The 56,749-nt window shown below is 57.6% G+C and carries 53 protein-coding genes and 1 tRNA gene (1 of these 54 cut by a window edge); 14 read left to right on the forward strand and 40 right to left on the reverse strand.

Translation table 11 applies throughout. The annotated features are described in order from the left end of the window. Window positions 1-121: 121 nt before the first annotated feature. The 5 genes from AC2FIM_RS05325 to AC2FIM_RS05345 are packed head-to-tail and all read right to left on the reverse strand — an operon-like array spanning window position 122 to window position 7,067. Complete coding sequence (locus tag AC2FIM_RS05325) at window positions 122-2,752, reverse strand: phosphoenolpyruvate carboxylase (RefSeq protein ID WP_271948656.1); 2,631 nt, start codon at window positions 2,750-2,752, stop codon at window positions 122-124. Beyond that, window positions 2,752-3,723 carry a 2-hydroxyacid dehydrogenase gene (locus AC2FIM_RS05330; RefSeq protein ID WP_281972635.1) on the reverse strand — a complete coding sequence of 324 codons (972 nt, stop codon included), beginning with the start codon at window positions 3,721-3,723 and terminating at the stop codon, window positions 2,752-2,754. Before AC2FIM_RS05330 ends, AC2FIM_RS05325 begins: the two co-directional genes overlap by 1 nt. Beyond that, the gene (sucD, locus tag AC2FIM_RS05335) at window positions 3,723-4,613 is read right to left on the reverse strand and encodes a succinate--CoA ligase subunit alpha (protein ID WP_281972634.1); all 891 of its coding nucleotides are present in this window, start codon (window positions 4,611-4,613) and stop codon (window positions 3,723-3,725) included. Before sucD ends, AC2FIM_RS05330 begins: the two co-directional genes overlap by 1 nt. Further along, window positions 4,613-5,809, reverse strand: a complete 1,197-nt coding sequence (locus tag AC2FIM_RS05340) for a malate--CoA ligase subunit beta (RefSeq protein WP_496676769.1) — start codon at window positions 5,807-5,809, stop codon at window positions 4,613-4,615. Before AC2FIM_RS05340 ends, sucD begins: the two co-directional genes overlap by 1 nt. Before the next feature lie 16 nt (window positions 5,810-5,825). Continuing rightward, the gene (locus AC2FIM_RS05345) at window positions 5,826-7,067 is read right to left on the reverse strand and encodes a pyridoxal-phosphate-dependent aminotransferase family protein (protein ID WP_496701857.1); all 1,242 of its coding nucleotides are present in this window, start codon (window positions 7,065-7,067) and stop codon (window positions 5,826-5,828) included. Between the two features lie 219 nt (window positions 7,068-7,286). On the opposite strand from AC2FIM_RS05345, the gene AC2FIM_RS05350 reads away from it, so the two are divergent. Further along, window positions 7,287-7,916, forward strand: coding sequence for a response regulator transcription factor (locus AC2FIM_RS05350; RefSeq protein ID WP_246097171.1), 630 nt, complete (start codon window positions 7,287-7,289; stop codon window positions 7,914-7,916). A 61-nt stretch (window positions 7,917-7,977) separates the two neighbouring features. On the opposite strand, the gene AC2FIM_RS05355 is transcribed toward AC2FIM_RS05350, so the two are convergent. The 3 genes from AC2FIM_RS05355 to AC2FIM_RS05365 form a co-directional block, all read right to left on the reverse strand. Continuing rightward, on the reverse strand, window positions 7,978-8,277 hold the full coding sequence (locus tag AC2FIM_RS05355) for a glycosyltransferase (RefSeq protein WP_425595902.1): 300 nt from the start codon (window positions 8,275-8,277) through the stop codon (window positions 7,978-7,980). 461 nt (window positions 8,278-8,738) lie between these two features. Beyond that, on the reverse strand, window positions 8,739-10,859 hold the full coding sequence (locus AC2FIM_RS05360; RefSeq protein ID WP_142635208.1) for a CHASE2 domain-containing protein: 2,121 nt from the start codon (window positions 10,857-10,859) through the stop codon (window positions 8,739-8,741). Between the two features lie 181 nt (window positions 10,860-11,040). Continuing rightward, the gene (locus AC2FIM_RS05365; protein WP_281972630.1) at window positions 11,041-11,727 is read right to left on the reverse strand and encodes a FecR family protein; all 687 of its coding nucleotides are present in this window, start codon (window positions 11,725-11,727) and stop codon (window positions 11,041-11,043) included. Between the two features lie 600 nt (window positions 11,728-12,327). On the opposite strand from AC2FIM_RS05365, the gene AC2FIM_RS05370 reads away from it, so the two are divergent. Further along, window positions 12,328-12,417: transfer RNA gene (locus tag AC2FIM_RS05370), tRNA-Ser, on the forward strand. A 387-nt stretch (window positions 12,418-12,804) separates the two neighbouring features. On the opposite strand, the gene AC2FIM_RS05375 is transcribed toward AC2FIM_RS05370, so the two are convergent. From AC2FIM_RS05375 to AC2FIM_RS05465, 19 genes are all read right to left on the reverse strand, one after another. Further along, window positions 12,805-13,707, reverse strand: coding sequence for an FAD:protein FMN transferase (locus AC2FIM_RS05375; protein WP_271948647.1), 903 nt, complete (start codon window positions 13,705-13,707; stop codon window positions 12,805-12,807). Continuing rightward, window positions 13,704-14,219 (reverse strand): nitrous oxide reductase accessory protein NosL, encoded by a 516-nt coding sequence (locus AC2FIM_RS05380; protein ID WP_271948645.1) that lies wholly within the window; start codon window positions 14,217-14,219, stop codon window positions 13,704-13,706. The genes AC2FIM_RS05375 and AC2FIM_RS05380 overlap by 4 nt, the downstream gene beginning before the upstream one ends. Continuing rightward, entirely contained in the window at window positions 14,216-15,037 is an 822-nt protein-coding gene (locus AC2FIM_RS05385) for an ABC transporter permease (RefSeq protein ID WP_271948643.1), read from the reverse strand. Before AC2FIM_RS05385 ends, AC2FIM_RS05380 begins: the two co-directional genes overlap by 4 nt. Then, window positions 15,034-15,927, reverse strand: a complete 894-nt coding sequence (locus tag AC2FIM_RS05390) for an ABC transporter ATP-binding protein (RefSeq protein WP_496676758.1) — start codon at window positions 15,925-15,927, stop codon at window positions 15,034-15,036. The genes AC2FIM_RS05385 and AC2FIM_RS05390 overlap by 4 nt, the downstream gene beginning before the upstream one ends. Beyond that, window positions 15,917-17,173 carry a nitrous oxide reductase family maturation protein NosD gene (locus AC2FIM_RS05395; RefSeq protein ID WP_496689133.1) on the reverse strand — a complete coding sequence of 419 codons (1,257 nt, stop codon included), beginning with the start codon at window positions 17,171-17,173 and terminating at the stop codon, window positions 15,917-15,919. The genes AC2FIM_RS05390 and AC2FIM_RS05395 overlap by 11 nt, the downstream gene beginning before the upstream one ends. A gap of 3 nt (window positions 17,174-17,176) precedes the next feature. Next, window positions 17,177-19,084 (reverse strand): TAT-dependent nitrous-oxide reductase, encoded by a 1,908-nt coding sequence (gene nosZ, locus AC2FIM_RS05400; protein ID WP_142635219.1) that lies wholly within the window; start codon window positions 19,082-19,084, stop codon window positions 17,177-17,179. 14 nt (window positions 19,085-19,098) lie between these two features. After that, the gene (locus AC2FIM_RS05405; RefSeq protein WP_246097197.1) at window positions 19,099-21,222 is read right to left on the reverse strand and encodes a NosR/NirI family protein; all 2,124 of its coding nucleotides are present in this window, start codon (window positions 21,220-21,222) and stop codon (window positions 19,099-19,101) included. Between the two features lie 598 nt (window positions 21,223-21,820). Then, window positions 21,821-22,084, reverse strand: a complete 264-nt coding sequence (locus tag AC2FIM_RS05410; protein WP_142635225.1) for a hypothetical protein — start codon at window positions 22,082-22,084, stop codon at window positions 21,821-21,823. Next, window positions 22,041-23,594 carry a nitrite reductase gene (locus AC2FIM_RS05415; RefSeq protein WP_271948634.1) on the reverse strand — a complete coding sequence of 518 codons (1,554 nt, stop codon included), beginning with the start codon at window positions 23,592-23,594 and terminating at the stop codon, window positions 22,041-22,043. Before AC2FIM_RS05415 ends, AC2FIM_RS05410 begins: the two co-directional genes overlap by 44 nt. After that, window positions 23,569-24,783 (reverse strand): heme d1 biosynthesis radical SAM protein NirJ, encoded by a 1,215-nt coding sequence (gene nirJ / locus AC2FIM_RS05420; protein ID WP_281972622.1) that lies wholly within the window; start codon window positions 24,781-24,783, stop codon window positions 23,569-23,571. The genes AC2FIM_RS05415 and nirJ overlap by 26 nt, the downstream gene beginning before the upstream one ends. Continuing rightward, the gene (gene ahbB / locus AC2FIM_RS05425; protein ID WP_271948631.1) at window positions 24,771-25,271 is read right to left on the reverse strand and encodes a siroheme decarboxylase subunit beta; all 501 of its coding nucleotides are present in this window, start codon (window positions 25,269-25,271) and stop codon (window positions 24,771-24,773) included. Before ahbB (AC2FIM_RS05425) ends, nirJ begins: the two co-directional genes overlap by 13 nt. Then, complete coding sequence (locus tag AC2FIM_RS05430) at window positions 25,268-25,717, reverse strand: Lrp/AsnC family transcriptional regulator (protein WP_142635234.1); 450 nt, start codon at window positions 25,715-25,717, stop codon at window positions 25,268-25,270. The genes ahbB (AC2FIM_RS05425) and AC2FIM_RS05430 overlap by 4 nt, the downstream gene beginning before the upstream one ends. Then, entirely contained in the window at window positions 25,714-26,703 is a 990-nt protein-coding gene (gene ahbB / locus AC2FIM_RS05435; protein ID WP_142635236.1) for a siroheme decarboxylase subunit beta, read from the reverse strand. Before ahbB (AC2FIM_RS05435) ends, AC2FIM_RS05430 begins: the two co-directional genes overlap by 4 nt. A 3-nt stretch (window positions 26,704-26,706) precedes the next feature. Beyond that, window positions 26,707-27,852: a cytochrome D1 domain-containing protein gene (locus tag AC2FIM_RS05440; RefSeq protein ID WP_142635237.1), complete on the reverse strand. Its 1,146-nt coding sequence runs from the start codon at window positions 27,850-27,852 to the stop codon at window positions 26,707-26,709. Further along, on the reverse strand, window positions 27,849-28,199 hold the full coding sequence (locus AC2FIM_RS05445) for a c-type cytochrome (RefSeq protein ID WP_246097173.1): 351 nt from the start codon (window positions 28,197-28,199) through the stop codon (window positions 27,849-27,851). The genes AC2FIM_RS05440 and AC2FIM_RS05445 overlap by 4 nt, the downstream gene beginning before the upstream one ends. Beyond that, window positions 28,192-28,953: a uroporphyrinogen-III C-methyltransferase gene (gene cobA, locus AC2FIM_RS05450; RefSeq protein WP_142635239.1), complete on the reverse strand. Its 762-nt coding sequence runs from the start codon at window positions 28,951-28,953 to the stop codon at window positions 28,192-28,194. The genes AC2FIM_RS05445 and cobA overlap by 8 nt, the downstream gene beginning before the upstream one ends. Window positions 28,954-29,142: 189 nt before the next feature. After that, on the reverse strand, window positions 29,143-29,550 hold the full coding sequence (locus AC2FIM_RS05455; RefSeq protein WP_281972618.1) for a cupredoxin domain-containing protein: 408 nt from the start codon (window positions 29,548-29,550) through the stop codon (window positions 29,143-29,145). Between the two features lie 53 nt (window positions 29,551-29,603). Next, a complete protein-coding gene (locus AC2FIM_RS05460; RefSeq protein WP_496707997.1) occupies window positions 29,604-31,388 on the reverse strand; it encodes a NapC/NirT family cytochrome c in 1,785 nt (594 codons plus the stop codon). Window positions 31,389-31,511: 123 nt separating this feature from the next. After that, entirely contained in the window at window positions 31,512-33,188 is a 1,677-nt protein-coding gene (locus AC2FIM_RS05465; RefSeq protein ID WP_271948614.1) for a cytochrome D1 domain-containing protein, read from the reverse strand. 232 nt (window positions 33,189-33,420) lie between these two features. Here AC2FIM_RS05465 and AC2FIM_RS05470 point away from each other — a divergent pair, with 232 nt between their 5' ends. The 7 genes from AC2FIM_RS05470 (at window position 33,421) to AC2FIM_RS05500 (ending at window position 40,118) form a co-directional block, all read left to right on the forward strand. Further along, window positions 33,421-34,602 (forward strand): NnrS family protein, encoded by a 1,182-nt coding sequence (locus AC2FIM_RS05470; RefSeq protein ID WP_271948613.1) that lies wholly within the window; start codon window positions 33,421-33,423, stop codon window positions 34,600-34,602. A 98-nt stretch (window positions 34,603-34,700) separates the two neighbouring features. Then, entirely contained in the window at window positions 34,701-35,150 is a 450-nt protein-coding gene (locus tag AC2FIM_RS05475) for a c-type cytochrome (RefSeq protein WP_142635251.1), read from the forward strand. 15 nt (window positions 35,151-35,165) lie between these two features. Continuing rightward, a complete protein-coding gene (locus AC2FIM_RS05480; protein WP_142635253.1) occupies window positions 35,166-36,533 on the forward strand; it encodes a cbb3-type cytochrome c oxidase subunit I in 1,368 nt (455 codons plus the stop codon). A gap of 5 nt (window positions 36,534-36,538) precedes the next feature. Further along, on the forward strand, window positions 36,539-37,348 hold the full coding sequence (locus AC2FIM_RS05485; RefSeq protein ID WP_416383916.1) for a CbbQ/NirQ/NorQ/GpvN family protein: 810 nt from the start codon (window positions 36,539-36,541) through the stop codon (window positions 37,346-37,348). Window positions 37,349-37,357: 9 nt separating this feature from the next. Continuing rightward, window positions 37,358-39,280 carry a nitric oxide reductase activation protein NorD gene (locus AC2FIM_RS05490; protein WP_496707996.1) on the forward strand — a complete coding sequence of 641 codons (1,923 nt, stop codon included), beginning with the start codon at window positions 37,358-37,360 and terminating at the stop codon, window positions 39,278-39,280. Next, entirely contained in the window at window positions 39,277-39,825 is a 549-nt protein-coding gene (locus AC2FIM_RS05495; protein ID WP_142635259.1) for a cytochrome c oxidase subunit 3, read from the forward strand. Before AC2FIM_RS05490 ends, AC2FIM_RS05495 begins: the two co-directional genes overlap by 4 nt. A 5-nt stretch (window positions 39,826-39,830) precedes the next feature. After that, window positions 39,831-40,118, forward strand: coding sequence for a cytochrome C oxidase subunit IV family protein (locus AC2FIM_RS05500; RefSeq protein WP_246097174.1), 288 nt, complete (start codon window positions 39,831-39,833; stop codon window positions 40,116-40,118). A 55-nt stretch (window positions 40,119-40,173) separates the two neighbouring features. Here AC2FIM_RS05500 and hemA read toward each other — a convergent pair whose 3' ends face one another. Then, entirely contained in the window at window positions 40,174-41,397 is a 1,224-nt protein-coding gene (hemA, locus tag AC2FIM_RS05505; RefSeq protein ID WP_496707995.1) for a 5-aminolevulinate synthase, read from the reverse strand. A 179-nt stretch (window positions 41,398-41,576) separates the two neighbouring features. On the opposite strand from hemA, the gene AC2FIM_RS05510 reads away from it, so the two are divergent. After that, window positions 41,577-42,269 (forward strand): Crp/Fnr family transcriptional regulator, encoded by a 693-nt coding sequence (locus AC2FIM_RS05510; protein ID WP_271948599.1) that lies wholly within the window; start codon window positions 41,577-41,579, stop codon window positions 42,267-42,269. A 590-nt stretch (window positions 42,270-42,859) separates the two neighbouring features. Here the strand turns inward: AC2FIM_RS05510 and AC2FIM_RS05515 are convergent. From AC2FIM_RS05515 to pgsA, 3 genes are read right to left on the reverse strand one after another with little or no spacing between them, the layout of a single operon-like run. Then, complete coding sequence (locus tag AC2FIM_RS05515) at window positions 42,860-43,303, reverse strand: molybdenum cofactor biosynthesis protein MoaE (protein ID WP_142635265.1); 444 nt, start codon at window positions 43,301-43,303, stop codon at window positions 42,860-42,862. 4 nt (window positions 43,304-43,307) lie between these two features. Further along, a complete protein-coding gene (moaD, locus tag AC2FIM_RS05520; protein ID WP_142635267.1) occupies window positions 43,308-43,553 on the reverse strand; it encodes a molybdopterin converting factor subunit 1 in 246 nt (81 codons plus the stop codon). Window positions 43,554-43,556: 3 nt separating this feature from the next. Continuing rightward, the gene (pgsA, locus tag AC2FIM_RS05525) at window positions 43,557-44,225 is read right to left on the reverse strand and encodes a CDP-diacylglycerol--glycerol-3-phosphate 3-phosphatidyltransferase (protein ID WP_142635269.1); all 669 of its coding nucleotides are present in this window, start codon (window positions 44,223-44,225) and stop codon (window positions 43,557-43,559) included. A gap of 175 nt (window positions 44,226-44,400) precedes the next feature. On the opposite strand from pgsA, the gene AC2FIM_RS05530 reads away from it, so the two are divergent. Continuing rightward, entirely contained in the window at window positions 44,401-45,285 is an 885-nt protein-coding gene (locus AC2FIM_RS05530; protein WP_496701014.1) for a DMT family transporter, read from the forward strand. Here AC2FIM_RS05530 and uvrC read toward each other — a convergent pair. The 6 genes from uvrC to AC2FIM_RS05560 form a co-directional block, all read right to left on the reverse strand. Further along, window positions 45,282-47,177, reverse strand: a complete 1,896-nt coding sequence (gene uvrC, locus AC2FIM_RS05535; RefSeq protein WP_281995275.1) for an excinuclease ABC subunit UvrC — start codon at window positions 47,175-47,177, stop codon at window positions 45,282-45,284. The genes AC2FIM_RS05530 and uvrC overlap by 4 nt on opposite strands. 290 nt (window positions 47,178-47,467) lie before the next feature. After that, window positions 47,468-48,247 (reverse strand): SDR family oxidoreductase, encoded by a 780-nt coding sequence (locus tag AC2FIM_RS05540; protein ID WP_282021672.1) that lies wholly within the window; start codon window positions 48,245-48,247, stop codon window positions 47,468-47,470. Window positions 48,248-48,263: 16 nt separating this feature from the next. Beyond that, complete coding sequence (locus AC2FIM_RS05545) at window positions 48,264-49,226, reverse strand: calcium/sodium antiporter (RefSeq protein WP_271948590.1); 963 nt, start codon at window positions 49,224-49,226, stop codon at window positions 48,264-48,266. 168 nt (window positions 49,227-49,394) lie between these two features. Next, window positions 49,395-50,192: a S49 family peptidase gene (locus AC2FIM_RS05550; protein ID WP_496676722.1), complete on the reverse strand. Its 798-nt coding sequence runs from the start codon at window positions 50,190-50,192 to the stop codon at window positions 49,395-49,397. Between the two features lie 113 nt (window positions 50,193-50,305). Next, window positions 50,306-51,067 carry an ABC transporter permease gene (locus AC2FIM_RS05555; protein ID WP_496676719.1) on the reverse strand — a complete coding sequence of 254 codons (762 nt, stop codon included), beginning with the start codon at window positions 51,065-51,067 and terminating at the stop codon, window positions 50,306-50,308. After that, complete coding sequence (locus AC2FIM_RS05560) at window positions 51,064-51,993, reverse strand: ABC transporter ATP-binding protein (RefSeq protein ID WP_271948586.1); 930 nt, start codon at window positions 51,991-51,993, stop codon at window positions 51,064-51,066. Before AC2FIM_RS05560 ends, AC2FIM_RS05555 begins: the two co-directional genes overlap by 4 nt. A gap of 154 nt (window positions 51,994-52,147) precedes the next feature. On the opposite strand from AC2FIM_RS05560, the gene AC2FIM_RS05565 reads away from it, so the two are divergent. Next, complete coding sequence (locus tag AC2FIM_RS05565; protein ID WP_496676716.1) at window positions 52,148-53,242, forward strand: CaiB/BaiF CoA transferase family protein; 1,095 nt, start codon at window positions 52,148-52,150, stop codon at window positions 53,240-53,242. On the opposite strand, the gene hemE is transcribed toward AC2FIM_RS05565, so the two are convergent. Then, a complete protein-coding gene (gene hemE / locus AC2FIM_RS05570) occupies window positions 53,239-54,273 on the reverse strand; it encodes a uroporphyrinogen decarboxylase (protein WP_496676713.1) in 1,035 nt (344 codons plus the stop codon). The two genes, AC2FIM_RS05565 and hemE, sit on opposite strands and share 4 nt — an antisense overlap. 107 nt (window positions 54,274-54,380) lie before the next feature. Between hemE and hemC the strand changes: the two genes are divergently transcribed. Together hemC and AC2FIM_RS05580 are read left to right on the forward strand one after the other, a co-directional pair. After that, complete coding sequence (hemC, locus tag AC2FIM_RS05575; protein WP_496676710.1) at window positions 54,381-55,340, forward strand: hydroxymethylbilane synthase; 960 nt, start codon at window positions 54,381-54,383, stop codon at window positions 55,338-55,340. 469 nt (window positions 55,341-55,809) lie between these two features. Continuing rightward, window positions 55,810-56,211 (forward strand): carboxymuconolactone decarboxylase family protein, encoded by a 402-nt coding sequence (locus AC2FIM_RS05580; RefSeq protein WP_142635290.1) that lies wholly within the window; start codon window positions 55,810-55,812, stop codon window positions 56,209-56,211. Window positions 56,212-56,341: 130 nt separating this feature from the next. Here the strand turns inward: AC2FIM_RS05580 and AC2FIM_RS05585 are convergent, their stop codons facing one another. Beyond that, a complete protein-coding gene (locus AC2FIM_RS05585) occupies window positions 56,342-56,662 on the reverse strand; it encodes a hypothetical protein (protein ID WP_142635291.1) in 321 nt (106 codons plus the stop codon). Further along, on the reverse strand, window positions 56,663-56,749 hold the end of the coding sequence (locus AC2FIM_RS05590) for an OmpA family protein (protein WP_142635292.1). 1,812 nt of this gene lie beyond the right edge of the window; only the last 87 of its 1,899 coding nucleotides appear in the window; its start codon lies beyond the right edge, outside the window; the stop codon is at window positions 56,663-56,665.

Here is a 56,749-nt window from a genome sequence, read left to right on the forward strand (position 1 = left end):
CGCTGACGGCCCAGCTCGGACGTGATCGAGCCGAACAGCTCTGGGTCGCGCGCTGAGAGAGACTGGGTGAAAAAACCTTGAGTGCGTTGCGGGGCGTTCACTTTGAAACCTCCTAAAAGGGTTAGCCGGTCCAGCCAAGGCCAGCGGAAATAGCGTTCATCGATTGCAGGAGGGGAACAGGAACCGATCCTGCCTGAGGCTCGGTTCGAGCTTGTCGCAGCAATTCGACCTGCAGCGCGTGAATGCGGGCCAGTTCTGCCCGTTTGCGATCAAACCGCTCGCACAGGCGAGGGAAACGGTGTCCGATAGTTTGTCCTCCCGTCAGAAATTGCACTGCACTGCAGGCGCTATCGTATTCCGCTTTGATTGACTGAAAGACGATTTGTCGGGTGTTCTCATCGTGCACTAGTTCGCCGTATTGTGCGGCGATGCCCATATCCGCTTGATAGAGCGATTTCTCCATCTCATCGACGGCAAGGCGGAACAGCCGGGAGTGCTGAAACATATCCTGCAGCACTTCATCACCGCGCGCGCCACGAAATTTGCGGAAGCTGGCCATTGCGGCCCCGAAACCATACCAGCCCGTGATCAGGTGGCGGTTCTGCGACCAGGCAAAAACCCATGGAATGGCGCGCAGATCATCCAGACTGGCCGCGCCAAAGCGACGTGCCGGACGAGATCCTATTTTCAGGCGGGCTAATTCCTCGACCGGGCTGGCCTGCTGGAAATAGTCCAGAAAGCCTGGCATCTTCAAAAGCGAGACATAGGTTGTCTGTGACAGTTCCGACAGAGCATCCAGCGCGTCGTCGAACTCGGGCCGTGCCAGGGTTTCGCCGGGATTGGCGGTATGACGCAACGTGCTTGAGAGGAGCAGTTCCAGATGGGCCGCGGCTGTTCCGCGGTTGGCGTATCTGGTCGAAACAACTTCGCCCTGTTCAGTTACGCGCAAGCGCCCGGCAATTGTTCCGCTGGGCTGAGCAGCAATCGCCCGCCCAGTGGGAGCGCCGCCCCGACTGACTGAGCCTCCGCGTCCATGGAAAAACGTGACCTTGAAACCTTGCGAAGCCAGTGCCGTCACGATGCGACGTTGGGCGCGCTCCAGCTCCCATGTTGAGCAGAAATACCCGCCATCCTTGCCGCTGTCCGAATACCCCAGCATCACTTCGATTTCATTTCCATCGGTTTTGAGGCTGCGGCGGGCAAGCGGTACTGCCAAAACGTCCAGCAGGATCGCAGGGGCATTGCGAAGATCTGCAATCGTTTCGAATAATGGCACCACCGAGATATCCAGTGTCTCGGACCCGAAACCGGAATAGCGGGCCAGCAGGTACACACCGAGAATATCATCGGCAGACCGGGTCATGGACAGGATAAATGGCCCAATTGCCTTGGGGTCCGGCCCCGAGCGAACACTATGAACAAGCGCTAAAAGTGCCAGCATTTCCCGCGCCTGATCGCTCAGCGCCTCGCGGTTTTGATAGGGCAGGTTTTGATCTGCCAGCTCTGATCGCAGACGGGTAGACCAGTCGGGCGTGCCATATTCCGGTGCATGTCCGGATTGTGACCAAAGTTCCGTCAGAACGTCATTCGTGACGGTTGAATTCTGACGAATATCCAGGGTTGTGGTTCGGAACCCGAAAACCATAGCGGCACGGCACAGCGGACGGATATGCCTCTGTGCCAGGACGTCGGCGTTGACCGCGCACAAAGCCGCATCAAGTGCCCCAAGATCGCTTACGAATTGTGAGATGTGATCATAGCCGCCATCGGTCAGCCGATAGCGAATGGCATTGAGAGCCTGCCGGAACGGTTCGTTTCGATTGCGATCGTCGTCCGGAGTCCGGTCGATAATTTCTTGTACACGTGCACGGTTTGACTCAGGAAGCGGCAATATGAGCGCGCTGATGCTCAACCGGCTTGCAGCTTGATCGATGGCCTGACGATAAAGATCCTGAACCGTTTCACGGCCGCGTTGCAGGGCCAGTGCGGTCATCTCGGTTGTGACATTCGGATTGCCATCCCGGTCGCCGCCAATCCAGCTGTGAAAGCGAATGTTGGGTGTTTTGCCTAGAGTCTGACCCAACACATGCATGCAGGCCTGATCGAACCGATCCATGACCTGCGGGACGGCGTCAAAGATTGCATCCCGGAAGAATTGCAACCCCCACTCGATCTCGTCGCGCAGGCTTGGGCGCGACAGGCGAAGTTCGCCTGTCAGCCACAAAAGATCAATCTCGCCTTCCAGACCATTCAGCAATTCGGTGCGTTCGGTCGGGGTCCATCGTTGCACTTCAAGACTGACAAGATTGCGGTAGATCCGCCGGTGAATTTCCAAAACGGTGACCCGTTTGGCCTCGGTCGGGTGCGCGGTCAGGGTGGGACCGGCGCATAGGTCAGCCGTCAGTTTTTTTGTCTGGCTGTCCGTTAATTGCAGTTCAGACAATACCTCGGCAAACCCGCCTTCGACCGCTTCCGCGCCGCTTAGGGTCTCGGTAAGGCGCCGGTCCCGGACATGGGCGTTTTCATCAATGATGCGTAACAGTTGGAACCAGATCGATAGGGCTTGCAGATACGGCGTTGCCTCGAGCCCTGTAGGGATGGGTTGCAACGGCATGGCTTCGGCCCATGTGGCCACATGCGGCGCCCGCTTCGACAGAATATTCCGCCACAACGCCCGCAGTTCCGAGCGCAATTCCTCGGCATAGCCCGAAGGGTCCGGGGTGGACGGAATATTGCGGGCCAGCGCTTGCATCAGATCACCTGGTCCCGCGGGGTGCGACCTGCGAAGAAGTCGGCCAGATTGTCGAGTACGCGAAAGCCCATGGCCTCGCGCGATTCTTTTGTGGCGCTACCCAGATGGGGTAGCATCACCAGGTTGTCGCATTGCAACAGATCCGGGCTAATGCGAGGTTCGCCATCGAACACGTCCAAAGCAGCCCCACCGATCGTGTCGAACATCAGCGACTGCACAAGCGCGTGCTCATCCACGACCTCACCGCGCGCAGTGTTGATGAGGAAGGCGTTGGGCTTCATCAGATCCATTCTGCGCCCGTTGATCAGGTGCCGGTTTGCGGCCCCACCCGGGCAGTGCAGTGAGACGAAATCGCAGTGCGGCAGCAGATCGTCCACGGTATCGACCTGAGTTGCGTTGAACTGTTTCAATACCTCGGACGAGACAGTGCTGCGGTTCTGGACAAGAATATTCATGCCGAACCCATGGTGCGCGCGACGGGCCATTTCCTGACCGATGCGGCCAAAACCGATGATGCCCAGAGTCTTGCCGCTGACCTTGGTGCCGACCAGATGGGTCGGACGCCAGCCGGTCCAGCCGCCCGCGCGCAGCTCACGTTCGCCTTGGCCGGCGCGGCGGGCTACCATCAGCAGCAATGTCATGGCCAGATCAGCCGTGCATTCGGACAAGACATCCGGCGTATTGGTTACAGTCATACCAAGGCTGCGCGCAGCGGGTTCACAGATATGGCTGTAACCAACTCCATAATTGGCGAGGATTTTGGTTTGCGCTGCAGATACGTCCAGCGCTTCGGCGCTGAGCGTGTCGGTGACCGTGGGCAGAACCGCGTCATAGCGTTTCAACGCATCGCGGATCTCGGCCGGGGACAATGGTTTGTCCCCGATGTTGAGTACGGTGTTATAGTTTTCGGCCAGTTGCGCCTCGACGGCGGCGGGCCAGCGACGGGTGACAAGGACCGAAGGTTTGACCATCACGCAGCCTCTCCCATGACGCGGGCGATGGTCTCGCCAATTACCGCAGGGTTTTCAGCAACAGTCACACCCGCCGCCGATAGGATTTCGACCTTTTCCGAGGCGCTTTCGCCAAATGCCGAGATGATCGCCCCGGCATGACCCATGGTCCTGCCTTTAGGTGCGGTCAGACCGGCGACATAGGCCACGACGGGTTTGGTGACGTGGTCTCGGATATACTCGGCCGCCTCGGCTTCCTGAGGGCCGCCGATTTCGCCGATCATGGCGATGACCTCGGTGTCCTCATCCTGTTCGAACCGCTCAAGGATATCGCGGAAGGACGAGCCGTTGATCGGGTCGCCACCGATACCGACGCTGGTTGAGACGCCAATGCCACGCTCCTTCAGCTGCGCCGCGGCTTCATAGCCCAGCGTGCCCGAACGACCGATGATGCCGACATTGCCCGGCAGGTAGATATGGCCCGGCATAATCCCCAGCAGCGCCTTGCCAGGGCTGATAGTTCCAGCACAGTTCGGGCCGGTCAGCACCATGCGATTGTCCTTGGGATAGCGATACATATAGCGTTTGACGCGGATCATGTCCTGCGCCGGGATGCCGTCGGTTATGCAAACGCAATAACGGATACCGGCATCTGCGGCCTCCATGATCGAATCCGCCGCAAACGGGGGCGGCACGAAGACAAGGCTGGCCTCTGCGCCGGTGGCCGTGACCGCCTGTTTGACAGTGTCGAAGACAGGCACGCCTTCTACGATTTCGCCGCCCTTGCCAGGGACGACACCGCCAACAACATTGGTGCCGTATTCCAACATATCCTTGGTGTGAAAGCGCGCCATACGTCCAGTGATGCCCTGAACAATAACGCGGGTGTCGCGGTCCAGAAGAATGCTCATTACACAGCCCTCATCTTGGTGTTTTGGGTCAAATCGTTTTGCCACGCACCAACGGCGCGTTCGGCAGCTTCCATCAATGTTGTTGCACGAATAATCGGCAGGCCGGACTTGGCGAGTATTTTCTGACCTTCTTCAACATTCGTCCCGGCAAGGCGCACGATGACTGGGATGTCGATATCCAGTTCCTTCAGAGCCTGCACGACGCCTTCGGCAACCCAGTCGCAGCGGTTGATGCCGGCGAAAATGTTGACCAGAACCGCTTGGACGTTCTTGTCGGACAGTACCAATCGGAAAGCTTTGGCAACACGTTCTGGTGACGCGCCGCCTCCGATATCGAGGAAGTTTGCAGGCTCTCCCCCGGCCAACTTGATCGTGTCCATCGTCGCCATGGCCAGACCGGCACCATTCACGATGCAGCCGATATTGCCGTCCAGCCCGACATAAGACAGGCCACGATCCGCCGCGCGGCTTTCACGGGGGTCTTCCTGGCTTTTGTCGCGAAGCTCCGCGACCTGCGGGTGGCGGAACAAGGCGTTGTCGTCAAAGCTCATCTTGGCGTCCAGCGCCAACACGCGATCGTCGCCGGTGATGACGAGCGGATTGATTTCAACCATAGTCGCGTCCAGCTTGTTGAAAGCGGCGTAACACCCTTGGAGGGTGCGGACCATGTTTTGGATCAGACGGGGCTCCAGTCCCAGATTGAAGGCAATCTCGCGCGCCTGAAACTCCTGCAGACCTACCGCAGGTTCGACGATGGAGCGGACAATGCTATCAGGGCGTTCTGCGGAAATATCCTCAATCTCCATTCCGCCCTCGGACGAGGCGACGATCATCACGCGTTGGCTTGAGCGGTCGAGCACAAAACCCAGATAAATTTCCCGATCGATCGGAACGGCAGATTCGACGTAGACGCGATAGATGCCTTTGCCATCGGGGCCGGTCTGATGCGTCACCAGCTTGCGGCCAAACATCTCGTCACAGGCTGCGTATATTTCGCTTTCCGAATTGCAGAGCTTTACGCCCCCAGCTTTGCCGCGGCCACCTGCGTGAACCTGTGCCTTTACAATCCACTTGTCGCCGCCCAGCTCACGTGCACGATAGGCAGCTTGTTCGGGGCTGTAGGCCAAGGCCCCCGAAGGGACCTCGACGCCGAAATTCGAAAGAAGTTCTTTCGCCTGATATTCGTGGATATCCATCTGCATTTCCTCCCGTTTATGCAGCGATAGATGTGCCGTAGCGGCTTTCCAGAAGCGCTTCGATCGCTTCGAGATTCACCGAACCACCCATCTCGCGGATTGCTTCGGCAAACAAATGCACGATGCGGCCGATCGACTGATGATTCAGTTGGTTCAGGATGCCGATGCGGACCTGAACAGGGGCGCTGAGGGTTGGCCAGATGCCAAAGCCGCGGGCCCGGCAATTCTGCACCAGCTCCATTTCGCGGCCTGCAAGTTCAGCGGGCAGGTTCAGCACCACAAGGCTGGACATGTCCGAGGTGACCTCGCAGCCCATCGCAATGACGGCATCGCGCAGCACGGCCTCGTGCGTTTTGTAGGCATGCGCGCGCTTCGCTAGCCCCTCCTGCAGGGTCAGGCGTAACGATTCATGAAAGGCCGCGACGGCATAGCCCGAATGTGTTCGGTGATATGTGCCTTTTTCAACATCCTGGCCATCGACGATGCCCCAGTGGCGGGCCTCGAAAATGGGATTGTGAACATAGCTGTAGGCACCCGTTGCTTTCAGGCTGTCGATATATGCATCGGTAAAGCTGACGGGAGCATAGGTAAGCGGCAAGCAGCACAGGCCCTTTTGCGGACAAGAGGCCCAGCCCGCGATGCCCGGATAATCATCAACCCGGAAATCTTCGACACCCAAAGACGAAACGGCGTCGATCAGTCCCATTGCACCATGGCGTTCGCAGGCATCCGAGAAGCCGCGCAAATCATTGATGCGTCCTGATCCCGTTTCCCAATGTGCCATAAACGCCCATTTGGGCTTGTGTTCAGCCAGTGCGGCTTCGACCATGTCACCGGTCACCGACTGACCATGCGGCACGTCGATGATCGTGACACTGGCGGCCTGCGGATCCAAGGGGTTGGCAGCATGTTCGTCCGGTGTCGCTGCCTTGATCCGAAGGGTCAGTGTATCGATGCCAGAAAAGGTCCCGTTGTTGAACGCAACAACCTTGTCACCGGGCATGACAGCCGAGAACATGGTGTCCAAAGCGCTCCAACCAGTGCCCGCGACCGCAAAGGTGTATATGTTCGTGGTGCCCCAGATTTCGCGCAGCATGTGCTTGCATTCGATCATGCCGCGCAAAACGTCGCCCTGCATGTGATCCGCAACTCCGGCGCTGGAAAAGGCTTGTAGAACGCGCGCGTCTGTATTGCCCGGCCCGGGGCCTGCGGCCAGCGTCTCGGGGATTTCGAGCGTTGGATAAATCTGGAAAGTCATTGCGATCCTCCTTGATCGTTGGGGTGGTCAACCACGCCCAGACATCTCGTTGTGGATCAGGAAAGCCTTGCTTGCGTCATCGCGCAACGTAACTTACTACTGCTTTAGGACTTCTAATGGGATGGGGAAAAACCTACCCGTATTGGCAAGAATACCGAAGTATACCAAGTTTTGCCCTATACGAATGGGTAGTTTCTTGAGGATTTGGATGTAAAATCAATGACAGAGCCTTCACAACAACCGATTGACGTCATGCTTGCCGACAACAATCCGCTGGTCTTATCGGCCATGTCAGAGATTTTTGAACGTGATCCGCGATTCTCTTTGGTTGCCACATCGGCGACTGCTGAAGGGTTCCTGGGCGCGGTCATGAGAGTTCCGGTCCAGGTGTGTGTGATCTCCTGGAGCTTGCCGGTTCTTGGCGCGGCCAAATTGATCGAGGTTTTGCGAGAACAGGAAGGTGCGCCCCGTTTTGTCATTTACGGCGATGATGTCGGAGATGTTCCGCGCCTTGCAATGCAGGCAGGAGCTGCAGGGTTCTCATCCCGGTCAGGTGAAGTTGAAGCGTTGCTGGAAACCTGCGCGGACGTGGCTGCTGGCAAGATGGTGTTTCCCTTCATCGATGTCCGCCAGATGCAACAGAATCCGATCCACAGCCTGTCGCGGAAAGAGCGCGCGATTCTGGAAGCTCTAGCCAAGGGCATGTCCAACCGCGAGTTGTCCAAAGAGCTTCAGATATCGACCAATACCGTGAAATTTCACCTGTCAAACATTTACGAAAAACTATCGGTTAAGAATAGGACGCAGGCCATCGCGTATTACTATTCGTCTAATGCGGCCTCACATTAGATAGATTTGCCCAAATGCTCCAATGGTGTGGTCATTCTGTTGGTCGCGTGATCGGCCTTTCTTAGGAACCCGTGGGGAATTGGGTGGCGGTTTCGTGAAAGCTCTGATCGACGGCGACGGTCGCAATGCAAACCTGAACCTGTTCTTCGATAGCTCTGCGCGCGAAAGAGGTCACGGCTGTGTCCGACGCGAAGGCATCGTAGATTACAGTTGGTTGAGCTTCGAAACTATATCGAGTTGGAAACAGAAACACGTCAATCTCATCATATAATTGCTGCTTTTTTTCGCCATATAGCGGGCCGTCCCATCTGATCTCGTCTTTGGCGACGGCGGCTTTGATCGAGGTCAGGTCTTGCTCCAGTGGGCCGGTCCGGCCAGGATCATTTCGACTTCAACCCCGAGAGAGTGCAGAGATCCGGCTGTTTCAAGAAAATCGTACAGCCCTTTCTCGCGGGACAGGTTGCTTAGAAGCCCGACCCCGCAAATGCCCAGGAGACCGCAGGCTGGTCTGTGTTTGGGGGCGAAAAACGCGTTTTCGGCGACGTGCCATTTTTGATTGCTTCGGTAAGCGTTCGGGCGCCAAACAAGGTCAGAATAGTCGGAACATAGGCCATAATGGCGTCTGTTTCACGATGAGCACCCAACATGGTCAGCTCGGTGCAGTAAGGTGCTGATCCAGTTTCTTCAGGCCAGAAGTAAGGAGCCAAGTTCAGGATGGATGATTTGGCTTTAGCAATATGGTTCCCCAACTTCCGTGCCTGCTTCTGGGCGGTTCTATGGGGTTCACATGCTCGCTTGAAAGTTGCAATGGCTCTGGGCCCGCTAGGCCAGATTTTGTCCTTCACGGGCGTGATGACTGAACAACAGCTTGTTTGATTGGACATCGGACAGAAAATCCGCCGTGCGTCCAGACAGCGCGCGATAAAAGGTTAGAAGACCGGGTTCGATTTCTTTGGCAATGTCGATGCAGTTTTGGCGCAGCTCATCGGTGCGCTCCAGCGGTTCGCGCGCACGTATGGCCGACAAAAGTTGAGCATGCGCATCGCGTAAGTTCTGGAATGCCTCGCTGTCGAGCATGTCCTGATCGCCAATCAATATGTAAACGGGCTCCAGGTTCTTTTTTCCTTTCAGGTCCACAAACCCAGCTTCCAACATCGCCAACTCTTGTTTGCCTAGAATGTAAACTGAATTCGAAACCAAGATGTCATAGTCGACATGTCGGCAGCTTTGTTCGATCCTGGCGGCGACGTTCACCACATCTCCGATCACAGTATAATTGAACCGCCGCCGCGACCCGATATTGCCCACACAGGCCTGTCCTGTCGCGCAGCCAGTGGCCAGCGCAATGGGTGGCCGTTCGCGCATGATTTCGGACCTATTGAACTGTGCCAATGCACCGCGCATCATCAAGGCTGCCCGTGCAGCGCGACAGGGATGATTTTCGACCGGAAGCGGAGCGTTCCAGAACGCCATGACTGCGTCGCCGATGAATTTGTCGATTGTGCCTCGCTCGTGCAAAATCTGATCTCCGACCTGTGAAAACAGCTCATTCAGAATGGCGACGAGCTCCGTGGCCGAAACCGACTCGGATAACGGGGTAAATCCACGGATGTCGGCGAACATGACGGTGATCTCTTGTGTTTCTCCACCAAGGACCAACTGATGGTCCGAGCCTTCCATTTCATCCAAAATTTCAGGAGCGACATAGTGAGAAAAAATCTTTCGGATCGCTCTTTTCTCGCGCTCGGTCGAAATGAATAGATATCCGGCCAACAGCCCGAAATTCGCCATCCCACCGGCAAGTGGGAAGGTTGCGTCAAATAATACGAGTTGATTTTGAAAGGCCATCCAGCTGATCAGCACAACAACGGCTGCAGATACGCCACCCGCAATGAAGGATGCGACCGCACCAAAGCTGGACATGACGGCGACGACCACTAACCCCAGTAAGACGAATGAGACCAACTCAAGCGCAGCGGTCACATCGGATCGGCTGAGCATTTCGCCCGTTAGGACTTGTTCAAGTAACTGCGCGTGGATCGAGACGCCGGGCACGGATTCTCCGAGCGAGGTCTGGTGCATATCAAACAGACCCGCCGCAGAGGTGCCAACAAGAATAATCTGGTTTTCGATCCGGGACCGCAGCGCAGGATCATCCGGATTCGTCATAACGTCATTGGCAGAAACATACAGTTCAGGCCGGTCTCGCCTGTACCGGATCCAGACTTCGCCGTTCTGAGTTGTTGGCAATCGAAAATCGCCCAGTTCAAGCGCCAGCATGACACCGGATTCATCGGACGCGCCCTCGGCGAAAAGGACTGTTTCCCCCAAGGCCACCCGAAGGGCCTCAATTCCCAGGCTTGGCAGGGCGCCATCCGGTCCCCCCCAAAGTACCGGGACCCGGCGGACCACACCGGTCCCACCAAGTGGTGAGACATTCACGCCCCCAATGCCTGTTGCATCTGAATAAAGTGGCGGAGCAGGAGGAGTCCAATGCGGAACCTGGACGAGTCCTGAGGTCGGAGACTCACCGATCTCGATGATCCCCGCCTTGGATATGACGGGCTGACCATCATCGGCCACACGGGCCGCTACACCCAGAACAACCGGCCATTTGGCGATTTCGGCTCCGAAAAAAACATCGTTGTCCAGGTTTTGGGCGTCTTCATCGACCGAGAGCACCTCGGCCAACGCAGGGTCTTCCAATAATCGAGCAGGCGAATAGCGGTCGGGTTCGACAAACAGCATGTCAAAAGCGATGACCGCAGCGCCATTTTGGCCGAGGTTTTCAACCATCTGAGCCATGAGATTGCGCGGCCACGGCCATTGCCCCCAGTTGGCTAGTGACTGTTCGTCTATGTCGACAACACGGATAGGCAGGTCGGGGGTGTAATCGCGTGGGGCCATCCGCTGAAGGATGTCGAAATATATTAGCCGAGTCATGCGCACGGGAAACGGATCTATGACCCTGACAAAGCATCCAAACAGGATCAGGCACAAACCCACAAGGCGAAAACCCCTGCGGCGAGTGCTCCGTTCTTTCGACTTAACCGTCACGGTTGCCTCCGAAGACAGTGGTCGCTTTCACTGCCCGACATTACCGATTACCCATATCAGCCGATGCTCAGTTAACAGGTCTATTCGGTTTCGTATCCGGCGCTGCACCGCCTTCTATACTGGGCGCCTCAACGGGTGCAGATGCTACCGAAGCCTTCACCGCTTGCCGCTGCGGGGGCGCTGGGCGGGGCTCGGGAGCGTCGGATTTTTCGATGGGCTGCACTGGTGCTGATTCTCCGGCGCAGCCTTCGATATTCACGCGCAGCGGACTCAAAAGCCGTTCCTGTGACTGAATGAACGGAAATCCATTTTTCACTGCTTCGTCGTACTGTGCCTGATCGGCCGGGCGGCCCACCTTGCCTTTTTGACTGGTGGCAAACAGGCTGCATTGACGTCCAGTTGATCTGCAGCCGCCTTTCAGGCCGCACATCTGCACGGTGCCTTCCAGCACCAGCATCGAGCTTTGGGTGCCAGGCACAACCCACATGTCGAATATGGTCCCACGCACAGCCATTGTCGCTGTGGGGGTCTGGATGGAATAGGCACGTTTTCTGCTGTTGCCCGAGATGAAACGAAAGCTTCCACCCAAGGCCTGAACGGCAAAATTCTTGGCCTTCTTCTTGTTTCGCAACATGGTCACATCCAGCGCCATCTTTGCATTAGGCCCTATCGCGATCTTCGTTTCGTCAACAAAGATCAGCTGAACTACCCCTCTGCTGTCTGTGGATATGGAATCACCCGAGGCAACTTCCATGCCTTCAAGCAGTGGCCGGGAATTCCCGGCTCGGGTAATTTCTGCGCCTTGTTTGACGCTTACGACAGTACCAATGTTGGCCAGGATCTGCGACGGCAGTATCAAAACACAACAGGAAACACACAACACTCTTAACCAGACCAAACTAATTATCCCTTCCCCAAGGTTATTCCAGAGCGCAATGCGCCCGCTGCCCGGTCTGTGCCTCGTGGAATTTATTTCTTTGTATTATTTGTAAAAAATCTAAGCAAATATGCCTTAATGCCTATGTGTTTGGCAAGTTTTCTATGAAGCTGGAGAAAATTCCCACCTAATTGGGCTGATCCGGAGCTTCGGAAACTCTCTGTTTGTACATTGCCGGTGTCTCGGACAGGGCCCTTTTCAAATCAGTGTTTCGTTGGGCCGTCGCTCGCTTTCCCAGCCGATGTCTCTTGGGTCTGATCGCCTTATGGAAGGCCCGGCAGACACGCATTGCGGGTGACGTTTCGCGGCTGCCTTTGATCAAGCCAGAAAGCCATAGACATCATGGATTTGACTTTTTGAAGATTTTTTCACGAGGTCCCTTGTATTTCTTGGCGCTTATCGAATACACCGGCCAGCGGAGACGTGGCCGAGTGGTCGAAGGCGCTCCCCTGCTAAGGGAGTAGGCCCGGAAGGGTCTCGAGGGTTCGAATCCCTTCGTCTCCGCCACCAAATCTTCGTATGATGTTTTTTGTGATGGCTTACACGTTTTGAAGGCTTTACCCGCCACATCCGCCAAGAAATAACGTGATCGGAAGGTCGGGTGTTCCGTTTCCAGCACTCAATGACCCGGCCCTTCGAAATCCTCGCGGGACGCGATAGGTTCGAAGCTTGCTCTCGTGATCGACCATTGGTGCCTGGATTGTCGGCAAATCCGCTAAAACCACCGAAATCGGTACCGTTGGTGTTGCAAGAGCCGGCACTACCGGGGTGTTTCTGAATTCGGATGACTGTTCGGTATGAGGCTGCTGGCGCTCGAAAGGTTGACCACCGGTAAAGTTGATTCAGCGGACAGGTCCAATTTGCCGATTTGACTGCCTTGGAACAGACTGCGGATTATCCGCTCAACTCCAAACTGGCCAATGGAAAACTCTGCAGAATTCTACCGGTCCATTCCTTTGGGACGGCGCAAAGAGCTGTGGACAGACCGTCAGCTAAGGCTGCATTGGGTGCGGAAACGGAAACAGTGTGGTTGCTTGGGCTTGGGCCGAATGGGTTCAGGATATGGCCGTGGTCGCCCGGCAAGAGTGTGCCTGCAACCGATGATGTGGCTACTGAGCGTTCTCGCAAAGTGATCTTCTTGAGGACTTGATTATTGTGACCAGCAAGGCCGACCCGCCAGTCTTGCCCGTCACCTCGCTGACCCATTGCCGCGATTTCTCCCATGTTAACCAGAACATCGCGTAAGCCAAAGGACCGTAACAGCGCCGCAATGCGATCGGTGATTGCGCCTTGTGCGATACCGTTCAATGTCAAGGCTGAGACACCGGGCTCCGGCAGCTGGATCGCATCAGCGTCATATCGGACTCGGTGCCAGCCGACAGTTTCTTGGGCGGCAGTCAATTCAGATGCGCTGGCGCGCGCGGCCATCGCCCTCCAGACGGGTTGTATTGTGGGGTCAAAAGCCCCGTCTGATGCACTGTGAAGGGTCGAACACAGGCTCAGTACATTCAACAGTTCGGGGGCTGGTTGCTGCAGCAATCCGCTTCGGTTCAGCTCTGAAATCTGTGATCGCGATCGGTACAGACTAAAGATATCTTCCAGCCGGTTCAGTTCAGCCTCGATTGATGACAGCAGGGGCGCCGCCTCTGCCTCAGAAAGGCCAACAAGGTCAAGGCTGGCCCTAGCCCCCAGCGCGATGCCACGCCAATGCGCGACTGGTGCGCCAGATGCGACCGCCGGTAGCGCGGCGCATGCCGCAGACATGATCAGAAAACGACGTCGGGACAAACGGCTCATGCTGGTGTCTCCAGTTTCAGGTCCAGATCGACGGGGCCAAGCACTTCGGCGTCGGGTATGTCAGTCAGGGGCAAAGCGGACCCTCCGTACAGGATGATGAAGCTGTCCGCGTCGGTCGGGTCTGCAAAGGGCACGACCTCGCGCGCGCCCATGCCGCCGGCGACATTGGCCCCGACGACGAAAGTCGCACCTTCGGCATTGATCCAGTTGGATTGACCTGGTTGATGCCAGCTTGGGGCGGTTCCCATATCGCTGACATAGATTGCAACAATGGCTGCCTCGCGTTCGGGGCTTTTGAGATAGGCAACCATGTCGCGAACCTGCGCAAAAAACAGTGGTGTGGGATAGCCGTCGAGGTGAATCTGTCCTTTTGGACCGCCATGTTCAGCAATATTCATCTGGCAAAAATAGCTGAGTGCGTCTGGCGTCAGATCGACCGGGTCAGGCGCGGCAATCTGTTCTTCCCTACAGGCAGTCAGGGCGAGTAGAGCAATCAGGAAAAGACGCTTCATGGCTCGACCCTTCGGAACGCGAGCCGGGCAAGTGCAAGGCCTAGCAGGGGCCAGATCAGCAAAGACAACGGGGCGGCCCAGACGGGCAGAGCCTGCGCAGCGCCGGTCATGCCGGATGCCATCGCGACGCCCTCGGTCGCGGCGATATTCCACAGACGGAAAGCGTCGGCCGGGTTGGCCACCATCACCCATGGAAAGACGGATTGAGTGAAGGTGCCGCCCTTGTCCATGACGACGGCCCCCAACAGGCCCAGATCATAGAGGACGACAAAAACCAGCCAGAGCCCGGCCGACAGACCTGCTGCCGCCGTGGCCCCCTTTGCCAGGGCGGACAGCAAGTATCCCAATGCCAGAAACACGGCGCCCAGCACGATCGAAGTGAGGATAAGACGGACCAGAGCCAACAGGCTTTCTGGACCGGCGCCACCGAACCATGCTGCCACCGCGCCAGCCGTGCCAAAGCCGATGGTCATCGCAAAGGCAAGCGCCGACAAATGGGCGGTGAATTTTCCCAACAGGATTTCTCCGCGCCCGGCGGGATAGGACAAGAGCAGCGATAAGCTGCCCCGATCCACATCGCCTGCGATGGCGTCAAAGGCAATCATCAGTGCCAGTAGGGGGGCAAGATAGACCGACAACGTCGTCATCGAGGCAACCGAGACAGTCAGCATATCTACGCCAAGCGTGCCTGTGGGTGCACTGCCTGCAAAGGTAAGTGCCAGCGCGAATAACACCATGATCAGTGTCGCCATCAGCAGCCAACGGTTGCGGCGCAAGATCAACATTTCAGTGCGGGTGATGGCGAGGAAGCGGGTCATGGCCTCTTCTCCTGTGCATAGTAGCGATAGAGATCTTCCAGCTTGGGAGGTGTCATTTCCACATCTGCCACCGCATCGCCCAATCCGGCGATCCGGCGCAGGGCCTCCATCTTGTCGTCGACGGTGCAGAGCAACTCAACGGACGCGCCATTGATCCGGCTGCCGCCCAGTTTGGCGGCCAAGGCGTCAGGGTTAGAGCTGGCGCGCACCTTCATGCGGATTGGCAGACCCGCCAGCGCCGAAAGGTTGTTTAACGTGTCATCGGCCACCATCCGGCCCCCGCGCATGATTGCGATCCGGTCTGTGCGGGCCTCGACCTCAGTCAGGGCATGCGATGCGATCAGGACGGCGGTGCCTTTTGCGGCCAGTTCGTCGATGATGGCGTACAGATCCTGCCGAGAAATCGGGTCCAGTCCGCTCGTCGGCTCGTCCAGCAATGCCACTTTCGGCTGGCCCAGCAGCACTTGCGCCAATCCCAGACGTTGCCGCATCCCCTTGGAGTAGGTCCCGATCCGTCGGTCCAGCGCGTCGCTGAGGCCAACACGTTCCAGCAGGCCGGGTACATCGGCCTTGGACCCCGAGAGCTGCGCGAACAGAGTCAGCTGTTCCCGGCCCGTAAGCGCCGGGTGGAAGGACACCGCCTCGGGCAAGTACGCCGTATCCCGCCGCGCCTGTGCGCTGCCGGGTGTGGCGTCTCCGATTCGAATGGCTCCGCCCTCAATCGGGATCAGGCCAAGGATGGATTTGATCAGGGTCGATTTGCCGGCGCCGTTATGGCCCAGTAGCGCCACGCGCTGACCAGGGGCAAGAGACAGGGTGATGTCGTCAAGAACGCGGGATTTGCCTCGGTCCTTACAGACGTTGTTTATCGTCAGGGCCTTATCCGTCATGAGGCACCTTTTTCATAGCTGAGGGTTCAGGGGCTCGCATCAATGGATTGCTGTCCATCACACCCCCCGGCAATAGTGCCGGGAAGGCTGATTGCGACCAGCGCACCAGCTGCACGGCAGGGGAGCCGAGCAGCAGCTTGGCTGCGGGTTGGGTCCACAGCACATGGTCCATCGAGTCATTGGGGCGATAAGGGGCATCAGCGACGCCGTTGCCATCCACATCATAGGCGGCGAAATCGGACCAGTAATTGCCGCGCCCGTCTTCAGACCACTCGACCCACTTGGTCGAAACGTATTTCACCTGAGTCCGGTTTCCGACAAAGGCGTTGCCGACGATACGGTTACGTTCTGACCCAGCAGTGAAGTGAATGCCGATGCCGCAACCCTCGAACCAGTTGTCGGTGAATTCGTTCTTGTTCGAGTTATACAGGAAGGTGCATTTCTCCTTTGCACCCTTAACGACGTTCCCGGAAATCACGCTCTTGTTGGCGTAGTTCAGCATCACACCATGTTCGCGATCATCAATCGACACATTGCCGGTGACTTTGACATTGGTCGTGAACATCACCGCATAGCCCAGATCATTGCCGATCGAGACGTTATCGCTGACCACCGAGTCGTCGGCATACATGTAGTGCACCGCGAACCGCAGGTCGCGGAACAGGTTTCCAGTAAAGGTGTTCTTCTTGGACGAGTTCACAAAGATCCCATCGCGCCCGAACCGGATATCATTGTCTTCGACCCGCGCACCCGGTGCGTTCCAGACATAGACGCCGTTGCCGCGGTCATTCATCCGCTTGTCCTGACGCCCTTCGATCCGGTTGCCGCGCACGACGCTGTCCTTGGCGCCGTGGATGTCGATGCCATAGAGATTGCCCAGCAACACATTGCCTTCGATCACCGGCGCATGGGCCGTTTTGACCAGCTGAATGCCACTGTCGATCCCATCATGGCTCGAGCCCGAACCAATCACTGTCAGACCGCGTACGGTCACGCCCGGTCCGGTCACGGTGATGACGCTGCCGACGCCTTGTCCGTCAATGGTGGCCTGCCCCTGCCCGTCAATAATGATGGGCCGGTCCAGAACCAATGTCTCAGAGTAGACACCGGGGCTCAGGCGAAGGGTGTCTCCATCCGCCGCCTGCGCCAGTGTTTCATTGATGGCCCCCGCCTGGTTGGGCACATCCCAATCCGCCGCCCAAAGGGGCGAGCCGAGCAGGAGCGGTATGAGCAGGGACCATCGCATGGGTTATGCCCCCGCCGGTTCGACCAGCATCCGGCCGCGCATTTCCATGTGCAGCGCGTGACAGAACCACTGACAATAGAACCAGTGCACGCCCGGACGGTCGGCAGTGAAGGTGACCGAAGCGGTCGCCATCGGTGCCACTTCCATCGCGATGCCGTAGTTGCCCAGGCAGAAGCCGTGGGTCACATCGTCCACGTCATCCAGGTTGGTGATGTAAACCGTCACCTCATCACCCTGTTTGACGGTGAACTTCTCAAGGCTGAAGGTCGGGGCCTGCGAAGTCATGTAGACCCGCACCTTGTTGCCGTCCCGGATTGGTTCTTCGGCGCCGTCTTCCAGATCGATGCCATCGGCCTCAGCTTGTTTGCGGGCGTCCTCCCAGGTGATGTCGTTACGGTCCCAGACGTTGACCGGGTTGACGATGTCAGCGCGCACCATGATCGAGTCATGCGGCTCGGCAAAGGTCGGCCCGTCGTGAACCACCTTCATCTCGTTGGTTGAGATATCGATCAGCTGCTCGTTCTCAGGCTTAAGTGGACCCGTGTTCAAGAACCTGTCTTTCGAGAACTTGTTCATCGAAATCAGCCACTTGCCATCAGCCTCCTTGGTTTCACCCATGGTGGTCGAGTTATGGCCCGGCTGATAATGCACATCGACTTTCGAGATGATCGGGTCAACATCGGCGCCGCCGTAAGCCTCGATTGCCTTGTCGAGGTTCCACTTCACGATCTGACTGTCCAGGAATAGCGTGGTAAACGCGTTGCCCTGGCCGTCATAAGCAGTGTGAAGCGGGCCAAGACCCAGCTGCGGCTCACCCACGATGCAGGACCGTGGATCGGCATCACTTTCGAACAGAGCGTCCAGTTTGGTGACGTCCATGATCGATACGGTCGGCGACAGTTTACCATTGATGCAGACATGCTTGCCGTCAGGCGCAGTGTTGATGCCGTGCGGCGAGTTCGGGATCGGGATGTAACGGGTGTATTTCTTGTTCTGACCCTTACGGCCGTCCAGAACTTTGACGCCTTTCAGTTCCTGATAGTCGCCCGCCTCAATACCCGCTTCGATTTCCGCGAGGTTGAAGACAACAACATGGTCCATCTCGTTCTCGGTCATCTCGGCCAGGTTCATCCCCATTTCCGAGTTGTACGAGGTCGAATAGGCGTATTTGCCCTGATAGTCGCAGTCAGTGTTATCGAGGTTGCCCGACACGATCACCTGCCATGCCACTTCCATGGTGTCGCCGTCCAGCGCGGTGAAGATGTTCACGTATTGCGACGGATCGTCCAGCACAGTGCCGTCATTGACCAATGGAGTTTCATCTTCGCCATTGGCAAAGACATAACCAGTGCGCGGGAATTTCTGCGGACGCAGACCATGGATCGCCTTGGCGTTCGGGATTTCGGTGATCTTGTCGCATTTCATCACGTCGCAGCGTACGCGGGCCACACGGGTGTTGGCCTTGTCGTTCATGAACAGGTAACGGCCATCGTAGGTGCCGTCGGTGAACGACATATGCGGGTGGTGCAGGTCACCGTTATCGTAGGTTTTCATGCCGCGCTTGGCGAGGAATTCCTTGGTTTCCGGCAGCAGGCCATCGGTCATGATCTTCAGCGATTCATTGGTCTGACCCCAACCGGTGGCCGAACAGCGGTTGAACACCGGCACCCGCATCAGCTCGCGCATGGACGGGAAGCCCAGAATGCGCAGCTCACCGGTCTGACCCGAGGACCAGAAACCGTAGTATTCGTCCAACTCACCAGGTTCGAGATTGGCGTTGGCCGCGGCGCTGGCCTGTTTTGCGGTCATCAGGGTTGATCCCAGACCGGTTCCGGCCAGCACGGCGCCAGTGGCGGTCGCCCCCAGCATACCGCGGCGTGTGACGGTTAGTTTGTTGTCATGTTCCGACATGATCGTTCCTCCTTTTAGGAAACGGTTTTCGGTTTGGCGTTTGGATGGTTCGCCGGTGGTTGTCCGAGTGGGGTCTTGAGATCGACCGACCCTGTCTTGGCCCGCCGTTTCAGTTGGCGGATAACGACGGGACATTTGTCCTCGGACTGGTAGAGCACCTGACAATGCAGGCAGGTGACGCACTCGTTCGGATTGATCTCACCTGTGGGGTGGATCGCCTGAACGGGGCATTCATTGGCACAGGTCTGACAGGGGGTGCCGCAGTCCTTGTAACGGCGTAGCCAGTCGAACATGCGCATGCGGGCCGGGATCGCCAGTGCTCCGCCCAACGGGCAGAGATAGCGGCAGTAGAACCGCTCAACGAACAGGCCGATCCCCAACAGGGCCAGCGCAAAAACCACAAACGGCCAGTCGCGCATGAATTTCAGAATGATCGCGGTCTTGAAAGGCTCGATCTCGGCATACTTCTCGGCCAGCGGGATGGAGACAAAGCTGAGGCCGAAGAGACCCAAGAAGATCATGTATTTCGCGGGCCACAGCCGTTCATTCAGGCCCCAGGGCAGGGTCCATTGCGGCACGCGAAAAGCCCGCGCGATCTTGTTGGTCAGTTCTTGCAGCGCGCCAAACGGGCACAGCCAGCCGCAATAGGCACCGCGTCCCCAGAACAACAGGGCGGCTGCCACGGCGAACCATTGGATGAACACCAGCGGGTCCAGTAGGAAGGCATCCCATGAGAAACCCGTGCGCAAACTGCCCGCCAGCGCCATCAGGTTCACCACGCTCAACTGGGCATTCGCGTACCAGCCGATGAAGAACAGGGTCATTGTCAGATAGCCGATGCGGAACCAGTAAAAGACCCGCGCGTTCATCGTGGCATGGAACTGGAAAAAGAAGGTCGCCGTCAGTATCAGCAGCATGACGCCCAGACCGGCAATCTCGACTGTGCGATCCTTCCAGATACGTTTCCAAAGAGCGGCTTTGGCGGCGGCTTCACCTGTGGCGTCATCCACAACGGTGGGGGCTACGACTGGCAACAGGTACTGCTCAGGCAGTTTGTAGCCCAAATCGAAGGTCAGGAACGTCTTTTCAACCGCACCGACGGCGCGTTGCACCAACAGTTGCAGGCGGAAGGGTTCGGCCGGATCAAACTCTGCCTCAGCGGGGATTTTGAAGATATCCAGCTCGGTGAAACTGGGCGCATTGGCGGCCGCAACTCTGCCCAGACGCTCTTGCTGTTTATCAAAGAAGCGTACCGAATTATCACCTTGAATCAGCTGAATACGGTCGAAAATTCCGCCACGTACATAGCCTGACCCCTTGAAGCTATAGGCGCCACGACCCAGCACCAGGATGGCTTGCTCGCCCTCGCCCAGCCACTCGGTCAGGTTTTGATACTCGGCCTCGCCCAGCAGCGACTTGCCGATCGACGGGACTGAAACCAACGCCAGATGCATGTCGATGAAGGTGTCGTCGGGCGCGCCCCGTTCACGGCGCCTGATGGCGCGCTGGTCGCCGGTGGCCTCGAACGCAGCGTTGACCTGACCGACATCCAGTGTCAGGCGTCGGACCGAGCCGTCACCCGAAAGCGTTGTCCAGTCATAAGTGGCGTCTTGTGCCATATCGACATCGCGCTTTGGCCCGTCGGCCTGCAGCGGTGACAAGCCACCCAGCCCCAGAGCCCGCGCTACCTTGATGCCGCCACGCACGAGACTGTCGTCGATCACCATGATTGTGACAGTCGCGCCCGAGATAATGTCGAGGTCATGGCCCTCACCGCCTGTTTCAGCCTCAATCCTAAGGTCCAGGCCGGCGTAGCCTTCGGTCAGTTCGACCATGCGCGCGTTCGGGATCCCGATCAGTACGATGGGTTCCGAATGCTTGACCAGCTTAACGCCAGTAAGCACCGCATCATTGTCGATCGCTGCAACGACGTGAATGGGTTTGCCGGAATAGCCTGTGGTGCCCACGAAATCCGAGGTCAGAAAGGCCCAGGCAATCGTTTTGCCCCCTTTCAGGATAGGCGCAACCGGAATGTCTTTTCTGATCGGGCCAAATGCCTCGGCGCCGGGGATCAGGTCCGCGGGCTCAAGTTCTGGCAAAAAGCTGGCAAGGCTGTCGGCATGTGCGCTGATCGCCATCAGGCAGGACAGAAAAAAGGCCAACAGGAAATGGATTGCGCGACTTACGACCACGGCGCACCTCCGATGATTGGGATGGATGCCATGGACGCGCGCGGGGCGCGTTGGGTTTTAAATTCTGGTGCAGGGGGAGGACCCCGGGTTTCTGGCCACAGCCGGTCAGAGCCATTTAGCTCGAAGGACCTGTTGTTTTGGCAAGATAAGAATTGAACCCTTCCCCGTAGCGTCACTTCCAGCGGCATGGGCAGAGGTGCGGCACCGGTCACGGCGCACAGCGCGCAATCGGCGCATTTGGGGCAAGGTGCGGTCGGGTCTGCATCGCCTTTTTCAAGATCAACCTCGACCCAGACCGCGCCGCCCTCCGAGCAGATCTCAACCCACATGCTTTGCCCGGGACTCGCCAGCGCCGGGCTAAGCAGCTGCAAAAGCAGAAGGATTATACCTGCCACCGCACAAGCTGCGCGGGACGCGCAAACAGCTGAAATGTGCAAAGGATTTTGGGCGGGCATGGAGAATCCAACTCGGTGATCTTTCCCAAGTCCTAAGAGATTCCCGAAAGCAGATACTTGACTTCGGTTAGGCCTTTGGAGAATCCGACCTAGCCGTCTGCTTCGTCCATCAAACTGCGTACCCAGCGCCCTGCAAACCAGCAGGCAGGTACACCCAATGGGATTGACCACAGGATGGCGGTGACAGGCTCAATCACTCCGAATCCGGCGCTGTTGGCGATCAGGCCAGCCAGAAAAAGGTTTATGGCCACGGTCAGCGCAGACGCTGGATACAGCAATATGGCCAGTTTCCACACCGGCCATTTGCCCTCAGTGGCTGGTTCCTTCCGAGAAGGTGATTTTGTTCCAGACATTGTACTTTCCCGAAGGTTTGCGCATCGGCAGACGGCGGAACTCTTCCAGTGTTTTTGCATCATAGATGATCACCGCGCCGTCATCTTCCCAGATCGAAACCAACGCATGGCTTCCGTCCTTGGTGAATTCCACATGGGCCACGGTTTTGCCCGGCGCTGGGCGCAGGGTCCGTACGATCTCAAGGGTTTGCTTGTCGATCACATGCATCACATCCTTGTTGGGCCCAAAGAAAACATCGGCCCAGACATATGGCGAGTTTTCATGGCTGCGCATGAAAAACCCCGGCCCTTCGGTCTTGATCCGCTTGACCGTTTCCCATGTCTCCATGTCGATCACCGAGACGGTGCCATCAGTCAGGTGCGGCGTTGCCATCACAGTTGTATCGCCGCGCCGCCAGGTAATCCCGGAACCCAGATGCGGCATGCCGGGCAGATCCAGGTCAGCCACTTTTTGGCCAATGACCAGATCAATCACCTGACCGCCGTTCCCGTCGCGAGATGCGCCCATGACGTATTCATAAGTCTGGTCGAAAAAGAAATCGTCCAGATAGTCGGGCGTAGTGATCTTGCGTACTGGGAAAGGGTTAGGGTTCTTGAACTGCCCTTCGATACGAAAATCGTGTCCCAGCCCGGATTGGGGTGGATTGGCGCCATAGAAGACCTCCCAAATCTCTGGCACATCCTTCAAGGCCAGCACAAAGCTTTCCCGTGGCGGAGCTTGATAAACGGCTGAAACGCGGCTGGGATTACCTTTCCTGCTTTTAATCTCGATGACTTTTGCCACCGAAAGATCCCGGGTGGACAAAAGAGTCAGGCTGTTGGGTAGGTAATTCGCCACCGCCAGCCATTTGCCATCGCCTGACATGGCAATGTTGCGGCTGTTTAGTCCCGCCCGCACGCGACCCACCTGTTGCAACGCCCAGATGTCATATTTCTGGACCCAGCCATCGCGGGACATGATGAACACGTAACGCCCATCGGGGCTGAACTTTGGGCCGCCATGAACGGCAAAAGGAGTTTCAAATCTGTCCAAAACCTCAAATGTGTCACCGTCCAGAACGCTGACATTGTGGTCTCCGGTTTCCACCACCAACGTGATGTTCATCGGATCACTGGACCAGACGGGCGCATCAATCTCGACATAGTCTGCGTCCAGCGTACGGCTGGCCATGATGTCTGCCTCGGCCCAGTCCGGGGCGGTCTCGAGCGGGGATTTCAGCCAACCTGCCAACTCCTCAATCTGCAGGGCGTTCAGATTATGCGCAAAGGCTGGCATCTGAGTGGCGGTGCGCCCTTCGGCGATCACGGCGGCAACCCGCGGCCCGCGCATGCGTTTTAGGGTTTCGGGTATCAAGGCCGGACCAACTCCGCCCAGCCGGGTGTCACCATGGCAGGACGCACAATGTTCGGCATAGTCGGACTGGGCGTCGGCCCATGCGGCGCTGGTCAGCAGAAGCGCGCACAGTGTTCCAAGCGTGCGAGCCCTAAAAGAACTGATGCGCCGGATCATGGCTTTTCCCCCGGAAAGGTGTGACCTGCAGGCGTTTGCCCGCTTTATCCACGCCAATTTCATCGTTTGACAGGTAACAGGCCGGGTCCTCGGCCCAGGGATCGCCCGTCAGTTGCAGGGCCCGGATGCGCGTGTTGCCACCGCAAACATCCCTGAGCTGACAAACTCCACAGCGCCCTTTCAGCGGACGCGGACGAGTGCGCAGCATGGCCAGCATCTTGTCGTCCCCGGTCCACAACTCGGAAAACGGCGTCGTTTTCACATTCCCGACCGTGTAATCTGACCAGTAGGTGTCGGGATGGACCCGACCAAGATTGTCGATATTGGCCACCCCCAACCCGCTGGAGTTCCCGCCCCAGGCCGCCAAATGCGCACGTATATGCGAGGTCTTTTCGGCATCAAAATGCGTCCTGACCCAGTTCAGAAAATATCCGGCGTCGGCATCGTTATTGCCGGTGACGATATCCAGCGGGCGCCCGCCCGAGGCAGCCTCCCACGCGCGGTCCAATAACAGATCCAGACCTTTGCGCGTGCGCAGATGCTCGGCATCCTCGCCCCTGTTCTTGTCGCCGCGACCGGCGTAAACCAGATGAGACAGGTAGAATTTGTCGACCCCCTCATCATCACACAACTGCAGGAGATCGGGCAGATGGTGCTGCGTGCCCTCGGTCAAACAGAATCGCAAACCGACCTTGATGCCGCGTTTCTTGCACTCGCGCACGCCGCGCAGGGCATCTGAAAAGGCGCCCTCGACACCTCGGAACCAGTCGTTTGTGGCCCCGATTCCGTCAAGTGATATGCCGACATAGTTAAAGCCGACATCAGCGATCATATCAGCGGTTTCATCGTAAATCCGCGTGCCATTCGTCGACAGCGCCAGCATCGGCACCAACTTGCGCGCCCGGTTGGCGATATCAAAGAAATCGAACCGATCCAGCGGTTCCCCCCCCGAGAGGATCAGGGCCGGGACGCGAAATTGGCCGAGATCCTCAAGGGTTACCATGGCTTGCTCGTGGCTGAGCTCGCCCGGGAACGCGACATCCGCCGAAACAGTATAGCAATGGCGGCATTTCAGGTTGCAGCGCCGGGTCAGATTCCAGATGACCACCGGCTTAACCGGGCCGGGGCGGCGCTTGCGCACGGGGGTCGCGGTGACCAGTTGCTGCATGTATTCAGTCAGGCGGAACATGGCGTTTGGCCTTTCGGTTTCAGGCGCAGCCCGGTCTTTTTCAGGATGCGCGTTGAATACAGGATGTCCTTGCCCCGGCAGGCACTGCCCAGAATACCGGCAATCTCGGCCCGTTTTTCTTCGACTTCACCCCTGTCTTTGCCATGGACCATGGCGAACAGGTTGTAAGGCCAGTCGGGCAGGGCACGTGGACGTTCATAGCAATGGGTGACAAAAGGCAGACCGCCAATATGTGCCCCCAAATCAGCGATTTGACTGTCATCGACGTCCCAGACTGTCATGCCGTTCGAAGTCATGCCCAGTTTGTAGTGGTTCGGGGCTGCGGCGATACGACGTATAACGCCGCGCGCCTTAAGTTCTGCGAGGCGACACAGCAGCGCTTGTTCGTCCATCCCAAGGCTTTTAGCAACCCGAGCGTAGGGCGAAGGCACCAGGGGCAATCCGCCCTGCAGAACCTCGATAATCAGTCTGTCTTTTGCGTCGATCATGCCGCCACCCGGAAGCCAATGAAGAATTCCTGCAACTTGGGAAATCTGAGAACTTCGATCCCCGTCTCTTGTTCGATCGCATCGGCGCAGGCCTCAATCCCTTGGGGCGTTTCGGTGGCCAACACGAACCACATGTTCAGCCGGTGCGTACGTTCATAATTATGGGCAACTTCGGGATGCGCATTGACTTTGGTCAGGACGGATTCAAATGCCTCTGTCGGTATGGCCATGGCACATAGGCAAAAAGCCCCGCCCATCGCGGCCGCGTCAAAGAACGGGCCAAAGCGCGTGATGACCCGGTCATCCTTCATCCGTGATAGGCGAACCAACAGATCCTGTTCCGAAATCCCCAGTTCTTGGGCCACCATCGCATAGGGTTGTGAGGTCAGAGGTAAGTCGTCCTGCATTCGGTTCAGGATTGCCCGATCAGTTTCGTCCAGGGTCATGCCGCCGTCTCCTTGGGTTGGATCAGCGCGCCGGTCTGTTTGAAACAGCGAGTTGAAAACAACACCTTGTGCTGCGCGCCAAACAGCTCAGGCAATGCCGCAGCCCCGGCCAGGACGTTTCGCGCTTCGCTGCGCGAGCGGGCGTGGATCATGGAATACAGGCGGTAGGGCCAGATGTTTTCAACGGGTCGACGCTCATAACACAGTGTCACGCCAGGGTATTTTGCCAGCGCAGGCCCGGCACGATCGACCTGATCAGTTGGCATATCCCAGACCACCATCGCATTGGCCGACCAGCCCAGTGCCCGGTGTCTTACGATCACGCCAAGACGCGAGACAATTCCAGCCTCGTGTAAGATCCGGATCCGCGTCATGGCGTCCTCTGGTTTACGGTCCAAAGAGGCGGCCAGTGCTGCGTAAGGTTCGCAAACCAGCGGTAAGCCGGAACTAAGCGCCTGCATCAATGAGCGATCACCCTTTTGCAGAACGGAACAGTCCACCTTGCGCGGTGCCGGTACGTTGCGTTGCTTGCCTGTCATTCGAAAGCCCAAATCAACATTGAACGGCCGAACCAGACGCAAGTCCAAAACCTGCAAACCGGTTTGCAGGCCAATCCGGGCCAGAGTGGCGTCCACATGCGCGCGATCAGGGCCGGTCGCTACAAACCAGAGGTTCCATTTGTCCTCACGTTGATAATTGTGGTTCACACCGGGCTCTGCGTCGATCAGGGCGGCAATGTCCTCCAGATGCTCCTCGGGTGCGGCCACCGCGGCCAGAGTGCTGGCCGTCACCGCGCCCGGAGTGATCGTGGCCCCGACCCGGGTGATCCGGCCGGTCGAACGCATTCGCGCCAGACGGTTCAGCACTTCAGCTTCGTCCAGCCCCAGCGCCTTGGCCACTGGCTGAAACGGGCGGTCGATAATCGGAAATTCGCGCTGAAAATCGTCCAGCAGGCGACGGTCGATCGGGTCAGTGATATGTTGCATGGGTTACAACCCTGTCCTGTGCGCGCGGGCGGTGAAAAAGATACCCGAGGGGCTGTCCGCCGCGATCTCGCGCAGCTTTTCAAAGCTATGCGTGTCGTAGACCACGACCTTGTTGGCGTCGCGGACACTGATCCAGACCTCATGCCCGCGTGCCGTGAACTCCATATGCAGGACGGCAGGGCCCGGAGAGAATTCGTGGATGACCTGTTTGCTGACGCTGTCGATGACCTGAATTGTATCGTTCAATGGATGGGCAAAATTCACCCAGACCTGTCGCCCGTCCGGGCGCGCCATGGCAAAGACCGGCTGACCATGGGTTTGGGTGCGGCCTGTTTCTGTCAAGGTTTCGGCGTCAATCCACAGAACCTCATGGTGGCCGACCGCGGGCAGGACAAATTCGCGATCCGTCAGTGCCCAGCCCTCAAGATGAGGCATCTTGTATACCGGCATCTCTTCCTGTCCGCGCCCATAGCCCGGAAGCACGCGGATCGGTTTTGGATTGTCTGCCCATAGGTCCAGCGCGGTCAGCCCGTCCTCACCAAACAGACCGGTGATATAAGTGCGACCATTGGCGGTGATCAGTGCGTCATAGGGGTTCTTACCCATATCGGTGATCTTGGTGATCTCGGGCGCGCCATTTGCGAAATCAGCAATCCAGGTCTCGCCCGTGTCCCACATGGAAAACACGAACCGACGGCCCGGTGCATCGACAAGACCTATGGTTTTGCTGTCGGTGGGAATGTCGGCAACCAGTTCCAGCGTATCCGCGTCGAACACGCGTACGCCACCCGGCTCATAGTTCGACACCGCAACCAGTTGGCCGTCATCCGAAATCGCGCCGCCAATGGCATTGCCAGCCTGCACGACCCGATTTGCAATCTGACGGGTCACTATATCAACCTTGGTCAGCCCGCCATCGCGGCCAAAAACATAGGCAAAGCGTTCGTCGGGTGAATAGACCAGGGAGGCGTGGGACAGATCGCCCAACCCTTCGATCCGTGCCAATGCGGCCCGGTCCGACTGGTCCACCAATAAGACCGACCCTTTTGCCCGTTCGATCACAAGGCCCAGATCTCCGGTGGCGGTGGGGTCTGCATTGGCAGGTGTCATCATCATTAGGGCAACGATGCCAAGGGCAAGTTGTTTCATTTTGCCTCCTGTTCCAGCAGGTATCGGGCGATCCATTCGGCCTCTTCTTCGCTGATCAGGGGGCGCCAGGGGGGCATAGCCGTGTCGGGGATGCCGTCCAGTATGACCCCCGTCAGGACGTCCGCCTCGTAATGTTCCAGAGTTCCCGGTCGCAGATCAGGACCAAGCCCGCCTTTCAGGGACAATCCGTGGCACGAGCCGCAATCCTGGTGGACCAACCGTTTCAGGGCGGTTGGGTCGATGGCGTCAGCGGCCAGAGCGGAAGTGGCAACCAGAACGACGGCAGTCAGAACAGTATGCGCGGCCCAGCCCGGCTGCTTGCGGTCCATATGCGCCAGGCTACCCATGCGCCCGCTCCAAAATCTCGGTCAGGGCCTGATTGGCATAAAGCGAAACGACCTTTCCGATAATGAATAAGGTAGGGGCCTTCAGATCCGCCTTGCGCACATCCGCGGCAATCTGGTCCAGTCGGGATACAAGGCGGCGTTCAGAGGCACTGGTGGCCTGCCCAACAGCCAGGACCGGGGTGGATCCGGGTAGGTTCTCGGTCATCAAGCCGATGGCGATCTGGCCGATATTGGCCACGCCCATATAGACGACCAGCGTCGTATCCGGGTCCGCCAGTCGTTTCCAATCCAGATCAAGAACTTTGTCGGACTGCCTGTGCCCGGTGACATATTGAACCGAGGTCGCCAGTCCGCGATGGGTCAGGGGCACGCCGGTCGAACAGGATGCGCCTTGTGCCGCCGTGATGCCCGGTGCGTATTCGACCGTAACACCGTGTGCCATCAGAAAAGCGGCCTCTTCCGAGCCGCGACCAAAGATCATCGGATCCCCGCCTTTCAGCCGGGCCACAACGTGACCTGCGCGTGCGTGTTCCAGCAGGATTTCGTTGATGCGATCCTGAGGAACAGTGTGGCACTTGGGGGCCTTGCCGACGGCGATCAGCCGCGCGCCTTCGGTGTGCATGGCCAGAATTTCATCCGAAACAAGGCGGTCATAGACCACCACGTCCGCCTCCTGCAGCATATGCAGGGCGCGCATGGTGATCAGTTCGGGATCACCAGGGCCGGCACCAATCAGAAAAACCTTACCGCTCATGTGCAAACTCGCTTGTTCTGAATGTCTTCGGAACCCGGTGTTTTGGTCGTATCCATGTGCGAATATGGGACGTTGCTGGGGGAACCGGGCGTGTCATGGAAACAAGTTGGCGCACAGGTAAACCGACCTCCTTGACTTAAGTTAAGGAGCACGGGAATTGCGCCCGCGCATCTTTCAGCCTGCCGCTTATCAGGGCTCTACGGTGACCATTCCGAACATGTTCTGTGTCTCCCAATGTGGTCCGCACAGGTAATCCTGAGCGCCGGGAACAAGAAATGTCAGATCAACAAATTCCTCGGGGAACAGGCGGTCACTCTCGGCTTTGCTGCCATCTTTCAGCAGGACGCTATGGCTGGTGCGTTTGTCTACGTTCACCCAACGCACTGTGGTCCCCGCTTTGACCGTCAGTTGGGCTGGGCAGAAATTGTATTTGTACATCAGCACAACCTCTGCATCTTCCACATCTGAAGACGGCTGACCGAACAGATCCACGTAGCGGGTTTCTGCCTCGGCGCAGATCTCGGCTGTGTCTTCGTCAGCGGCCACTGCAGGTGACGCCAAAGCCAGAAATGCAGGAAGAAGTAGGCGGATCTTCATTGTCCAAGTCTCCATACCTAATACTTTGGGGCCGGTTTACCCGGCCCCATCAGTCATTGCCCGACCACGTTGATATTGGCACTGTCGTCGTCCAGCGCGAAGCTTGTGTTCAGCGTTACGTGGTGGAATCGTGCCGCAGAAAAGTCATCGTGGATCGCAAAGCCGACCGTATAGGTCTTGCCCGGTTCCAATGGCACATCACCCGGTGCGCCCGAGTTTAAGGGCCGCGAGAACGTGACGGTCCAAATACCACCCGACAAGTTGGCCGAGGCGGCGATTTCGCCATCATTGACTATGCGCTGTTCCAGAAGATAGCCGTTGCTGGCGCTGCCATCGGCATAGACGCGCATCAGATCCAGATAGGTGCCGTCATCCAGATATTGCGCGATCTGCGCTTCGGCCTGCAATTTGTCCCAGCCACCCAGAGCTTTCCCACGCCGGCCTTTGACTTCGACCTCGGTGCGGCTTTCGCTGATATATTTGGTCACAGTGTCCTGAGCGGCCAGGCGGCCTGCAACATCGCCATTGGCGACAATCGCATCTGCACCCGGATCAAACGGCATATAGGTGTTGTCCGCGTGGCACGAGGCCCAGCAGCCCACCTGTTCCCCCATTTCGATCCCGGTTCCGGTGATCATCATGGCGACCTTGATCTGGTTGTCCGGGTCCATCTTCCCGCCATCCACAAATGGTGCAGGATTGTGACCTGCATCCGGCCATTGCAGGCGGATATAGAGGTTTTCGGCATCATGGGCCGCCTGAATAGTTGCGTCGATCACACCACGTTTTCCAGGGATCGGGGTTGGTTCCAGCTCGCCGCCTGCGACGATTTTGTTTCCAATCATGTCCAATTCCTTGGCATGACAAGTCGAACATTGGTCGCCACCTTTTGTCAGTGGCCGGGCGCCGCCGTGGAACTTGCCATTCTGAACCCATTCAAACGAAGCCTGACCGGGATAAAACAGCTTCAGATCCGCGCTTGCGATGCTGGTCCAGTCGATATCGCCTCCGATATCGCTGCCACCGCCTGCCGGGGCTGTGGATTCTTCACCGCTTGATTTGGCGCGTTCTTCGGCGACTGCAGCGTCCACAGCGGCTGCGATCTGGGCTTGCACCGCCTCTTGTTGTGCTGTCTTGGCCGATTTTTCGGCTTCGGCCTCAGCCGCCTCCTTGGCTTCTACACGGTCGAGACTGGCCAGATATTCTGGCGGAATTGCACGGATGAAATCAGGATTCGGGGCTTCAATCTGTTCCAGATATTCATCTGTGGCCCTGTCGCGGATGTTCGAATGCGCAATCCCTTTGTGGCAGTCGATGCAGGTCTGGCCTGTCTCCATTGCGTTCAAATGTTGCTGGCGCGCGCGGGGGCGCTGGAACTCGGGCATCATCGATTCAAAGTCATGGCAGTTGCGGCACTCGCGCGAATCTGTGGCCTTCATCCTTTCCCATTCATTCATCGCCAGATGGATACGCTTGGCTTCGAACTTCTCGGGTGTACTGATCGAGCCAACCACCTTGCCATACAGTTCTTTGGACGCCTTGATCTTGCGGATCATCTTGTGGGTCCAGTCCTTGGGTACGTGACAGTCGGAACAGACCGCCCCGACCCCCGATCGGTTCACATCGTGGATGGTCCCGGTGTATTCTTCATAGACGAAATCGCGCATCTCATGGCACGAGATACAGAACTCTTTGGTGTTGGTTGCTTCCATGGCGGTGTTGAACCCACCCCAAAAGACGATCCCGGCGGCAAAGGCAGCGGCAATACCGGCCACAGGCATTCCCCACAGGAAATACCGACGCCAGATCGGTGGTTTCTTATCTGGATCGGAGGTCATGTCCGGGCTCCGTTTTGGCTGTGTTGACTGGCGCGGCGTGTCAGGCCTGCGCATTCGGCTGATGGATGAAACAAGGACAGGGCGGGCGAGGGGCCCGCCCTGCTCCGAGTTGATCGAAACCCGTCAGGTGACGTGGTTCGACCGGTTGTAGACGTTGAACTTGCCGGTCGGGGCGTACAGCCCTTCGATGCGACCGATCTCTTCCAATGTCTTGGCGTCAAAGATCACGATCTGACCGTTGGGTTCTTTTGAATCCGACAGGTTCCACTTGGACACCCAGACCTCGGTTCCATCCGCGTTGAATTCAAAGTGAACAGCGGCGCTGCCTTCGTCTTCGGTGATCTGGATGGTTTTCACGATCTCGCCGGTCTCTTTCGAGATGACCTGCACAGATTGCTGCACTTCCGGTTCCGGGTGTTTGGTCTGGTCAGCCCAAATATAGTCCGATTCCGGATGTGTACGGACGAACAGGCCCGGGCCGTCTGTTTCCACTTCGTAGCAGATCTTCCAGGCATCATCGGGGCGGTTCTCGGGGTCGTTGCCCCAGACCGTCACTGTGCCGACACCAAGGTGGGTTGTGCCAGCTACCGGCCCGCAATTCGGGTCAATCCAGTTAGCGCCCGGACCGGGATGCGGCAACGCGGCCGTGTCGATCATCGCCTCAAGCTTGTGGGTCTCGGTATCTACAACCACCATCTTGTTCGATGCGTTTGCAGCGATCTGGAAATACCGGCCCGTCGGATCGAAGAACCCGTCATGCAGGAACTTGGCGCTGTCGATTTTGTCGATCCGCAGATTGTCTAGATCAGTATAATCTACTTGCCACAGTTGCCCCAGCTCTTTGACGGCAACGATCCAGGTTGGCTCATTCGGAGTTGTGTAGATAGCGGCCACGCGAGCCTCTTCCACATAGTCCCCGTCCACGTTCACGCCGCGGGTCGATACAACCTTGACCGGCTCCATCGTTTGGGCGTCAACGATTGCAAAGTGCGGCGGCCAATAGCCCCCGCCGATGACGTATTTGCCATCGCCGGAAACAGCAACGTCGCGGGCATCATAGGCAATCTTTACCTCAGACACCAACATCTTGTCCGGCGTCTGCCAGAGGTCGATCTTGGTCATCTTGCCGTCGCGGCCCATGGTGTACCAGAAACGACCGGGCTGTTCCGGCTCTTCCAGCGAATGGTGTTCGGATGCTTTCAGAACGTGCACCGCATAGCCGGTCGGAATATGTGTCAGCACCTCTTTGGTGTCGCCATCGATAACAGCGACTTTGCCGACGTCGCGCTCGATAACAACAAAGAAGTTTTCCCAGTTGCGACCATGCATCGGCTCGGTTGGGTAGTCCTCTTCTTCAACATATACCTTGCGGGTCGCCATCATCTGGTCCAGCGACATTTCAGGTGGTTTGGGCGGCTCCATCATGATGTAAGTCGCCATGTCTTTGATTTCCTGCTCGGACATGATGTCCGAGAAGTTGTTCATCCCGCCTTCGGTGCCCCAGGCGATGATCTTCTCAAGCCGCTCTTGCCCAAGCGCAAGTGTGCCGCCTTCGGTCACGGCGCCGTCAGCTGCGGTTTTCTTCCAATGCGGTTCAAGATTCTTGCCAGTGGCGCCTTTACGCAAGACACCGTGGCACCCCGCGCATTGTTCAAAGTAAAGTTGTTTGGACGCTTCAAACGCTTCTTCGTTCAAAGTTGGCTCTTCGGCGAAAGCTGGTGCAGCGACACTGCCCAGCAACATCGCCAAACCGACCCCGAAGACGCGGCCCGTTTTGGTATAGCTGATTCCAAGTGACATGATCACTCTCCATTTGCTGGTGAGGCGGTCCAAGCGTGGGGCATCGCGCAAGGGTGCTCCTTGACGAAAGTCAACACCAGCCGCGCAATTCAGGTGGCGGGCAGGGAAAAACGTCAATTTTCCGGCTGGGAAAATCTGTATCTTTGGCACACTTTTTCGGCCGGTTTGATTTTTGTTAAGTCGCGCAGCCGGGCGGCTTGCTAGGGCTTGGAAAACACCAAGGAGAGCAGCCATGCCCGCAATCATCACCCGCGTGTTTGGTGAAGGGTTTCGTGTATTCTTTCTGTCCGCCGGCCTCTATGGCCTCTTTGTCGGAGTGGTTTGGGGGCTGTGGCTGACGGTGCCATATGCAGTGCCGGATTATGGCATGGCCCCGCCCATGTGGCACGCGCATGAGATGATCTTCGGCTATGCAACAGCCGCGCTGGGCGGGTTCTTTCTGACCGCAGTGCCAAATTGGACCGGCGCACCAGATGCGCGTGCGCAGTTCATAACGTTGGCCGCCGGATTGTGGTTGGCTGGTCGGATGGCGATGTGGTTTTCGGGGATGCTGCCTGCGGCGCTTGTGGCGGTGGTCGACCTGGCCTTTGTACCGATTCTGGCGGTCAAGATTGCAACCCAGCTCATCCGGAAGCCGAAACCTCAGAACATGCTCTTTCTGCTGTTGCTCAGCTTTATCTGGATTGCTGATCTGTTCACGCATCTTGAATGGACCGGGATGACGGATGACACATTGCATACCGGGCTGCGCGCGGGGTTGCTGGCGCTCTGCGCGATGATTGCCATTCTTGGCGGACGGATCACCCCGGCCTTTACCCGAAACGCCATGAGACGCGCGGGCGTTCCCGAGGCGAACTGGCCAATATCTGTGCCAATTCTGGACAAATCAGCGATGGCGGTTGCCCTGACCCTGCCACCAATCGTTCTGGTGCTGGGGTCAGGTGCTGTGGCTGGATCGATGGCGCTGGTTCTAGGGGTGGCACAGGTTTCGCGCATGGCCCGCTGGCGCGCGGGCTGGGCTACGCGGGAGCCGATCTTATTGGCACTGTATCTTGGGCTTGCAATGCTGGCGCTGGGACTGATCCTCTGGGGGCTGTCAGTGCTGGGTTTCGGAAACGAGATCGCAGCCCTACACATCCTGGGCATCGGATGCGTCGGCGGCATGACCCTGGCGGTCATGAGCCGCGCCGCGCTTGGCCACAGTGGTCGCGCGCTGGTGGCACCCGGCCCAATGGCGGTGGCCTATGGTCTGATGGCGGTGGCGGCCCTGTCGCGGTGGATCGGTGCAGATCTGAATGCAGGTTACATGGTTGCGATGCTGCTGTCGGACGGGTTGTGGGTCAGCGCCTTTGCGCTTTTCCTGATCGCGATGTGGCCGGCGCTGACGGGTCCCAAGGTGCAACGGTCAGCGTGATTTCATTTCCTTTTGCAAGTCTTGACTTTCGTTAAGGATATACCGTGCCCATCCCGTCATTTTAGCCAGACTAGCTAATCTGCGCAAAGGAGAGCGCAATGCGAGAAGTCATGACCAAGAGCATGGCACGCAATATATTCTATGGCGGGTCACTGTTCTTTATCCTCATCTTTCTGGCTCTGTCGGCCCATTCTCACTGGTATATCGTGAACTCTGAGAACGCAGCAAAGCTCGATGAAAGTGTGATCAGGGGCAAGCACGTCTGGGAAAAACACGCCTGCATCAACTGTCATACCATCCTTGGCGAAGGTGCATACTTTGCACCCGAGGTTGGCAATGTGATGACACGTTGGGGCGTGCTGGACGACCCGGAATCGGCCTTTGAAGCCCTCAAAGGCTGGATGGAGGCGCAGCCGACAGACATTCCCGGTCGTCGTCAGATGCCCAATTTCAACCTCAGCGACGAAGACATCCGTGATCTGACCAACTTTTTGATCTGGACGGACAATATCGACGCTCAGGACTGGCCGCCCAACGAGGCGGGCTGAGAAGGGAACGGAGCAATGAAATACGAATCCCAAAAAATCGCCTATGCCTACTTTGCGGTGGCAATGGCCCTATTCGCGATACAGGTTCTGGGCGGCCTTCTGGCCGGCTTTATCTATGTATCACCCAATTTCCTGAGCGAGCTTTTGCCGTTCAACATCGTGCGGATGCTGCACACCAACTCGCTGATCGTGTGGCTGATCCTCGGGTTCTTTGGTGCGGCCTATTTTCTGATCCCGGAAGAGGCCGAGCGTGAGATCCATTCGCCCATGCTGGCCTATCTGCAGCTGATCATTCTGGTGGTCGGTACACTGGGCGTGGTCTTGACCTATACGTTCAACCTGTTTGAAGGCAACTGGCTGCTGGGTAAAGAAGGGCGCGAGTTCCTTGAGCAACCCAAATGGGTCAAGGCCGGCATCGTCGTGGCCGCACTGATCTTCCTGTACAACGTGTCGATGACCGTTTTGAAGGGCAAGAAGACCGCGATCACCAACATCTTGTTGCTGGGTCTTTGGGGTCTGGCGCTGCTGTTCCTGTTTGCCTTCTACAACCCGGGCAACCTGTCCTTGGACAAGCAATACTGGTGGTATGTTGTCCACCTGTGGGTCGAAGGTGTCTGGGAACTGATCATGGCCTCGATCTTGGCCTATCTGATGCTGAAGCTGACTGGGGTAGACCGTGAGGTTGTCGAGAAATGGCTCTATGTCATTGTCGCCGCCGCGTTGTTTTCGGGTATCCTTGGTACAGGTCACCATTACTATTGGATAGGCACACCAGGGTACTGGCAGTGGATCGGCTCGATCTTCTCAAGCCTCGAAGTGATCCCCTTCTTTGCGATGATGGCCTTTGCCTTTGTGATGGTCTGGAAGGGCCGTCGGGACCACCCGAACAAAGCGGCGCTGCTGTGGTCGCTGGGCTGTGCCACATTGGCCTTCTTCGGTGCCGGTGTCTGGGGCTTCCTGCACACGCTGCACGGGGTGAACTACTATACCCACGGTACGCAGATCACTGCGGCTCACGGTCACTTGGCGTTCTATGGTGCGTATGTCTGCCTCAACCTGGCAATCTTCAGCTATGCAATGCCGATCCTGAAGAACCGCGATCCTTATAATCAGGTTCTGAACATGGGCAGCTTCTGGCTGATGTCCAGCGGTATGGTTTTCATGACCTTTGTGCTGACCTTTGCTGGAACAGTGCAGACGCACATGCAGCGGGTGGTCGGAGACTACTTCATGGATGTGCAGGATCAGGTCGCGATCTTCTATTGGATGCGCCTTGGCTCTGGCATCGTCGTGGTCTTGGGTGCGCTGCTGTTCATCTACTCGATCTGGGTTCCCCGGAAAGAGATCATTGAATCCGGCGCGGCCGAAACCCCAGCGGAGTGATGGATATGGATGGCTCCATGAAACTGAGAACGGGGGCGGCTGACGCCCCCTTCTACCTGCCACAGGGTGATGAATGTGACGTGTTCGCTGCTGCCTATACCAACAACCTGCCGGTCCTGCTGAAAGGCCCGACAGGTTGCGGCAAGACCCGGTTTGTGGCGCATATGGCCGCCAGCCTTGGCCGCCCGCTTTACACAGTGGCCTGTCACGATGACCTTGCCGCTGCGGACCTGATCGGGCGCTACCTGCTGAAAGGCGGGGAAACGATCTGGGTCGATGGCCCCCTGACCCGCGCGGTGCGCGAAGGCGCGATCTGCTATCTGGATGAGGTGGTCGAGGCGCGCAAGGACGTGACCGTCGTGCTGCACCCGCTGACTGACGACAGGCGCATCCTGCCGATCGACCGCACCGGTGAGGAGCTTGTGGCCGCGCCTGGTTTCATGCTGGTCGCCTCATATAACCCCGGATATCAGAATATCCTGAAAACCTTGAAACCCTCGACCCGGCAGCGGTTCATCTCACTGGAGTTCGACTTTCCGTCGCCCGAGATGGAGGCAAAGGTCGTCGCTAAAGAAAGCGGGCTGGCGCTGGAACGCTGCAAGCCACTGATCCGCTTGGCAGGTAAACTGCGCGGGCTCAGGGGGCAGGATCTTGAAGAGGGCGTTTCCACCCGTCTGGTCGTCTATGCCGCCACGCTGATCGCGCAGGGCATGTCCACCGACCGCGCGATCCTTGCCGCCATGATAGAACCTCTGACAGATGACGAGGACATCAAACGCGGGCTCCTCGATCTTGTCACGGCTGTCTTTGGGTGAGGCCGGCCGATGGTCAGGATCGATTTTGAGCCATGGGAACCCGAAGAAACGATCGGGAAACTGTGGCACTCCCTTGCCAGCCGTCTCGATGCACCCCAGGTGCATGTTGGAGCCGCGGTCGACCTTTCTGAGGTCGCGGGGCGGCTGGCAGTCCTTTTTCGCGGGCTTGGGGGCAGCCCGGGCGTTGAATTCCGCCCGGTCTCGCCCGAGGTTTCACACCATCGCCTAAGCTGGCGCCGTCGGTTGGGTACCGAAGTTGAACTAATGCCGCGCGCTTCGTTCGATGGCGAAGTGCTGCGCCTCCCGGACCGTCTGGCGGTGTTTCCCGCGCGCGAGGCGAACGGAGCGCTGTATGTTTGGCTGGCCGCCGCAGCGGCCCATGCGGGAACCCGGATCGTCGAAGGTGATCCGTTGCGCGCCGATCTGCACGCGCTGAGCGCTGCACAAACGATGGTTAATGCAACCTTGGACAACGCCCCCGGCTTGCGACCGCTTTACACTGAGCTTTGCAAAGGTGTTCTGCATGACCGCAACAAATTCGGCCTCCCGCCTGTGGAAACAGCGGTTGAAGAACTGATCCGCCATCGGCTGGGCGACCCCGCGCCTTTATCCCCGAAGGCCAGGCAATTCATGTCATTTGACGATGACCTGACTGCCCCACGCGGATATCAACATTTCCGCCCTGTCCCTCTGTGGCCGGAATTACGCGCTGTTGGTTTTTCAGAGCATAACGATGTCGAAAACCCCGATACCGAAGGCCCGCCCGAGGAATCGGGTGAGAAAACCCACCGTGCCCGGCGGCGCAAATCCGACCAGGCTGAACGCAGTGACAGTTTTATCCTTCATAAATTCGAGGCGATCCTCAGCTGGGCCGAGTTTCTGAACATCAACCGTCGCATTGATGACGATGATCCCGACAATGCCAAAAAGGCCGCCGATGATCAGGATGAGATCGGTTTGGGCCAGATTTCCAAGGCGCCACCGACCAAGCTGAAATTGCATCTGGACCTGGCACCCGAGGATGTGAATCGCGAACGTCTGTCGGGCCGTATTCTCTATCCGGAATGGGACGTGCGCACCGGGCAATATCTGCCTGATCACGTCAACGTTCTAACCTCGGACGCCGATATTCGTGAGGATGCCGCCGAGTTTGGAAAAGACCCCGCCACCGCCCGCCGTATCCGCGCCGTCAAACGCCAGTTCGAAGCGCTGCGCCCGGGCCGCGTGATGACCCGAGGCCATCTGGACGGCGATCAGCTGGATATCGAGGCCGCCGTTCGGGCGCAGGTTGACCGCTGTGCAAACGGTGAAGGTACCGAACGCATCTGGCAACAATCCCGCCCCGAGGCACGCGATCTGGCGGTATCTATCCTGCTGGATGTCAGCCGCTCGACCGAAAGTGCCGTGACTGGCCGCGCCGTGATCGACATCGAACGCGAGGCGCTGGCAGCGCTGGCCTGGGGACTGAACGCCTGTGGTGACGATTTCGCCATTCACGCCTTCAGTTCACTGAAACGACAGCGGGTCTATGTGCAACGCTGCAAACGGTTTGATGAGGTGATGGGCAGCCAGGTTGAACAGCGCATCGCATCGTTACGCCCGGGGCACTATACAAGGCTGGGTGCCGCGATCCGCCATTGCTCGGCCGATCTGGCCACCCAAACGCGTAAGCGCCGATTGTTACTGGTGATCACCGATGGCAAACCCAATGATCTTGACCACTACGAAGGCCGCCACGGAATCGAAGACACCCACATGGCCGTGCGCGAGGCGCGCCGAGCCGGGCAATCGGTCTTTGGCGTCACCATCGACAAGACAGGTAAAAGCTGGTTCCCGCGGATGTTCGGGCAGGGCGGCTTTGCCGTCATCCCGGACCCGCATCGCCTGACCATGGCGCTGCCGCAAATCTACCGCCAACTGGTCGGCGCATGAGCGACGCGTCCCTTATCGACGAGTTGCCCGGCGAATTACTGATGTGGGTTCTGATCATTTCGGAACTGCTGGTCTTTGGTGCGGGCCTGATCGCTTTCATGGGCGTGCGCCTGACCGATCCGGCGGGCTTTGCCGAGGCGCAATCGCATCTGCACCGCACCGGAGCCGCGCTGAACACTGCGGTTCTGGTCACCTCCGGCTATCTGGCCGCGCAAGCCTTGCATTGGCGGCAGATTGCGCGTCGGACTGCTGCCCGCCTGGCGTTAATCGCAGCTGCCGCGCTGGGCGTTGTATTCCTGATCATCAAAGGCATGGAATACGCGGACAAGGCTGCACAAGGAATTACTTACGAGACCCATCCGTTCTTCCTGTTCTACTATCTGCTCACCGGCTTCCACGCGGCACATGTGTTGGCTGGGGTTGTTATCCTGCTGCTGGTCGCCTGGCGGGACAATCCCCGCAACATCGAGGCCGGCGCCCAGTTTTGGCACATGGTCGATCTCGTCTGGATCATGCTGTTCCCCGTGATCTACCTGTTGGGATGACGGGCATGACCCAAACCTCATCGGATCCAAAAAGCTCCCGCTGGATGCTCCCAAACCCGCTCACCCGCGCATGGCTCAGCCTGTTGGTTCTGAGCACCGCTTCGGCCCTGCTGACGATACTCCCCCTGTCCTCACCGGTGTTGAGCGCAGGCATTTTGATCCTGGCCCTGTCCAAAGCCCGCATTATCCTTGAACGATATCTGGACCTGACGCACAGCCCGGCCTGGCTGAGCGGTTTCACCAATGTATTGACCGGATTTGCGATGGTGATCTTCGGCCTCTCACTGTTTTGACATGAAAAAGCCGCCCCCGTGGGGCGGCAGTTCTCCAAGCGCAGGGACGCCTCGGTTATTGTGCGGCCATCGGCATTCGCGCGATCTGACACCGTTGCCACAGGGCGGATAAGGCACCGACCAGATGGTCGATATCTTCGTTCGTATGAACCGGAGAGGGGGTAATTCTCAGGCGTTCGGTGCCTTTGGGAACGGTCGGATAGTTGATCGGCTGAATATAGATCCCGAATTCTTCCAGCAGCGTATCCGAGATGAATTTGCATTTCACCGGGTCACCTACCATCACCGGGATGATGTGGCTGGGATTGGGCAAATGCGGGATGCCTTCGGCGTCCAGTTTGGCGCGCACCTGCGCAACGCGGGTTTTCTGCAGATCGCGCTCGGTATTGGATTGCTTGAGGTGTCGGATCGAGGCGGCAGCGCCTGCTGCTATTGCGGGTGGCAGGGCGGTGGTAAATATGAACCCGCTGGCAAAGCTGCGGGCAAAGTCACACAAGGCAGCGGATGCCGCGATGTAACCGCCAACCACGCCGAAGGCCTTGCCCAGCGTCCCTTCGATGACGGTCAGGCGATCCATCAACCCTTCGCGTTCGGCGATGCCACCACCGCGCGAGCCATAAAGGCCAACGGCGTGGACCTCGTCCAGATAGGTCATCGCACCATATCTATCTGCCAGGTCGCAAATCTCTTTGATCGGAGCGATATCCCCATCCATCGAATAGACAGATTCGAAGGCGATCATCTTGGGCGCATCTGGATCGGCTGCGGCCAGCTTTGCCTCGAGGTCCGCCAGATCATTGTGCTTCCAGATCACTTTTTGTGCCCGCGAATGGCGGATGCCTTCAATCATGGAGGCATGGTTCAAAGCGTCCGAGAATACGATCAGACCTGGGATCTTCGCAGCCAGCGTCCCAAGTGCCGCCCAGTTCGACACATAGCCCGAGGTGAACAGAAGGGCGGCTTCTTTCCCGTGGAGGTCGGCCAGTTCCTGTTCCAGCAAAACGTGGTCATGTGTCGTGCCCGAGATATTGCGTGTGCCCCCTGAGCCCGCGCCGCAACGGTCGAGTGCATTGTGCATTGCCCCGACTACATCAGGATGCTGGCCCATTCCCAGATAGTCGTTGGAACACCAAATTCGTACGTCGCGCTGTAAAGCGCCGTCCGTCTGGCGTGCATTCGGGAAAGCGCCACAGCGGCGCTGTAGATCAATGAAGATGCGGTAGTTGCCTTCGTCGCGCAGATGCTCAAGGCTTTGGCTGAAAAAACGCTCGTAGTCCATCTCGAACACTCCCGGGAATACTGGCTTTCCTGCAAGACTATGTGCCGGGCCCGCTACGCAACATGACAAATGTCAAGCCGCAGAAAGGAAAGGCTGGCTTGGAAGCCGAAGGTTTGGCATAGCCTTAAGAAGACGGACGTACTGATCGGGTACGCAACTAGAAAAGAGGGGAAAGCTTCGTGGCGCATGAGGCACTAAAAGCGATCGCCAAGCAGTCACTATTGCTCAAAAGCTTTCCCGAGCATCATATAGACACGCTGTTAAGCCACGCGATCTGGCGGAAATATGATCGCGGAGAGACGATTTTTCTACAGGAAGAAAAAGCCCAGGCCATTCATGTGGTTCTGTCGGGCTGGGTAAAGCTGTTTCGCATGTCCCCTACCGGTGCCGAAGCAGTTGTCAGCGTTTTCACCCGCGGCGAAAGCTTTGGCGAAGCGGTCGCCTTGCGTAACGTTCCCTATCCGGTTTCGGCCGAGGCAGTTTCGGCCTGTGAGATCATGCACATTCCAAGTCCGGTCCTTTTGTCCCTTATGCGAGAGGACCCGGAAATTGGGGTGTCAATTCTGGCAGCTACCTTTACCCATCTGCATTCTCTGGTCGCCCAGCTTGAGCAGCTTAAGGCCCAGACCGGCGCACAGCGGGTGGCAGAATTTCTTCTGACTCTCTGCGAAGCCGAGATGGGGGACTGCATTGTCGAGCTGCCCTATGACAAGATGTTGATTGCCGGGCGCCTGGGCATGAAGCCCGAAAGCCTGAGCCGCGCCTTTTCCCGGCTAAAGCCGTTTGGCGTTAAAATTGACCGGACACATGCCCTGCTCTCGGACATTCAAGTACTGCGAGACTATGCAGAAAGTGACCCCTCCGAAAAGTGACCGAATTTATTGGCCGGTGCTTTGCCGGGTGCGCCAAAGAGCCCCGAGAACGTGCTTCTTTGTTCAGGCTAGGACATGCGCATCGATCCCGTGAACGCGATTCCCTGTTTCCGGATAAGGGCCTTGTGCAACGTCAGGTAGTCCAGAACTCCAAAACAAGCTGGTTTTGGTGCTTCCTGGATCCACGCAGCTGAGTGATATGCCGCCAAGTTCCAGTCGGCATCTTCCGTCTGTACTTAGGGTCGAAATCGAATGGGAAACTCTAACCTTCAGGGGCTTCTACGATGTCAAAAATCCGTTCAACGACTATCTATTCGGAACCGGCATTCTGACAGCGCTAATTACCGCTTTCCTGTCGATAGTCATTTCTTTTGCGGCTTCGGCGGAGGAAGATTGTCTCAACATCTTTGCCCACATGCGGGATGTTTTGCTTTCGGTTCTAGAGTTGATCGAAACTGAGCGGCTGCCTGAAACCAACACCTTTATCCAGCATAGTTTTGGCGGATCCAAATTTGCAGCACACGGTGATAAGCATGTGAGCACCGAATACGAACAGCATGGTGCAAAGGCTTATATGCAGGGACCCGTGTTTACCACCGGGTCAGTGCATCTTCGTCTTCGTCCTTGGCCGAAACCCACTCCGCACCAGCGGTGGTGATTTCTTTCTTCCAGAAGGGGGCGCGGGATTTTAGGTAGTCCATCAGATATTCGGCCGCCTCGAACGCATCCTTGCGATGCGGTGCGGCAGTGGCCACCATCATGATCCGATCCCCCGGAGCGAGCCTGCCATGCCGATGGATCACCAGCACATTGCCCAGCGACCAGCGGTCTATTGCTTCTTGCGCAATCTGGGTCAAGGCCCGTTCCGTCATGCCCGGATAATGCTCAATCTCCATCACGTCCAAATCGCCCGTGGCCAGATCACGCACAACACCGGTAAAGGTCACGATTGCGCCATTTGCAGCATCGCCCGCCGCAAAGTCATTTGCCTCGGTACCTAGGTCAAACGGGTCTTCCTGCACCACGATGCGCATGACTTCAGCCACCTGTCATTGGTGGAAAAAAGGCAACCTCACGAACGCCCGCCAACGGGGCGTCAAAATCCGACAATTCCTGATCCAGCGCAACACGTAAGGCCGACAGATCCGCAAAGGCCGCTGCATAGCGATCCTCGCGCGCGCTAAGTTCTGCGACCAGATCGGATACGGTGGCGGCCTCGGTTTCAACCCGTTCTTTCGGCAGGCCAATCCGTTCGCGGACCCATGCGAAATACAGCACATCCATCCCTTAGTTCTCCTTCAGGTGTGGCATGGCTTTACGTAGGTAGTCATAGCCGGTGATCAATGTCAGCGCTGCTGCGATCCACAGCAGCCACAGGCCGATCCGACTGGACCAGAACATCCCTTCAAGATGCCAGCGCAGGCCGTTCAGGTCGTCTTCCTGCCCGGTCAGAATCTGGTCGATCAGCGTTGGGTCCATGCCGAAGCTGGCCATCACAAAGTAATGCTCGAAGATGCCCTGTGAAAACAAGACGGCTATCGCCACCATCTGAGCCGTGGTTTTCCATTTGGCAAGTTTGGTAACTTTCAGCGTTCCAGCCGTATCACCCAAATATTCGCGCAGGCCTGACACAAAGACCTCTCGGAACAGGATCACAGTGGCAGGCAGGACCAGCCACGGCGTCCAGTGTTCGGCCGAATACCCGACCAAGATCATCAGCGCGATCACCACCATCGCCTTATCGGCAATCGGGTCCAGCATGGCGCCAATTTTTGTTTCCTGCTTCCACGCTCGTGCCAGATAGCCATCGAACCAGTCGGTTAAGGCGGCTGTCAGAAACAGGATCAACGCGAACCAGTCGGCATAGGGCCGGGTGAAATACAAAAACATCACGGCCAGCCCCGGGGCTGCCAGCAGACGCAGGACGGTCAGAATATTGGGCAGGTTCCACTTCATGCAGCGGACCCTACATCGCTAAAATCCAACAGAAAAGATAGACAGTCAAAAAACCGTACTTGTCCCCTGAACTTGGTCAAAGCGCCGCAGGCAAGGCGAGGTGCGCCCATGCCCCTTGGAGTTTGTTCTTTTTGCGGTCAGGTTCACCGCACGTATCCGGGACAGAAGGCACATCATGACAGCTCATATACAAACCGATGCCCGGTCAAATCTGACCGGCAGCCTGTGGATGATCGCTGCAATGGCGGGGTTTGCGCTGGAAGACGCGCTGTTGAAAGCGGCTTCGGGTGCCGTACCGATCTGGCAGGTGATGGTTCTGTTCGGGGTGGGTGGGGCGCTGGTCTTTGCGGCGGTTGCACTGGCGCGCGGCACGCAACTGTTTCAGCCGGATGTCCTGTCGCGCCCGATGAAAGTGCGCGTGCTCTTCGAGGTATTCGGACGGTTATTCTATGTCTTAGCCATTGTGCTGACGCCTTTGTCCTCAGCTACTGTGATTTTGCAGGCGACTCCGTTGGTCGTGGTCGCTGGCGCTGCGCTGATCTTTGGCGAAACAGTTGGCTGGCGACGGTGGAGCGCGATTCTGATCGGTCTGATTGGCGTTGTAGTCATCCTGCAACCGACCGGAGACAGCTTTTCGGCGCTGTCCATTCTGGCGGTGCTGGGCATGTTGGGCTTTGCCGGTCGCGATCTGGCCAGCCGCGCAGCCCCGGCGACACTGGGGACTGAGGTTTTGGGCTTTTACGGCTTCCTCAGCATCATCGTTGCCGGTTTGGCCTATCGCCTGTGGGAGGGCGTGCCAATCGTCCCGCTCGATCTGTACAACGGTCTGTTTCTGACCGGTGCGGTGCTTATGGGTGTGATGGCCTATGCCTCGCTTATGAAGGCGATGCGGATCGGAGAGGTCTCGGCCGTGACGCCGTTCCGCTATACGCGTCTGCTGTTCGGTATCGGTCTGGGCGTGTTCCTGTTCGGCGAGCAACTAGACCAGACCATGTGGATCGGCAGCGCGCTGATTGTGGCCTCGGGGCTGTACATCCTGTGGCGCGGGCGGCGGGCCTAGCCCTTGTCGTGGAAGAAATCATAGACCTTTTGCGCCAAGCCGGCCGAAATCCCTTCGACCGCTTTCAGATCGGCCAGGTTGGCCCGGCCAACTGCTTTGGCGCTGCCGAAATGAGCCAACAGGGCACGTTTGCGCGCGGCCCCCACGCCTGGGATTTCATCCAGCGGTGTGGCCCCCACGGCCTTGGCACGCTTGGCTCGATGGGTGCCGATGGCAAACCGGTGGGCCTCGTCTCTTAGGCGCTGAATGAAATAGAGCACCGGGTCGTTGCGTTTCAGCGCAAAGGGCCTTTGGCCGGTGCGGTGAAATTCTTCCTTACCATGGTCGCGGTCAACGCCTTTGGCGACACCGATCATGGGGATCTCCTCGACCCCGTGCTGCGCCATAATCTCATGGACGGCGCTCACTTGCCCGGCGCCACCGTCAATCAGCAACAGATCGGGCCACATTCCCTTGTCACGGTCGGGATCTTCTTTTTGCAGGCGGGTAAAGCGGCGGGTCAGCACCTCTTTCATCATGCCAAAGTCGTCACCGGGGGTCAGGTCATCTCCACGAATGTTGAACTTGCGATAGGCATTTTTCATGAAACCTTCGGGGCCGGCCACGATCATGCCGCCCACGGCATTTGTTCCTTGAATATGCGAGTTGTCGTAGACTTCGATCCGGCTTGGCGGGGCATCCAGATCAAATGCCTCGGCGATCCCGCGCAACAGTTTGGCCTGGGTGGCACTTTCCGACATCCGCCGGGCCAGGGATTCACGCGCGTTGCGTATGGCCCCTGCGACAAGTTCTTGTTTCTCACCACGCTGGGGCACAAGGATTTCTACCTTGCGACCGGCTTTTTCTGTCAGCGCCTCTTGCATCAGGTCGGCGTTTTCAATGGCATCTGACAGGATCAACTGACGGGGTGGTTCCTTGTTGTCGTAGAACTGACCCAGAAACGCCTCCATCACCTCGGCGGCTGACACATCTGCCCCGACGCGGGGATAGAAGTCCTTGTTGCCCCAGTTCTGGTTGGCGCGGATGAAGAACACCTGAACGCAAGCCTGCCCACTGTCCATATACAAGCCGATCACATCCGCCTCGGCCACACCGCGCGGGTTAATGCCTTGCGAGGTCTGCACCTGCGTCAGCGCCCGGATGCGATCGCGCAGGCCAGCGGCGCGTTCAAACTCCATCGCCTCAGACGCGGCCATCATCTGTTCGGCCAGTTCCTCTTGCACTTTGGTCGACCGGCCTGACAGGAATCGTTCCGCATCCTTGACGCTTTCACGGTAGTCCTGATCCGAGATCAACCCGACACAAGGCCCAGAACACCGCTTGATCTGATAGAGCAGGCAGGGACGGGTGCGGCTTTCGAACATCGAGTCAGAACAGTTGCGCAGCAGGAAGGCCTTTTGCAGCTGGTTCAGGGTTCGGTTCACGGCACCCGCGCTGGCGAAGGGGCCGAAATACGCGCCCTTTTCCTTTTTTGCTCCCCGATGCTTTTTGATCTGTGGAAAGACATGGTCCTTTGCCACCAGAATATTGGGAAAGCTTTTGTCGTCGCGCAGCAGCACGTTGTATTTCGGTTTGAGCTGCTTGATCAGGTTCTGTTCAAGCAGCAGCGCCTCGGTCTCGGTCCGGGTCGTCAGGAACATCATCGAGGCCGTGGCCGCAATCATCCGCTCGATCCGGCCAGAGTGTCCCGGTCTTGTATAGTTCGACACCCGTGCCTTCAGATTGCGCGCCTTGCCGACGTAAAGAACCCGGCTGTCCGCATCCAGCATCCTGTACACGCCAGGTGAACTGTCGAGCGTTTTCGCATATCGCTGGATGCAGGCGTATCCTGTCGACTGGGCCGTCGAATGGGCGTCATTCTGAGAGCTGTTGGTGTCGTCTTGAGAGGTCATGGCCAAAATATGTGATTCTTTGACCATGGCTGCAATCTTGAGCGCTTCAGATCAAGGGAAAACAAATCCACGTATTCTGTGGATAACTGTGCAGATAACTTTTGTGGGGCTTGAATTTTCCCTTGTTTCATTAAGGATTCCTTGATTTGCTTAAAAAATAGGCACATATCTAATCTATTGAATTTAAACAGTAAAAATTTCTACACATGGCAAGTGTATGAAAAAAAAGACATTTTTGTAACGGATTGATAACAGAAATGAGAGCGGTGCAAAACTTCCAGCACCAAACGTTATTCCACGCCCAGAACATCCGGTGTCTGCCACCCTAAATGCTGTCCGCCATCCACGCAGAGAATCTGGCCGGTGACCGCATGAGCATCCAGGAAATACCCAAGTGCAGCGGTGATGTCAGAGGGGTTTGACCCACGTTCCAGAATGGTGTTGGCGCGCTGTGCTTTGAAGTGATCTTCGGATTGCCTGTGACCCTGCATCGTCGGTCCCGGTCCGATGGCATTGACGCGGATCGCCGGGGTTAGCGCCTGAGCCGCAGTACGGGTCAACGCCCATAGCCCCATTTTGGCGACGGTGTAGGACATGAATTCGGGCGTCAGTTTGCGGACCCGCATGTCGACCATATTAACAATCAGGCCCGTTGCCAGCGGCTCTCCTGCATCATCGGTTTCAGGTTCCAGACCCTGTTCAGCCATCGCCTGAGTCAAAACAAATGGCGCCCGCAGGTTGCTGTTCATGTGGCGGTCCCAGCTTTGCCGTGTGGCCGTGTGGATGTTGTCGTATTCAAATATCGAAGCGTTGTTGACCAGACAGGTAATGGGTCCGCCCAGCGCCTCGGATGCGCGTGGCAGCAGGGCAGCCACGCTTGCTTCTTCCAACAGGTCGGCCTGCAGAGCTACCGCATTGCGGCCCAGGGCCCTGATTTCAGTGACAACCTTAGATGCCTCTTGTTCAGAGGAGGCGTAATGGACTGCCACGTCGTAGCCACGCCCGGCCAGATAAAGGGCCATTGCCCTACCAAGGCGAATTCCGGCACCGGTAACTAGGGCTCGGGTCATGCGGCCTCTCTTTGTGTCACACCAACAAGGAAATAACGTAAACCGCGTAAAGGCTTGTCAACAGAATTCCCCATCCGCGGGTGATATCCCGTTTGAAAAATACAAAGGGGACCAAAAGGAGTGATGCGCCCAGCATGACCCAAAGATCAAATCGCAGGAATTCTGGATCAACAGGAATGCGCCCAAACAGGGTTGCAATGCCGACGATGGCCAACAGATTGAACATGTTGGACCCGATAACATTGCCCAATGCGACATCGGCTTGTCGGCGCAGTGCTGCCATAATTGTGGTCGCCAGTTCCGGCAGGGAAGTTCCCACCGCTATAAGTGTCAGTCCGATTACAGTCTCGCTGACGCCGTAAGTGCGGGCAATGATTGTAGCGTTGTCGACCAGAAGATGTGCGCCCATAGGCAGGCCTATCAGTCCGAGCACCAGGTAGACTGAAATCTTCCAATAGGGCATGTCTGGATCGGCTTCTTCCAGGCCATCAAAATCGTCATCCTCGGCGCATGCTTTGCCACAGGCCTTGCGATGGGCATGGGCTTCTCGGAAGGCGGTCCATAGAACAAAGCTGAGAGCAGCCAGCAAAATCGCGCCGCTGAACAGGTTGAACACGCCGCAGAAGGCAAGGCCGATGAACAGAACGGTTGCCAGCAACATGAACACATAGTTCTTGCGGCTGTCACATTCGCTGGTGTGCAGCGTGGCAAGCAGCGCAGGCAGGCCCAGCACCAGCAGGATATTGGCCGTGTTCGACCCCACAACGTTACCCAGGGCGATGCCCGGTGCGTTTTCCTTAATTGCACTGATTGCAATCAGAAGTTCTGGCGCCGAGGTGCCGAATGCCACGATCGTCAAACTAACGATCAACGCCGGTACTCCAATCCGCAGGCTGAGGTTCACGGCACCGCGTACCAGCGCATCCCCCGCCAGCAACAGGATCAACAAACCGAGACCGGATAACAGCCATGCCGTCATGCGCGGCCTCCTTTTTCGCAGGCACAGGGACCTTTACCGATCCTGAACCGATGACAGCGCGGGCATCTTGCGGATTGTAGTTTTTTCTGCCCCGGGAACCGCAGTTTGCCGAACATTGCCAGGACGCCCATGGCAATCAAAAAGAGGGTCACGATCTTGATAATCACGTTACAAACCGAAACGTGCGTATGCGGCACGCTCCTCAAGTCCGGCAACCGCGTCCTGTGCCAAGGAGGCGCCGAACCGTGACCAGAATGGCTTGCGCAGCCCGTAACGGCGGAATTTTACTTTATCGCCAAACCGGTCCTGCATTTTGGGTTTGAGATGACCGATGCCGTCGATCAGGCCAAGTTCATGCGCGCGGCGTGCCAGCCAGACTTCGCCAGTGAACAGATCAGCACCCGTTTCAAGCTTTGCCCCGCGTCGTGCTTTGACATGAGCAGTGAAGTTCTCGTGGATATCGCGTAACAGGCCTTCAAGCCTTGCGACATCTTCAGGTTTTTCCGGGGCAAAGGGATCCAACATGGATTTCGAATGGCCCGCCGTGTGCACTCGCCGTTCGAAACCCTGCCTCTCAAGGAAGAGATGTGCGCCGAACCCCGAAGAGATCACGCCAATCGAACCCAGTACCGAACTGTCATCGGCGTAAATCTCATCAGCTGCCGCTGCCAACCAATAGCCACCCGAAGCTGCCACATCCTCGACAAATGCGAAGACGGGAACATCCAGTTCTTTCGACAGACGCTGAATGCGCGCACCGATCAATGAACTTTGGACCGGGGATCCGCCGGGCGAGTTGACCTCAAGCGCGACGGCGGCAGGTTTGCCTTTGCGAAATGCTTTTTCGAGAACCGGTGCCAGAGTTGTGTCAGACATCGACCCGCGCCCGGACATGCCGATTGCACCCGATAAGCGCACGACCGAAACGGTTGGCTGTTTTTTGAGAAACGGCAGGCTGACCTTCATGGGTGCCGATGTAGAGTGCGCCCACGCGGTAAACAAGGGAGCGGCTGACCGTTATCGGTCGCGTGGACGTATTTACTGAAGGTGATGGGCAAAAATGCAACGCCGTCCATGGCCTAACTCCGGATGCGCCAGCCAGTTTTGAAGATCCATCCGATGATGCTCAGACACACGCCGGTAAACGCCAGTATGGCCAAAAGGCTGAACATGATCGGCACATCGGCCAGGCCGTAAAACGACCAGCGAAAGCCCGAGATCAGATAGACGACCGGGTTGAACAGGGTGATGGTCTGCCACAGCGGGGGCAGCATCGAAATCGAATAAAAGGTACCGCCCAGAAAGATCAGCGGTGTCACCACGAGTTGCGGAACCAAAGACATCTGCTCGAAATTGCTGGCCCAGATGCCGATGATGAAGCCCAGCAAGGAAAAGCTGAGGCAGGTCAGGACTAGAAATGTCACCATGGCAAGCGGGTGTTCAATACGCAAATCCACAAAGAATGCAGAGGTCACAAGGATCACGACACCCACAAACAGCGACTTTGTCGCCGCCGCTCCGACATAGCCGATGACGATCTCGATGAAATTCACCGGCGCCGAAAGAAGCTCATATATCGTTCCCAGAAACTTTGGGAAATAGATCCCGAAAGAGGCGTTCGAGATCGACAGTGTCACAACAGATAACATGACCAGCCCCGGAACGATGAACGCGCCATAGGATACGCCTTCGACCTCTTGTATCCGGCTGCCAATCGCCGTGCCAAAGACAACGAAATACAGCGATGTCGACAGGACCGGAGATATGAAGCTTTGCGCAAGGGTGCGGAAGAACCGGGCCATTTCGAACCGGTAGATGGCAGTAATGGCGGACCAGTTCATGTGGCTTCTCCCGACACCATATTGACAAAGATCTCTTCAAGGCTGGACTGACGCGTTTGTACATCGCGTAAAATCAGTCCGGCCTCGGCCACATCGTTCAACAGGGTGGTGATGCCAGTGCGGTCGGCGTTTGTGTCGTAGGTATAAACCAGCGCGTCACCCTTGCCATTCAGTTTGAGATTGTGTGTGGCCAGACTGTCGGGGACGGTTTGAATGGGCTGGGTCAGCATGACTTCGATCTGCTTCTTTCCCATCTGCGCCATCAAAGTGTCCTTGTCCTGAACCAGTAGCAGTTCACCCTTGTCGATGACGCCGACACGGTCGGCAATGGCCTCGGCCTCTTCGATATAGTGGGTGGTTAGAATGATGGTGACACCGGCCTGCTTCAACTCGGCCACGATTTCCCACATGTCTTTGCGCAGTTCGACATCAACACCTGCGGTCGGCTCGTCCAGAAACAGAACACGCGGCTCGTGTGCCAGCGCTTTTGCGATCAGAACCCGACGTTTCATACCGCCCGATAGTTCTTTGATCGCGTTTTTGCGTTTTTCCCACAAAGACAATTTGCGCAGAATTTCTTCGATACGTGCGTTGTTCTGCCCAAGCCCGAACAGCCCGCGCGACAATCGCACAGTGTTCCAGACCTTTTCAAAGGGTTCGAGCGCGATCTCCTGCGGAACCAAACCGATCATCCGGCGTGCTGCGCGAAAATCAGTCTGGATATCGTGGCCGCCGACGGTCACGCTTCCTGAGGTTGGCGTCGTTATTCCACACACCGTCGAAATCAGCGTGGTCTTGCCTGCACCGTTGGGACCCAGAAGAGCCAGGATTTCTCCCTGCTCGATGTCCAGAGACACGCCCTTTAGCGCCTCAAAACCTCCGGCATAGGACTTTCGCAAATCCCTGATGGACAGAATTGTTGTCATGCGCCTCCCCCGTTCTGGCGGCGACACTACCCTGCGAGTTAGCCACAGAACAGGCCCAATTCACACATTTTACTCAGCTTTCCAATTGGCCTTTCCAGTCCGGGCTTGCATTTCCTGGCTGGCCCCGAAACCCTGCGCGGGCAGGAGGACTGGTATGTTAAGTGGAATTCGGATCATCGAAATCGAGGGCTTGGGCCCCGGTCCCTTTGCCGCCATGCTGTTGGCCGATCTCGGTGCAGATGTGATCACCATCCACCGCAAGGGTCAGGCCGCGACTCCGGGCATGCCCGAACAGTCAGTTCTGGATCGGGGCAAGCGGTCGATCAGCCTGAACCTCAAAGACCCGGCCGATCTGGATGTGGCCCGGCGCCTGATCGCTACAGCTGATGCACTGATCGAAGGGTTTCGACCCGGTGTGATGGAAAAGCTGGGCCTTGGCCCTGATATCTGTCGCGATCTGAACCCAAAGTTGATTTATGGCCGTATGACGGGTTGGGGACAGAACAGCCCCTTGTCCAAGAATGCCGGGCACGATCTGAACTATATCGCACTGTCCGGGGCGCTTTGGTATGCGTCGCAACCGGACCAACCGCCGCAAACCCCGGCCACTTTGGTGGGTGATATCGGTGGCGGTGCCATGTATCTGGTCGCAGGCATTCTGGCCGGATTGCTGAATGCGGGACGCACAGGAAAGGGCACGGTCGTGGACGCCGCCATTTATGACGGCTCGGCCCATATGATGAACCTGCTGATGAGCCTGCGCCAAACCGGAAACCTGTCAGATACTCGCGGACACAGCCTTCTGGACGGTCCCCATTGGAGCCGAACCTATGCCTGCTCTGATGGTGGATTTGTGGCGGTGCAGTGCCTGGAGCCGAAATTCTATGCCGAGTTCCTGCAGATATTGGACCTGTCTGGCGATCCCGAATTTCGGCAGCAATATGATGCTTCCACCTGGCCCGCGCTGACCCGGCGGCTGGCTGAAATCTTTGCTGGCAAACCACGTGATCATTGGGCGGCGCTGTTTGCAGCAAGTGACGCCTGTGTTGCACCGGTGCTCAACCCGTCCGAGGCGCAGTACCATGCCATGAACACAGCACGCCAGACCTGGCTTGCCCCCGACGGTATGCTACAGGCCGCCGCCGCGCCGCGGTTTTCCGAGCGGGAGTGGAAGCCCAGACCCAGCCCGCGCCGCGGAGATCATACACAAGACATACTGACCGAGCTGGACGCCCGACCCAAAGCCTAGCGGTTGTGCACTGCGTCGATCATACGCTGAACGTTGTCGGGATCGGCATCGGGCGTGATGCCATGACCCAGATTGAAGATATGCGGCCCTTTGGAGAATGCATCGACAATCCGCCGGGTCTCGTCCACCAGCGCTTGACCGCCGGTCACCATATGCGACGACGCCAGATTGCCCTGTACGCAACCATCCACCTGGACATGCTCGGCGCCCCATTCCGGCGAGACCGAATTGTCCAGCGCGACGCAATCAACCCCCGTGGTTTTGGCGAACCCGATATAGCCATCTCCGGCCTCTCGCGGGAATCCGATCACCGGGATGCCGGGGTGACGTTCCTTGATGGCCTGGGTGATTACGCGGCACGGCTCGACCGCATATTTGCGGAACGCCTCACCCTTCAGCGATCCGGCCCAGCTGTCGAATATCTTGACTACCTCGGCGCCAGCCTCGATCTGGGCTGAAAGATATTCGATCGTGGCCAGCGTGATCCGGTCCAGCAGCGCTTCGAACAGCGCAGTATTCCCCTCGCGCAGCGCATGGGCGGGGCCTTGATCCGGGGTGCCGCGTCCGGCGATCATGTAGGTCGCCACTGTCCACGGCGCGCCAGCAAAACCGATCAAGGTTGTCTCGGACGGCAACTCCTGTGACAGGATGCGCACTGTCTCATAGACTGGCGAGAGTGTTTCGTGGATATCCTCGACCGATTTCAGCGCATCGAACTCGGATTGCTGCGTGATGGTCGACAAACGCGGGCCTTCACCGGTGACAAACCAAAGATCCGCACCCAGCGCCTGTGGTACCAGCAGGATATCCGCAAACAGGATAGCTGCATCGAACCCATAGCGACGGATCGGTTGCAATGTGACCTCGGCCGCAAGCTCGGGATTGTAGCACAGCGACAGGAAATCCCCGGCCTGCGCGCGCGTTGCACGATATTCTGGCAGATACCGCCCGGCCTGGCGCATCATCCAGATCGGAGGCACATCCTGCACCTGTCCTGCCAATGCCCGCAGCAGTTTCTTTGTTTCGGCCATCTGTGCCCCCAATCGTCTGGTTTGTGGCAACGGGTCTTCCTTCGGCGGCAATTTGTCAAGCTCTGCCCCCATTGTCAGGGCAATGTGACGCGACTAAAGCTGTGTCTATGACATTGACCCTGCCTTCACCCGCCTCACCGCTGAAAATCGGCACCCGTGGTTCGCCCCTGGCGCTGGCGCAAGCCTATGAAACCCGGCAGCGGTTAGGCACAGCCTTTGATCTGCCCGAAGATGCATTCGAAATCGTGGTGATCAAGACCACCGGCGACAATCGCGCGATGATCGACGCCGACCGCCCGCTGAAGGAGATCGGCAACAAAGGCCTGTTCACCAAGGAAATCGAAGAAGCGATGCTGCGAGGTGATATCGACATTGCTGTGCATTCGACCAAGGACATGCCGGTCGAACAGCCCGCGGGTCTTGTGTTGGACACGTTCCTGCCGCGCGAAGATGTGCGCGACGCTTTTATTTCGCCCAGCCTGAATTCTATTCATGACCTGCCGTATGGCGCAGTGGTCGGCACCTCGTCTTTGCGCCGCCGGGCTCAGCTGTTGAACCGGCGCCCTGACCTGAATGTGGTCGAGTTCCGTGGCAACGTGCAAACGCGCCTGAAGAAACTGACCGATGGCGTAGCGGATTGCACGTTTCTGGCAATGGCAGGTATCCGGCGCCTGAATATGGACGACGTTCCCGCAACTGCTATCTCGCCCGAGGATATGCTGCCCGCCATTGCACAAGGTACAATCGGTATCGAACGTCGCAGTGACGATCCCCGTGCTGCAGGGATGTTGGAGGCAATTCATCATAGCGAAACCGGGTATCGACTTTTGGCCGAGCGCGCCTTGCTGGCCGCGCTTGACGGGTCCTGCGAGACTCCGATTGCCGGGCTGGCTGATATCAGTGGTGGCATTCTGCGCCTGCGCGGAGAAGTCCTGCGCCCGGACGGGTCTGATTCTATCGCCGAAGACGCCACTGGCGTGATTGGTGATGGTGCAGAAATGGCGCGCGCAATGGCCGAAAAACTACTGACAAAGGCCGGCCCCGGGTTCTTTGATTGGAAGAATTGAAGATAAATTTATTTAATGTGAACTAGTTCACTGTCGCGCTCTCAAAGATCAGGCATTAAGGATGCACACCGATTGAGAAATCGGGTTGGTCTCGAAGAAGTCGAAAGTTTTTGTTAGTCTGTCCATTTTTAAGTGGTATTCGAGGGGGCGAGACCAAACCCCGACATTCAGTCAGTAAGGGCCGCTGTCTCATTAAGACGGCGGCCCGTTTACTTTTGGGTGTCTCAAATAGCCGCGACGTCTTGAACCGCTTGCACAATCGCAGCCCGCTGGTGAAGCGATGTCAGTACATATAATTGCCTGTCTTCAAGACTGGATGCGCGGGGCAGTGGAATGATCCTTGTGCCAAGGGGCTAGAAAATCCGTCGCATTTTCTTATCCGGCGTAAAGTGCAAGCGTTGATAGTACCTGTAAGAGGCGTAGAGTGCATCAGCGCACCGCTTCATTGTGACGATTACCGGAGACCAAAATGGCCGAGACTTTCGACGAAGATCTGTTCCTCAGAGGGCTGGAGCAACGCAAAAGCACCCTGGGCGCGGAATATGTTGAGAAAAACCTGGCTGCCGCCGACGATTTTACCCGGCCGTTTCAAGAGGCAATGACCGCTTGGTGCTGGGGTTTCGGCTGGGGCGACGATGTGATTGACGCCAAGACCCGGTCAATGATGAACCTGTCCATGATCGGCGCGCTGGGCAAGATGCACGAATGGGAACTCCACTGTCGCGGCGCGATCAGCAACGGCGTCAGCAAAGAAGAAATCCGGGCCATTATTCACGTGATCGGCATCTATTGTGGCGTGCCGCAGGCGCTGGAATGCTTTCGTGTCGCGCGCAAGGTTCTGGACGAGGCAGAGACAACCTCTGAGACATGATCATGAATTGAGCTGTGCCCAAGCTTCATCAAGCTGAGGGGATTTTCGGGCCCGGTTTGGCAGGTGTCTGAAACACACAACGGCGCCCTATATTTGCGGGTGTCGCAAGTTGCCGATTCCTCTGGTTCTCTTAGTCCGCGTTGTTGATCCGGCCGCGTAATTCTTCGGCCTCCTGCCGCGCGGCGCGCAACCCGTCCATGGCAGCGCCCAGTTCCGCCTCGGTCTGGGTGAGCTGATTGGTTAGCTCGGCCTCACGCTGTTGCAGATAGGTGATGGCCTGATCGCGGGTTTCTTCGGCCTCATGCAATTCCTGGCTCATGCGATCCAGATCGGCGACGTCGCTTTGGCGAACACGAGACAGACGATGGGCCAGCCAGTTGGCGAACCACCCCATGCAGAAGGCTGCGAACAGGATGATGGCGGTGGCAATGATGAATTCGATTCTGTTCACTTACTGATCCCCTGCGCCGGTATCTGCGGCGTCTTCTGACGTCTCTGTCTCGGCCTCCAGCGCCTCAAGCCCGGTCTCGGAATTGGC

The sequence above is a fragment of the Ruegeria sp. CDSC052 genome (assembly GCF_059610685.1).

Bases quoted from the DNA above. Each gene is read 5' to 3' on its own strand.
- AC2FIM_RS05325 (WP_271948656.1), bottom strand. From the start codon at position 2,752: ATGCAAGCGCTGGCCCGCAATATTCCGTCCACCCCGGACCCTTCGGGC.
- AC2FIM_RS05330 (WP_281972635.1), bottom strand. From the start codon at position 3,723: ATGGTCAAACCTTCGGTCCTTGTCACCCGTCGCTGGCCCGCCGCCGTC.
- sucD (WP_281972634.1), bottom strand. From the start codon at position 4,613: ATGAGCATTCTTCTGGACCGCGACACCCGCGTTATTGTTCAGGGCATC.
- AC2FIM_RS05340 (WP_496676769.1), bottom strand. From the start codon at position 5,809: ATGGATATCCACGAATATCAGGCGAAAGAACTTCTTTCGAATTTCGGC.
- AC2FIM_RS05345 (WP_496701857.1), bottom strand. From the start codon at position 7,067: ATGACTTTCCAGATTTATCCAACGCTCGAAATCCCCGAGACGCTGGCC.
- AC2FIM_RS05350 (WP_246097171.1), top strand. From the start codon at position 7,287: ATGACAGAGCCTTCACAACAACCGATTGACGTCATGCTTGCCGACAAC.
- AC2FIM_RS05360 (WP_142635208.1), bottom strand. From the start codon at position 10,859: ATGACTCGGCTAATATATTTCGACATCCTTCAGCGGATGGCCCCACGC.
- AC2FIM_RS05365 (WP_281972630.1), bottom strand. From the start codon at position 11,727: ATGGAAGTTGCCTCGGGTGATTCCATATCCACAGACAGCAGAGGGGTA.
- AC2FIM_RS05375 (WP_271948647.1), bottom strand. From the start codon at position 13,707: ATGAGCCGTTTGTCCCGACGTCGTTTTCTGATCATGTCTGCGGCATGC.
- AC2FIM_RS05380 (WP_271948645.1), bottom strand. From the start codon at position 14,219: ATGAAGCGTCTTTTCCTGATTGCTCTACTCGCCCTGACTGCCTGTAGG.
- AC2FIM_RS05385 (WP_271948643.1), bottom strand. From the start codon at position 15,037: ATGACCCGCTTCCTCGCCATCACCCGCACTGAAATGTTGATCTTGCGC.
- AC2FIM_RS05390 (WP_496676758.1), bottom strand. From the start codon at position 15,927: ATGACGGATAAGGCCCTGACGATAAACAACGTCTGTAAGGACCGAGGC.
- AC2FIM_RS05395 (WP_496689133.1), bottom strand. From the start codon at position 17,173: ATGCGATGGTCCCTGCTCATACCGCTCCTGCTCGGCTCGCCCCTTTGG.
- nosZ (WP_142635219.1), bottom strand. From the start codon at position 19,084: ATGTCGGAACATGACAACAAACTAACCGTCACACGCCGCGGTATGCTG.
- AC2FIM_RS05405 (WP_246097197.1), bottom strand. From the start codon at position 21,222: ATGGCGATCAGCGCACATGCCGACAGCCTTGCCAGCTTTTTGCCAGAA.
- AC2FIM_RS05410 (WP_142635225.1), bottom strand. From the start codon at position 22,084: ATGTCTGGAACAAAATCACCTTCTCGGAAGGAACCAGCCACTGAGGGC.
- AC2FIM_RS05415 (WP_271948634.1), bottom strand. From the start codon at position 23,594: ATGATCCGGCGCATCAGTTCTTTTAGGGCTCGCACGCTTGGAACACTG.
- nirJ (WP_281972622.1), bottom strand. From the start codon at position 24,783: ATGTTCCGCCTGACTGAATACATGCAGCAACTGGTCACCGCGACCCCC.
- ahbB (WP_271948631.1), bottom strand. From the start codon at position 25,271: ATGATCGACGCAAAAGACAGACTGATTATCGAGGTTCTGCAGGGCGGA.
- AC2FIM_RS05430 (WP_142635234.1), bottom strand. From the start codon at position 25,717: ATGACCCTGGACGAAACTGATCGGGCAATCCTGAACCGAATGCAGGAC.
- ahbB (WP_142635236.1), bottom strand. From the start codon at position 26,703: ATGCAACATATCACTGACCCGATCGACCGTCGCCTGCTGGACGATTTT.
- AC2FIM_RS05440 (WP_142635237.1), bottom strand. From the start codon at position 27,852: ATGAAACAACTTGCCCTTGGCATCGTTGCCCTAATGATGATGACACCT.
- AC2FIM_RS05445 (WP_246097173.1), bottom strand. From the start codon at position 28,199: ATGGGTAGCCTGGCGCATATGGACCGCAAGCAGCCGGGCTGGGCCGCG.
- cobA (WP_142635239.1), bottom strand. From the start codon at position 28,953: ATGAGCGGTAAGGTTTTTCTGATTGGTGCCGGCCCTGGTGATCCCGAA.
- AC2FIM_RS05455 (WP_281972618.1), bottom strand. From the start codon at position 29,550: ATGAAGATCCGCCTACTTCTTCCTGCATTTCTGGCTTTGGCGTCACCT.
- AC2FIM_RS05460 (WP_496707997.1), bottom strand. From the start codon at position 31,388: ATGACCTCCGATCCAGATAAGAAACCACCGATCTGGCGTCGGTATTTC.
- AC2FIM_RS05465 (WP_271948614.1), bottom strand. From the start codon at position 33,188: ATGTCACTTGGAATCAGCTATACCAAAACGGGCCGCGTCTTCGGGGTC.
- AC2FIM_RS05470 (WP_271948613.1), top strand. From the start codon at position 33,421: ATGCCCGCAATCATCACCCGCGTGTTTGGTGAAGGGTTTCGTGTATTC.
- AC2FIM_RS05475 (WP_142635251.1), top strand. From the start codon at position 34,701: ATGCGAGAAGTCATGACCAAGAGCATGGCACGCAATATATTCTATGGC.
- AC2FIM_RS05480 (WP_142635253.1), top strand. From the start codon at position 35,166: ATGAAATACGAATCCCAAAAAATCGCCTATGCCTACTTTGCGGTGGCA.
- AC2FIM_RS05485 (WP_416383916.1), top strand. From the start codon at position 36,539: ATGGATGGCTCCATGAAACTGAGAACGGGGGCGGCTGACGCCCCCTTC.
- AC2FIM_RS05490 (WP_496707996.1), top strand. From the start codon at position 37,358: ATGGTCAGGATCGATTTTGAGCCATGGGAACCCGAAGAAACGATCGGG.
- AC2FIM_RS05495 (WP_142635259.1), top strand. From the start codon at position 39,277: ATGAGCGACGCGTCCCTTATCGACGAGTTGCCCGGCGAATTACTGATG.
- AC2FIM_RS05500 (WP_246097174.1), top strand. From the start codon at position 39,831: ATGACCCAAACCTCATCGGATCCAAAAAGCTCCCGCTGGATGCTCCCA.
- hemA (WP_496707995.1), bottom strand. From the start codon at position 41,397: ATGGACTACGAGCGTTTTTTCAGCCAAAGCCTTGAGCATCTGCGCGAC.
- AC2FIM_RS05515 (WP_142635265.1), bottom strand. From the start codon at position 43,303: ATGCGCATCGTGGTGCAGGAAGACCCGTTTGACCTAGGTACCGAGGCA.
- moaD (WP_142635267.1), bottom strand. From the start codon at position 43,553: ATGGATGTGCTGTATTTCGCATGGGTCCGCGAACGGATTGGCCTGCCG.
- pgsA (WP_142635269.1), bottom strand. From the start codon at position 44,225: ATGAAGTGGAACCTGCCCAATATTCTGACCGTCCTGCGTCTGCTGGCA.
- AC2FIM_RS05530 (WP_496701014.1), top strand. From the start codon at position 44,401: ATGACAGCTCATATACAAACCGATGCCCGGTCAAATCTGACCGGCAGC.
- uvrC (WP_281995275.1), bottom strand. From the start codon at position 47,177: ATGACCTCTCAAGACGACACCAACAGCTCTCAGAATGACGCCCATTCG.
- AC2FIM_RS05540 (WP_282021672.1), bottom strand. From the start codon at position 48,247: ATGACCCGAGCCCTAGTTACCGGTGCCGGAATTCGCCTTGGTAGGGCA.
- AC2FIM_RS05545 (WP_271948590.1), bottom strand. From the start codon at position 49,226: ATGACGGCATGGCTGTTATCCGGTCTCGGTTTGTTGATCCTGTTGCTG.
- AC2FIM_RS05550 (WP_496676722.1), bottom strand. From the start codon at position 50,192: ATGAAGGTCAGCCTGCCGTTTCTCAAAAAACAGCCAACCGTTTCGGTC.
- AC2FIM_RS05555 (WP_496676719.1), bottom strand. From the start codon at position 51,067: ATGAACTGGTCCGCCATTACTGCCATCTACCGGTTCGAAATGGCCCGG.
- AC2FIM_RS05560 (WP_271948586.1), bottom strand. From the start codon at position 51,993: ATGACAACAATTCTGTCCATCAGGGATTTGCGAAAGTCCTATGCCGGA.
- AC2FIM_RS05565 (WP_496676716.1), top strand. From the start codon at position 52,148: ATGTTAAGTGGAATTCGGATCATCGAAATCGAGGGCTTGGGCCCCGGT.
- hemE (WP_496676713.1), bottom strand. From the start codon at position 54,273: ATGGCCGAAACAAAGAAACTGCTGCGGGCATTGGCAGGACAGGTGCAG.
- hemC (WP_496676710.1), top strand. From the start codon at position 54,381: ATGACATTGACCCTGCCTTCACCCGCCTCACCGCTGAAAATCGGCACC.
- AC2FIM_RS05580 (WP_142635290.1), top strand. From the start codon at position 55,810: ATGGCCGAGACTTTCGACGAAGATCTGTTCCTCAGAGGGCTGGAGCAA.